The sequence below is a fragment of the Larkinella harenae genome (assembly GCF_054780515.1).
The window spans coordinates 2,423,679-2,481,349 of sequence record NZ_BAAGWE010000001.1; the positions used below are offsets into that span (position 1 = coordinate 2,423,679).

39 protein-coding genes (2 of these 39 cut by a window edge) are annotated in these 57,671 nt (G+C 51.7%); 16 read left to right on the plus strand and 23 right to left on the minus strand.

The window, feature by feature from the left end; genetic code table 11:
* A protein-coding gene (locus ACYVH9_RS09970; protein WP_460636163.1) for a PA0069 family radical SAM protein crosses the window boundary here: on the plus strand, window positions 1-571 show its 3' portion. The gene continues 497 nt to the left of window position 1, outside the view; 571 of the gene's 1,068 nt are visible here — the last part of the coding sequence; its start codon lies off the left edge, out of view; it ends in the stop codon at window positions 569-571.
* Window positions 572-680: 109 nt separating this feature from the next.
* Window positions 681-1,544, plus strand: coding sequence for an alpha/beta fold hydrolase (locus tag ACYVH9_RS09975; protein WP_460636164.1), 864 nt, complete (start codon window positions 681-683; stop codon window positions 1,542-1,544).
* Window positions 1,545-1,649: 105 nt separating this feature from the next.
* On the opposite strand, the gene ACYVH9_RS09980 is transcribed toward ACYVH9_RS09975, so the two are convergent.
* Window positions 1,650-2,990, minus strand: a complete 1,341-nt coding sequence (locus ACYVH9_RS09980) for a sigma-54-dependent transcriptional regulator (protein WP_460636165.1) — start codon at window positions 2,988-2,990, stop codon at window positions 1,650-1,652.
* A gap of 32 nt (window positions 2,991-3,022) precedes the next feature.
* Window positions 3,023-3,895, minus strand: coding sequence for a helix-turn-helix domain-containing protein (locus tag ACYVH9_RS09985; RefSeq protein WP_460636166.1), 873 nt, complete (start codon window positions 3,893-3,895; stop codon window positions 3,023-3,025).
* A 293-nt stretch (window positions 3,896-4,188) separates the two neighbouring features.
* Here ACYVH9_RS09985 and ACYVH9_RS09990 point away from each other — a divergent pair, with 293 nt between their 5' ends.
* A complete protein-coding gene (locus ACYVH9_RS09990) occupies window positions 4,189-5,307 on the plus strand; it encodes a Gfo/Idh/MocA family protein (protein WP_460636167.1) in 1,119 nt (372 codons plus the stop codon).
* A gap of 73 nt (window positions 5,308-5,380) precedes the next feature.
* Complete coding sequence (locus ACYVH9_RS09995; RefSeq protein WP_460636168.1) at window positions 5,381-9,175, plus strand: PVC-type heme-binding CxxCH protein; 3,795 nt, start codon at window positions 5,381-5,383, stop codon at window positions 9,173-9,175.
* Window positions 9,176-9,250: 75 nt separating this feature from the next.
* Here ACYVH9_RS09995 and ACYVH9_RS10000 read toward each other — a convergent pair whose 3' ends face one another.
* The 4 genes from ACYVH9_RS10000 to ACYVH9_RS10015 form a co-directional block, all read right to left on the minus strand.
* Window positions 9,251-10,543 carry a sensor histidine kinase gene (locus tag ACYVH9_RS10000; protein WP_460636169.1) on the minus strand — a complete coding sequence of 431 codons (1,293 nt, stop codon included), beginning with the start codon at window positions 10,541-10,543 and terminating at the stop codon, window positions 9,251-9,253.
* Between the two features lie 426 nt (window positions 10,544-10,969).
* Window positions 10,970-11,413, minus strand: a complete 444-nt coding sequence (locus ACYVH9_RS10005) for a hypothetical protein (protein ID WP_460636170.1) — start codon at window positions 11,411-11,413, stop codon at window positions 10,970-10,972.
* Window positions 11,414-11,486: 73 nt separating this feature from the next.
* A complete protein-coding gene (locus tag ACYVH9_RS10010; protein ID WP_460636171.1) occupies window positions 11,487-12,032 on the minus strand; it encodes an RNA methyltransferase in 546 nt (181 codons plus the stop codon).
* Between the two features lie 23 nt (window positions 12,033-12,055).
* A complete protein-coding gene (locus tag ACYVH9_RS10015; RefSeq protein ID WP_460636172.1) occupies window positions 12,056-13,090 on the minus strand; it encodes a hypothetical protein in 1,035 nt (344 codons plus the stop codon).
* A gap of 139 nt (window positions 13,091-13,229) precedes the next feature.
* On the opposite strand from ACYVH9_RS10015, the gene mutS reads away from it, so the two are divergent.
* The gene (gene mutS, locus ACYVH9_RS10020) at window positions 13,230-15,908 is read left to right on the plus strand and encodes a DNA mismatch repair protein MutS (protein ID WP_460636173.1); all 2,679 of its coding nucleotides are present in this window, start codon (window positions 13,230-13,232) and stop codon (window positions 15,906-15,908) included.
* A gap of 47 nt (window positions 15,909-15,955) precedes the next feature.
* Here mutS and ACYVH9_RS10025 read toward each other — a convergent pair whose 3' ends face one another.
* Window positions 15,956-17,080, minus strand: coding sequence for a hypothetical protein (locus ACYVH9_RS10025; RefSeq protein WP_460636174.1), 1,125 nt, complete (start codon window positions 17,078-17,080; stop codon window positions 15,956-15,958).
* Between the two features lie 200 nt (window positions 17,081-17,280).
* On the opposite strand from ACYVH9_RS10025, the gene ACYVH9_RS10030 reads away from it, so the two are divergent.
* Together ACYVH9_RS10030 and ACYVH9_RS10035 are read left to right on the plus strand one after the other, a co-directional pair.
* Complete coding sequence (locus ACYVH9_RS10030) at window positions 17,281-18,501, plus strand: MFS transporter (RefSeq protein WP_460636175.1); 1,221 nt, start codon at window positions 17,281-17,283, stop codon at window positions 18,499-18,501.
* Between the two features lie 300 nt (window positions 18,502-18,801).
* A complete protein-coding gene (locus ACYVH9_RS10035; RefSeq protein ID WP_460636176.1) occupies window positions 18,802-19,350 on the plus strand; it encodes a methyltransferase domain-containing protein in 549 nt (182 codons plus the stop codon).
* Between the two features lie 23 nt (window positions 19,351-19,373).
* On the opposite strand, the gene ACYVH9_RS10040 is transcribed toward ACYVH9_RS10035, so the two are convergent.
* From ACYVH9_RS10040 to ACYVH9_RS10050, 3 genes are all read right to left on the minus strand, one after another.
* Window positions 19,374-20,243 carry an AadS family aminoglycoside 6-adenylyltransferase gene (locus tag ACYVH9_RS10040; protein WP_460636177.1) on the minus strand — a complete coding sequence of 290 codons (870 nt, stop codon included), beginning with the start codon at window positions 20,241-20,243 and terminating at the stop codon, window positions 19,374-19,376.
* Between the two features lie 255 nt (window positions 20,244-20,498).
* Window positions 20,499-22,022: a malate:quinone oxidoreductase gene (locus tag ACYVH9_RS10045; protein ID WP_460636178.1), complete on the minus strand. Its 1,524-nt coding sequence runs from the start codon at window positions 22,020-22,022 to the stop codon at window positions 20,499-20,501.
* A gap of 135 nt (window positions 22,023-22,157) precedes the next feature.
* Window positions 22,158-23,861, minus strand: coding sequence for a DUF6909 family protein (locus ACYVH9_RS10050; protein WP_460636464.1), 1,704 nt, complete (start codon window positions 23,859-23,861; stop codon window positions 22,158-22,160).
* Between the two features lie 266 nt (window positions 23,862-24,127).
* On the opposite strand from ACYVH9_RS10050, the gene ACYVH9_RS10055 reads away from it, so the two are divergent.
* The 3 genes from ACYVH9_RS10055 (at window position 24,128) to ACYVH9_RS10065 (ending at window position 31,545) form a co-directional block, all read left to right on the plus strand.
* Window positions 24,128-26,164 carry a M3 family metallopeptidase gene (locus ACYVH9_RS10055; protein WP_460636465.1) on the plus strand — a complete coding sequence of 679 codons (2,037 nt, stop codon included), beginning with the start codon at window positions 24,128-24,130 and terminating at the stop codon, window positions 26,162-26,164.
* Between the two features lie 342 nt (window positions 26,165-26,506).
* On the plus strand, window positions 26,507-28,186 hold the full coding sequence (locus ACYVH9_RS10060) for a selenocysteine synthase (protein WP_460636179.1): 1,680 nt from the start codon (window positions 26,507-26,509) through the stop codon (window positions 28,184-28,186).
* A gap of 392 nt (window positions 28,187-28,578) precedes the next feature.
* Entirely contained in the window at window positions 28,579-31,545 is a 2,967-nt protein-coding gene (locus ACYVH9_RS10065; protein ID WP_460636180.1) for a glycosyltransferase family 117 protein, read from the plus strand.
* Window positions 31,546-31,757: 212 nt separating this feature from the next.
* Here ACYVH9_RS10065 and dnaJ read toward each other — a convergent pair whose 3' ends face one another.
* The gene (gene dnaJ / locus ACYVH9_RS10070; RefSeq protein ID WP_460636181.1) at window positions 31,758-32,897 is read right to left on the minus strand and encodes a molecular chaperone DnaJ; all 1,140 of its coding nucleotides are present in this window, start codon (window positions 32,895-32,897) and stop codon (window positions 31,758-31,760) included.
* Window positions 32,898-32,981: 84 nt separating this feature from the next.
* Window positions 32,982-33,575, minus strand: a complete 594-nt coding sequence (locus tag ACYVH9_RS10075; protein ID WP_460636182.1) for a nucleotide exchange factor GrpE — start codon at window positions 33,573-33,575, stop codon at window positions 32,982-32,984.
* A gap of 189 nt (window positions 33,576-33,764) precedes the next feature.
* Between ACYVH9_RS10075 and queG the strand changes: the two genes are divergently transcribed.
* Window positions 33,765-34,706 carry a tRNA epoxyqueuosine(34) reductase QueG gene (gene queG / locus ACYVH9_RS10080; RefSeq protein ID WP_460636183.1) on the plus strand — a complete coding sequence of 314 codons (942 nt, stop codon included), beginning with the start codon at window positions 33,765-33,767 and terminating at the stop codon, window positions 34,704-34,706.
* Window positions 34,707-34,718: 12 nt separating this feature from the next.
* On the opposite strand, the gene ACYVH9_RS10085 is transcribed toward queG, so the two are convergent.
* The 5 genes from ACYVH9_RS10085 to ACYVH9_RS10105 form a co-directional block, all read right to left on the minus strand.
* Window positions 34,719-37,061, minus strand: a complete 2,343-nt coding sequence (locus ACYVH9_RS10085) for a right-handed parallel beta-helix repeat-containing protein (RefSeq protein WP_460636184.1) — start codon at window positions 37,059-37,061, stop codon at window positions 34,719-34,721.
* Between the two features lie 76 nt (window positions 37,062-37,137).
* Complete coding sequence (locus ACYVH9_RS10090) at window positions 37,138-38,022, minus strand: sugar phosphate isomerase/epimerase family protein (protein WP_460636185.1); 885 nt, start codon at window positions 38,020-38,022, stop codon at window positions 37,138-37,140.
* Between the two features lie 79 nt (window positions 38,023-38,101).
* Window positions 38,102-38,878 (minus strand): SDR family NAD(P)-dependent oxidoreductase, encoded by a 777-nt coding sequence (locus tag ACYVH9_RS10095; protein ID WP_460636186.1) that lies wholly within the window; start codon window positions 38,876-38,878, stop codon window positions 38,102-38,104.
* Window positions 38,879-38,982: 104 nt separating this feature from the next.
* Window positions 38,983-40,008 (minus strand): zinc-binding dehydrogenase, encoded by a 1,026-nt coding sequence (locus tag ACYVH9_RS10100; protein WP_460636187.1) that lies wholly within the window; start codon window positions 40,006-40,008, stop codon window positions 38,983-38,985.
* A 63-nt stretch (window positions 40,009-40,071) separates the two neighbouring features.
* A complete protein-coding gene (locus ACYVH9_RS10105) occupies window positions 40,072-40,776 on the minus strand; it encodes an orotidine 5'-phosphate decarboxylase / HUMPS family protein (RefSeq protein ID WP_460636188.1) in 705 nt (234 codons plus the stop codon).
* Window positions 40,777-40,991: 215 nt separating this feature from the next.
* On the opposite strand from ACYVH9_RS10105, the gene ACYVH9_RS10110 reads away from it, so the two are divergent.
* On the plus strand, window positions 40,992-41,816 hold the full coding sequence (locus tag ACYVH9_RS10110) for an HpcH/HpaI aldolase family protein (RefSeq protein ID WP_460636189.1): 825 nt from the start codon (window positions 40,992-40,994) through the stop codon (window positions 41,814-41,816).
* A gap of 56 nt (window positions 41,817-41,872) precedes the next feature.
* Window positions 41,873-42,853, plus strand: a complete 981-nt coding sequence (locus ACYVH9_RS10115; RefSeq protein ID WP_460636190.1) for a Gfo/Idh/MocA family protein — start codon at window positions 41,873-41,875, stop codon at window positions 42,851-42,853.
* 70 nt (window positions 42,854-42,923) lie between these two features.
* On the opposite strand, the gene ACYVH9_RS10120 is transcribed toward ACYVH9_RS10115, so the two are convergent.
* From ACYVH9_RS10120 to ACYVH9_RS10145, 6 genes are all read right to left on the minus strand, one after another.
* Complete coding sequence (locus ACYVH9_RS10120) at window positions 42,924-44,363, minus strand: APC family permease (protein ID WP_460636191.1); 1,440 nt, start codon at window positions 44,361-44,363, stop codon at window positions 42,924-42,926.
* Window positions 44,364-44,489: 126 nt separating this feature from the next.
* Complete coding sequence (locus tag ACYVH9_RS10125; RefSeq protein WP_460636192.1) at window positions 44,490-46,049, minus strand: calcineurin-like phosphoesterase C-terminal domain-containing protein; 1,560 nt, start codon at window positions 46,047-46,049, stop codon at window positions 44,490-44,492.
* 40 nt (window positions 46,050-46,089) lie between these two features.
* Window positions 46,090-48,513, minus strand: a complete 2,424-nt coding sequence (locus tag ACYVH9_RS10130; RefSeq protein WP_460636193.1) for a hypothetical protein — start codon at window positions 48,511-48,513, stop codon at window positions 46,090-46,092.
* 70 nt (window positions 48,514-48,583) lie between these two features.
* Window positions 48,584-50,458, minus strand: coding sequence for a hypothetical protein (locus ACYVH9_RS10135; RefSeq protein ID WP_460636194.1), 1,875 nt, complete (start codon window positions 50,456-50,458; stop codon window positions 48,584-48,586).
* A 9-nt stretch (window positions 50,459-50,467) separates the two neighbouring features.
* Window positions 50,468-51,421, minus strand: a complete 954-nt coding sequence (locus ACYVH9_RS10140; protein ID WP_460636195.1) for a metallophosphoesterase family protein — start codon at window positions 51,419-51,421, stop codon at window positions 50,468-50,470.
* A 17-nt stretch (window positions 51,422-51,438) separates the two neighbouring features.
* Complete coding sequence (locus tag ACYVH9_RS10145) at window positions 51,439-52,566, minus strand: acyltransferase family protein (protein WP_460636196.1); 1,128 nt, start codon at window positions 52,564-52,566, stop codon at window positions 51,439-51,441.
* A 98-nt stretch (window positions 52,567-52,664) separates the two neighbouring features.
* On the opposite strand from ACYVH9_RS10145, the gene ACYVH9_RS10150 reads away from it, so the two are divergent.
* From ACYVH9_RS10150 to ACYVH9_RS10160, 3 genes are all read left to right on the plus strand, one after another.
* Window positions 52,665-55,244 carry a family 20 glycosylhydrolase gene (locus ACYVH9_RS10150; RefSeq protein ID WP_460636197.1) on the plus strand — a complete coding sequence of 860 codons (2,580 nt, stop codon included), beginning with the start codon at window positions 52,665-52,667 and terminating at the stop codon, window positions 55,242-55,244.
* A gap of 54 nt (window positions 55,245-55,298) precedes the next feature.
* Complete coding sequence (locus tag ACYVH9_RS10155; RefSeq protein WP_460636198.1) at window positions 55,299-56,549, plus strand: MFS transporter; 1,251 nt, start codon at window positions 55,299-55,301, stop codon at window positions 56,547-56,549.
* Window positions 56,550-56,645: 96 nt separating this feature from the next.
* Window positions 56,646-57,671, plus strand: the 5' portion of a protein-coding gene (locus ACYVH9_RS10160; protein WP_460636199.1) for a DNA-binding transcriptional regulator. The gene runs 138 nt beyond the window's last position; only the first 1,026 of its 1,164 coding nucleotides appear in the window; it begins with the start codon at window positions 56,646-56,648; the stop codon falls past the right edge of the window.

Below are 57,671 nucleotides of genomic sequence, written 5' to 3' on the forward strand. Positions count from 1 at the left end.
TGCACTCGTCCTGCGTGATAAGGATATCTTACAGCAACTGGCGGCCCAAAATTTGGTCATGGTTCTCATTACGATAACGTCGCTGGACGAAAATCTGCGGCAAGTCATGGAGCCGCGTACGGTGACGGCCCGGCGTCGGTTGCAGGTCATTCGCGAGTTGTCCGCAGCTGGTGTGCCAGTGGGCGTGATGACGGCCCCGATTATTCCTGGTCTGACGGATCAGGAAATTCCAAAACTGGTGGAAGCCGCAGCATTGCACGGAGCAGTTTGGGCTGGTTACACCATTGTGCGGTTGAATGGCGCTATTGGTCCGTTGTTTGAAGACTGGATTCGTAAAAATTACCCGGATCGGGCTGATAAAGTGCTGAATCAAATTCAGGATTGTCACGGCGGGCAACTGAGCGACTCCCGGTTCGGTACACGGATGTCGGGGGAAGGCAAATTGGCCGAACAAATCCGGCAGTTTCACCATCTGGCGGTTAAAAAATACATGCCTGACGGTCGGTTGCCCAAGCTGGATACCAGCCGTTTTTTGCGGAAACGCCAGCTGGGGCTTTTTGATTCTTTTTGAAACGGCGGCCACTGTCTCCAACGTTGGCGCTCTATTAAATTTTTCAGAAATTAAAACCGTTGATTGAAAGGAGCCGTTAGTATAAGACACCATTTTAATTAACAACGTTATGAGTTACATTCAAGCTGGGACTGCAGCCAATGGCGAACCAGTCAATCTGTTCTATCAGGATTGGGGAACGGGAAATCCCGTGGTATTGATTCATGGCTGGCCTTTGAGCCATGAAATGTGGGAGTATCAGATGACGGAGCTGCCCAAACATGGATTGCGTTGCATTGCCTATGATCGCCGGGGATTCGGTAAGTCGTCGAAACCCTGGGACGGATACGATTACGATACATTAGCTGAAGACCTGAAAGCCGTTCTGGACGAGCTGGATCTGAATAATGTTACCCTAGTTGGTTTCTCGATGGGTGGTGGTGAAGTCGTACGGTATTTGAGCCGATATGGATCAGACCGGGTGTCAAAAATCGTTTTGGTTGGCGCAGTGACCCCTTTTTTACTGAAAACCGATGACAATCCGGATGGGGTTGATCAGTCAGTCTTTGACGAGATGCTGGAGCAGATTCAGGCTGATCGCGCCGATTTTCTGGCAACGTTCGGTAAACAATTTTACGGGGTTAGTCTGCTAAGCCACCCGGTGAGCGATTCGCACCTGAAACGGGATCAAATGCTGGCGCTGCTGGGTTCACCCCAAGCAACGATTGAGTGCGCAAAAGCATTTTCCGGCACGGATTTCCGGGCTGATCTGACTGCCATTACGGTGCCAACCCTGATCATCCACGGTGATTCGGATCAGACGGTACCGTTTGAATCATCGGGTCAGAAAACGCACGCCCTGATTCCGCAGTCGCAATTGCTGGTATATGAAGGAGAGCCCCACGGTTTGTTTTTCACGCAGAAAGATCAACTGAACGACGACTTGCTGTCGTTCATCTCGTCGAACAGCCCCGTGACAGCAACGGCCTATTAATGATTAAGTGAAGAGTACGGAGTGAAGAGGTAAGAATTTGCTTTTCCGGATAATTGTATTCTGACGGGGCCGATTCTTCACGCTTCACTCTTATTTTTTTAACTTCTAGCTGATCTGGTATTCAGTGATTTTGCGGTACAAGGTCGTTAGGCCGATGTTGAGAAGCCGCGCGGCTTCGGTCTTGTTGCCACCGGTATGGTGAAGAACGTGCCGAATGTGGTTTTCTTCAATTTGAGCCAGATCGTATACCGGACCATTCGAATTCGTCCGATCAGCGTACAACAGGTCGTAGGGAAGCAGGTTTGGCGTCAATTCCGGACCGTCGGTCAGGATTACGGCCCGCTCAATGACGTTTTTCAATTCCCGAATATTACCCTTCCAGTGATGTTGGCGAAGGTGTTGCGCAAATTCCGGGCTGATTTTCAAATCCCGTTTCCCGATCTTCAAGGCGCTTTGGTGGGTAAATTGCTCCGCCAGGGCTAAGATATCATCCCGCCGGTCTCGAAGTGCGGGCAAATCAATACGAAAAACCGAAAGCCGGTAGTATAAATCCAGGCGAAAATGACCGGCAGTAGCTTCCTGCTCCAGATCGCGGTTGGTGGCGGCCACAACGCGTACATCCACTTTGGTGGGTTTGGTATCGCCGACGCGCAGAAATTCCTGGGTTTCGAGCACGCGCAGGAGCTTAGCTTGCAGATCGAGTGCCATTTCGCCAATTTCATCCAGAAAAATCGTGCCTTTGTGGGCTTCTTCAAACAAGCCTTTTTTGTCTCGAGCGGCTCCCGTAAAGGCCCCCGCCCGGTGGCCGAACAGCTCGCTTTCCAGAATTTCCTTGCCCAAAGCACTGCAATTGATGGCAACGAAAGAGGCTGCGTGTCGGGCACTGGCCTGGTGAATAGCCTGGGCAAATACTTCTTTTCCCGTACCGGTTTCGCCGGTTAATAGCACCGTAGTGTCGGTAGTGGCTACTTTTTTCGCTAAATCAACGGCCTGTTTAATCGCTTTTGATGGGCCGATAATGTTCTCAAAACCGTAACGCTGGCTGACTTTTCGCTCCAGCTGCCGAATACGAAACTGGAGTTGAGCTTTATCGATGGCCCGGCTGACGAGCGGGATAATGCGGTCGTTGTCATCGCCCTTGGTAATGTAATCGAACGCACCGTTTTTGATGGCCGTTACGCCATCGGCGATGGTACCAAAAGCCGTCAGAACAATGATCTCAGTTGCCGGATAAAGTTGTTTAATCTGAGTAGAGAGCTCAATGCCGTTTTTGTCGGGCAACTTCACGTCGCTGATCACCAGATGAACCTCATCGTTTTCCAGCACCCGAAGGCCGTTGCGGGCGTTGTTGGCTTCGAGAACCCGGTACCCTTCAAGGCTGAGAAGACGGGCTAACAATTGACGAAGGCGGTCTTCGTCGTCGATGATCAGGATGGAGCCTTGCATGAACGCAAAGATAGCAAAACCCGGGGGATGCCTTATACGGCCCGGACGTTTCGCACGTATTCGGACGGAGTTTGTCCGGTAATACCTTTAAACTGCCGGTTGAAATTGGAAAGTGTTCGGTAACCGCTCTCGTAGCTTACCTGCGTCACACTTAATTTGCCTTCCATCAGCAACTTACAGGAGTGGCCTATGCGGATTTCCGAGACAAACTCCGAAAACGTTTTATTGGCCCGCGTCTTGAAATACCGGCAAAACGCTGGGGGTGTCATTCCCGCCAGGTCGGCAACGGTCTCCAGGCTGATGTCGTCGTGGAAATGCCCGAGTACATAATCGTGCACCTGTTGCATCCGGTCAGTTTCCGATGGCTTGACGGTGTTGGTATACCCTAAACTGGTGATAAATTGGTGGTCAGTAGCGTGTGAAAGGTCGTTGAGCAATTGCAAAAAAGTCAGGACCCGGCTGAAATTGACGGGGTGAGACGACAGGTCACGCAGCACTTGCCGGGCCATGCTGCGGGTGGGGCCGCTCCATTCCAGACCCCGCCGGGCGTGTTGAAGCAATTGCTGAATGAGTTTCATTTCCGGCTTATCAAAGAAGTGATCGCCCAGAAAATCCTCCGAAAAATACACGACAATACCCCGCGTGATCAGGTTGGAATTACGCTGAAAAAATGGCTGGTCACTGCGCCAGAGGTGGGGAAGGTTTGGGCCTAAAAAAACCAGATCCCCCTCTGTGAACGGTTTGATGGAGTCGCCGATAAAACGGGTGCCCGTTCCTTCTTCGACCAGAAATAATTGGTAATGCGGATGAAAATGCCAGTTTGGATCAAAGTGCGCTTCAACAAGCTCTTTAACAATAAACGAAGAAGCGACAGGCTCGAGGTCTTTTCGCAAAGCGTTCCGCATGATATTGCTTTCTTTTGCTGTTTTTTACAAATTTATCAAACTTTTTTGGTTAAAATACAATCGGTATTTGACAAGAAAAGCCGAGACGTATCGGCAATTGTTCGTTACATTTGTGGTAATTGTTTGAGAATAAATAGGAATAAGCCGTAGTTGCTTCGTTGTCTGAACGCTTTTTTCTCTCAAACCAGGTAGTTTCTATTCGTTCAACTCTGACTGTAGGCCGATCCTATATCGGCTACCGGGCAGTTCTAAATCCAAAATGAAAGACGAATGACACGATTCGTCCAAGAGGTATGAAAATCAATATTGCCATCGTCGGACTGGGCTTCGGAGCCGAGTTTATCCCCATCTACCAGCGCCATCCGCATACGAATATGTATGCCATTTGCCAGCGCAACCCCGAAAAACTTAATGAAATTGGTGACGCCTTTGGAATTGAGAAACGGTACAGCAATTATGACGAATTGCTCGAAGATCCGTCTATTGATGCGGTGCACATCAATTCGCCCATCCACAACCACGCCGAACAGTCGTTGAAAGCTCTGCGGGCGGGGAAACACGTTGCCTGTACGGTTCCTATGGCTACTTCGATTGAAGAATGCCTGGAAATTGTCAAAGCCTGCAAGGAAACGGGTAAGAAATACATGATGATGGAAACGGTGGTGTACAGCCGGGAGTTTCTGTTTGTCAAGGAATTGTATGAGAAAGGAGAGCTGGGTAAGATTCAGTTTCTGAAGGCCAGCCACCAGCAGGATATGGACGGATGGCCCGGCTACTGGCCCGGTTTGCCGCCCATGCACTACGCAACGCACTGCGTTGGGCCGGTAGCGGGCCTGTTGAAGCTCGATGCCGAATACGTGTCCTGTTTTGGTTCGGGTACCATCCGGGAAGAGCTGATTGCGCATTACAACTCTCCGTTTGCTATCGAGTCGGCGCACATTAAATTCAAGGACAGCGATTTGTCGGCCTACGTATACCGTTCTTTGTTCGATACGGCCCGGCAGTATCGGGAAAGTTTTGAGGTGTACGGTTCCCAGAAATCATTTGAGTGGCCACTCATCGAAGGGGAAGATCCGGTAATTCACACGGCCAAAAAGCCTGAACACGAGATTCCGGAGCGGGTGAAAGTGCCGGATTATGCACATTATTTACCCGTTGAAATTCAGCAATTTACTACGCAGGGAGTTTACGACTTGGCCGAAAATACCCACCTGTCGTTTACGCAGGGCAGTGGCCACGGGGGCTCACACCCGCACATGGTGCACGAGTTTGTGTCGGCTATCGTGGAAGATCGCGATCCGTTTCCTAATGCCGTGCAGTCGGCCAACTGGACGAGTGTTGGGATTCTGGCGCATGAGTCGGCAATGGAAGGCGGGAAGCTGAAAAACCTGCCCGATTACGGAGCAATATAATCCTGAAAAGTGCCGGATCGATGCCATCGTTAGCCGGTACTTTTCCAATACCATTCCTTCAAAACCAACCAATATGAAAAACAAAAACCTATTCCTGATGCTGGGTTTACTGGTTTTGTTGACCGACTGTGCTCGTCGGCAACCGGCCAGCAGCCCGCGTGACATGGGGGGGAGGCCCGGTATATCGGCGGCCAGTGACAACAAGCCGCGCCGGACAGAAATTCTATTTTTGGGCGATAATGGACACCATCGCCCGGCAGAACGTGTGCCGGAAATTATGGCTGCGCTGGGCGATAAAGGCATCAACTTTACATATACCGACCGGCTGGAAGATATCAATGCTGAAAACTTGGCTAAATACGACGGTTTACTGATTTATGCCAACTGGGACAGCATTCCGAAACCGCAGGAGCAAGCGTTGCTCGACTTTGTGGCTGGCGGCAAAGGGTTGATCCCGGTTCACTGTGCTTCGTACTGCTTCCGCAACTCGCCGGAATACGTCAAAATGGTGGGCGGACAGTTCTGGCGCCACCGGATGGATACCATTCAGACATTGACGGTGCAGCCCGGCCACCCGGCTATCATGGGCTTAAAACCGTTCAAAGCCTACGACGAAACGTACATACACAGCCAGTTACAGCCCGACAACAACGTGCTGGCGGTGCGGGAAATTAAAGCTGACCAGGTCAGCGACATGGCCGCGGCCAACCGGCCCGATCAGAAAACCGAACCGTATACCTGGACCCGTAACTACGGCAAAGGCCGTGTTTTTTACACAGCTTACGGCCACGATCAACGCACCTGGACGGTACAGGGTTTTCAGGATTTGCTGGAAAAGGGCATTCTGTGGGCCGTGGGCGACCGCGTGAAAAAACTGCACGATGATCTAAAACCGCAGGCATTCCAGTACGTGGAGGCCAATTTGCCGAACTACGAAAAGCGTTCGGGGCCGCAAATGCGTCAGCTACCGCTCTCGCCCGAAGAGTCGATGAAACACATTCAGGTGCCGGTAGATTTTACACTTGAGCAGTTTGCCCACGAACCAGACGTAATGCACCCCATTGCAATGGCCTGGGATGAACGCGGGCGGCTTTTCGTGTTGATTACCAAAGACTACCCCAATGAGCGCAAAGACACCGGTGGTACCGATTATATCTTGATTTGTGAAGACACCAATAATGACGGGAAGGCGGATAAGTTTACCAAATTCGCCGAAGGATTAAGTATCCCAACGGGTCTGACATTTTACAACGGGGGCGTCATCGTGTCGCAGGCTCCGCACATGCTCTTTCTGAAAGACACCAACGGCGACGACAAGGCGGATGAGAAAAAAATCCTGTTTACGGGCTTCGGTACGTTCGATACCCACGCTGGACCATCCAACCTCCACGTTGGTTTCGATAACTGGATCTGGGGAAGTGTTGGCTATTCCGGATTTAACGGTAAAGTGGGTGGAGATAGCCTGAAATTTGGACAGGGCTTTTTCCGGTTTAAACCCGACGGTTCGAAGCTGGAATTTGTAACCGGCACCTCCAATAACACCTGGGGGTTTGCCTTCAACGAAACCGGCGATGTATTCGGCTCTACGGCCAACAACGCGCACGGTTGGTATCAGGCCATTCCAAACCGTTATTTCCCGGGTGGGATGGGGAGCGGTAGCCGCAGCACCGATACGCACAAAGACATGAAACCGATCACGGAAAAAGTTCGGCAGGTTGATGTGTTCGGGGGATTTACAGCGGCTGCCGGACACAACTTTTACACCGCCCGCGCCTTCCCGAAAGCTTACTGGAATAAAGTAGCGTTTGTCTCGGAACCAACCGGCCATATTGTTCACCAGAACATCATGGTAAAAAACGGTACCGACTTTGAAGATACGGAAGGATTGGGTTTCAATTTGCTGGCCGGGGCCGATGAGTGGGTTGCCCCGGTTTTTGCTGAGGTCGGTCCTGATGGTGCAGTCTGGGTAGTTGATTGGTACAGCTTCATCATTCAACACAATCCGACGCCAAAAGGAGCAAAAAATGGCCTGGGGAATGCGTATGAAACGGATTTGCGGGATTACACGCACGGTCGGATTTACCGCGTTGCTTACAAGAAAGCTCCGTCGTATAAACCGTTGTCGCTGAGCAAAGATCGTCCGCAGGAATTGGTAGCCGCATTGAAAAATAATAATATGTTCTGGCGGCAAACGGCCCAGCGCCTGCTGGTGGAGCGGGCCCAGAAAGACGTGGTTCCTCAATTGCTGGAATTGGTTAAGGATCAGTCGTTGGATGAAATTGGTATTAATCCGGCGGCCATCCACGCCTTGTGGACGTTGCACGGTTTAGGGGCGTTGGACGGTTCTGATGCGAACGTTTTGCAGGGGGCCACGGCTGCTCTGAAACACGCGTGTGCTGGCGTGCGTAAAACGGCCGTTCAGGTGCTGCCCCGGAACGATGCTTCGGTCAATTCATTATTACAGGCCAATGTGTTGAACGATACCGAACCGCTGGTTGTGCTGAATACCTTGCTTGCTCTCTCGGAAATGCCGCTGAGTACAGCCGCCGAGACCGCTATTCTGACTCGTTTGAATAACGCCAAAGAAGTAAATGATCGCTGGTTACCCGACGCGTTTGCCTGTGCGTTGACGAGCCACGACGGCAAACTGATGCAGTCTTTTTTGAAACAAATGGTGCAAAACAGCAAGACGGCCGTAAAGCCGCAGGAGTCGATGAGCGGCCATCACAACCATGCGGGCATGGCGGCTCAAACCACCACTCCATCAAGCACACCGTCGTCGGACGACAAACCCGACCTAGTTATAACCCGGGTTCGTACCGAACCCGTTTCACCGTTTGTTCGCGAATCAGCCCGGATTTTTGTGGAAGTCACCAACAAAGGTGGAGTGGCCATTCCGGAAGGAACGCCGATTCCGCTGCACATTCGGATTGAAGGCCAGGGCCGGAAAATGGAATACGTCAGCCAGAAGCATACCGCCGGTCTTAAACCCGGCGAAACCGTCACCATTCAGGAAGGAAACAACGGTCCCTGGAACACGGCTTTTAGTGTATCCTTTGAAAAAGCTGGTGACTACGCCGTGGTGGCAACGGTTGATGGAAACAACGTATTACCGGAAGGAAACGAGCGCAATAACGTATTTACGCACAAACTGACGTATCGCCCACCGCAGAATATGAACGCTTTTGTGCTGGAGCGTACCATTCGGAATTATACGGTGGCGGCTCCGACCGATTCGGTAATCGCGCTGCTTCGCCTTGCTCAACAACTTGACCCCACCGGCAGTGCCGCCGTTGTCAAGGGAATTTCGGAAGGCTGGGCCCCGCGCCGGAAAGCGACGCTCAAAGAATCCGATAAAGCGTTGGTTGCGAGTTTGGTCAATACCGTTCCTTCGGAAAGCCGGGAGCGTCTGGGGCGTGTTTTGCAGGCCTGGGGTGTAGCTGCGGAGGAAGCGGTTGATCCCAACACCGAGATCGTTCGCATCAAACCCATCAAGGAAGCACTGCAATTCGACAAAAAAGAGTTTTCGGTAACGGCGGGCAAACCGGTTGAAATCATATTCGAGAACATCGATGCCATGCAACACAACATTGTGGTTGGCAAACCGAAGTCGCTGGAGGTAATTGGGGCAGCTGCGGATAAGATGATTACGGCTAAAGACGGAGCCGAAAAGAACTACGTTCCCACGATTCCGCAGGTAGTGGCAGCCTCGCCCCTGGTGAATCCCGATCAGACATACCGTCTCAAGTTTACGGCTCCCTCTCAACCGGGCGATTACCCCTTCGTTTGTACATTCCCGGGGCACTGGCGGATTATGAACGGAATTATGCGGGTAAAAGCAGCTACGGTGGAGAAAACGGCCAAATAAACCGCAGTCTGACCGAAAAAAAGAATGGAGTAAGGGCAACCCTTACTCCATTCTTTTTTTGTAGCTCATCGCTTTTTATAGCTCATTGCTCTTGACAGAAGCCCGGCTGTTGCGAATGGATTGAACGGTGGGTTGCGGAATCCGGATGCAGAATGAGCTGCCATGACCTGGTGCGCTGGTGAGGCTTAGTTTCCAGCGGTGCGCTTTCACGATCTTCTGAACATAGCTCAAGCCTAGGCCAAAACCTTTGACACTGTGGTTGCAGGAACCCGGAGCGCGGTAATAGGCATTGAATATATGCGGTTGATGCTCGGGGGCGATGCCAATGCCGTTGTCCTGCACCATGATAATGAACAGTCCGTTTTCGTTCCGGGTGATCAGGCGGATGAACGGGTCTTTGGGCGTATATTTCACCGCGTTGTCAACCAGATTGGCCAGCAGGTTGGTGAGGTGCATACGGTCGGCCTGGATAACGGGATAATGTGCTTCCAGTTCCAGGTGCAGGTAATCACCGTGGCGTTCCGCGAGGTGGTACAGCAGCTCGTGCATGTCGATGGGTACCGGGTGTAGTTTGAAAATGCCTTTGTTATCGGCACGGGCTACCGTCAGGACGGTTTCAACCTGTTGCTGTAACCGCAATGTTTCTTCCTGCACCATCCGAACATATTTAAGCATTCGCTCGGGTTGCTCCATGATTTTGGGCGAAGACAGGACATCCGCGGCTATTTTGATGGACGTAATCGGAGTCTGTAATTCGTGGGTCATGTTGTTGATAAATTCCCGCTGATCTTCCGTCTGGCTTTTTTGCGTTAGCATCCGGTAAAAGAGATACAGGAAAAAAGACACAATAGCCAGCACAATCAGGGACGCCAGAATCCAGTTGTCCAATTGCTGAGTCAGGTATTGAACCTGATTGGGAAAGCGGACCACAAAATAATAGGGTGACGAAACAGATGGGAGGGTTGTGTGCGAAGGTGAAAGCACTTCCTCCGAGTGATTGGATGAGTTGGCGTAAATAATCTGGCCGACGCGGTCATCGTAAATGCCGTACTCAAAATCCGTCAGAATCTGGTGAATTTCCAGTTCGGCACTCAGGTAAAAATCCAGTTTTCGAGAGTCGATTGGGGCATTTAAGTTTACTAGAAAATAAGCTGGTGCCAACGTAACCACCTGAACATTAACGGGGGCGTTTGTTGCGGGTTTGGCAACGCGCCGGGCCACTTCGCCCAGGGCTTTGGTGGCAGTTTGCAGAAATTGCCGTTCGCGCAATTCGTAGGCTTTTCTAATCCAGTATACCTGCGTGGAGACGATGCCAACGATGGAGAGGATAGAAAGTACGATTAAAAGTCGGGTAGTTGTTCGCGACATAGGCAATCAATTTTGAGGAACGTAAAACTCCTACTCGTTAAGACGATAGAGTTTTTGATTGGTCAACAAATCGAATGTTTTTTTAGAATTGTATTAGGAATTGCTGCCTTAGCATTCCTATTTATAGTCTTTTTGAAACGAAGGTTGAAGGAGAGCGAATTGATTTTCCAATTCGTTTTTATCAGACGTTATTGTGAATTGGTATGAGCTGCTAATTAATTGAATAGTAAGTAATAATCCAACGATGTAACCATAAATGATACTAATTAAGCGTTTCTATTTTAGTGCTCAAAGATACAGGGTGAAGCACTATTCTTCTTAAGCGTCAGAGTAGAAGGGGGTTAACGGTTTTATTCAGGGAAATAAAAAAGCGCAGAGCATTTGCCCTACGCAGAAATAATTTATCACACTGGGAAAATCTGATCTTCAGGATTCAGACGTTGACGATTCCGGCGCTGGTTTGGGAACTGAGGCTTTCCGTGTTGCTGAGGTAGCACGGGGCGTAGCCGGTTTGGCTGCTGTCGTTGCTTTAGGTTTGGCCGGAGCCTTCGGTTGAACAGCGGGTGAGGCTACGGTAATTTCGGGGGTAGTTACTGCGGCCTGCCCGTTTTGATTCGCTTTAACGGTTGCTTTCTTGGGCTTCTTAGCGTCTTTTTTGCCTTTTTCGTCTGCTTTTTTCTTAGCTTTTACCGCTTTCTTCTTCTTTTTCTCTTCTTCTTTTTTGAAGAGCTTGGCGATACGGTCGGCTAATTTGGTAGCCGATTTCGTGATGGCTTTTTTTACTTTTTTCGACTGTTCGCCAACCTCTGCTAATTTGGTTTCAATGGAACTAGCAATGTCAGTCGCCAGTGCTTTTTTTTTGGTCTTCATACAGGAGTACTGTTAAATGATGTTTCGTAAAAAAAATCTACAAACAACTACGAAAGAATCTGGAAAAACAAAATCACTGTGTTAAGTTTTTGTTAAGCTTTGTTACAAAATCCCAGCAGACAATACCGGCGCTGACGGCAATATTGAGAGAATGTTTGGTACCATATTGAGGAATTTCGAGAACTAGATCAGCGCGCTCAATCAGGCCATTGGAGACCCCGGCAACCTCATTACCAAACACAAATGCCAGTTTTTTGTTAGAAAACGGCTGAAAATCCTGTAAACTGACACTCCCTTCGGCCTGTTCGATTGCGGCAATAAGCCAGCCTTCCTGCCGCAATCGATCAGCAAGCTCAACAACATCGGCGGCATATTCCCAATCAACGGACTCGGTAGCGCCCAGCGCGGTTTTGGTAATGTCGCGGTGGGGCGGAGTGCCGGTGATGCCGCAGAGATAAATTTTCTCCGCTCGAAAAGCGTCAGCTGTCCGGAAAACCGAACCAACGTTGTTGAGGCTCCGGACACTATCCAGAATGAGGCAGTACGGGTTTTTCTTCGCTTGTTTGAAATCTTCTACGGATAGACGATGCAGTTCGTCCAGACTGATTTTTCGGGGCATGGCAATAAAGTTGAGGCCAACAATTAGGGCCGCATGGAAAAGAGTTTTGGGTAACTGGCGACGATCAGATTTCCCTTTGAATCGGTAAAAACGGAACTGCCGTGTGGAGTGTTTTTAAGCAAATCAAATTCTGGAAGCAACCATTTTCCTTCTTTCGTATATACATAGTTTACTCTGTCAACGGACATCCAGAGATTTCCGTGTTTGTCGAAAATACAGTGAGAAACTCCGCGTCCGGAATCATGCTGTCCGACGGGGATCGTCGTCAATTTGGTGAGATTCTGACCATCGTACCGAAACAGAATACCGTCCCAGTTGGCGTCTTTCACTACCAACCACAAGCCACCGTTTGGATCCTCAAAGGCATTCCAGATCGCATTGGAAATGCCCGCCCGAACGGTGAGCAGACTGGCCAGGGAGAACCGGGCAATGGCGGTCGTCAGCGTCTGATTCCGGTAGATGCGCAACTCCCCCTTGACGATTTCGAGGGAGAAATTGTCGGTGAATCTCCGCGAAGGATCGAGGTCAAGTTGCTGACTTACTTTCTTTTGCTTTATATCCCAAATCAGGAGGCTTTTGGACGTCATCAGCCAGATTTGCTGATCGGTGACCCTGACGGTTTGGTAGAGATTTCCTTTTAGGAGGCCTTCTTCAATCCAGCGTCCGTTGTTTAGTTGGTGGAGGCTGAATGCGTTAGTAAGGACTTTGGCTCCCCAGGTAATACCCGACGGGGTGGCAAACAAATGCGTGAAGGTATTTTTGGGCAGCTCGCGTATACCGGCGGGGTTCAGTACGGCCAGTCGGCCCGCGTCGTCGTTATAACCCTGGAGCAACAACTGCTGGTTGAACTGAACAGAACCGCCGTAAAAAGGGTAAGCGAGGAGTTCGGTTAACTGAACGGTTTTTCGTTCCAGCGTTTGAGCATCGGGGCCTTTCAGTTGGCTGCGATCAGAAGGGGGGGAGTCGGAGACGCCAATTTCGGAAAGCCGGCACGACTGTATCTGAAAAGTAGCCACTAGCAGCAGGACAAACGGCAAACGCTGGAAAGGTGTAGGCATGATTAGGTGGATTTGGCTCCAAGTTTATATACTTTTTAGGAAAGCACAAACAAAAGCGCATTTCTCACGACTACCCGACGAAAAGACCATCCTCTGCCTAAAATTTCGTATTTTTGTTTGAAATAACCCTACGGAATTTGTGAAAAATACCAACTTGAACAAAGCACCCAAAAAGACGACTGAGACACCACTTAACCGGCAATACAACCAAATTAAAGCCAAATATCCCGGCGCAATTCTGCTTTTTCGCGTTGGCGATTTCTACGAAACTTTCGGCGAAGATGCCGTGAAAGCCAGCCGGATTCTGGGCATAACGCTAACGAAACGGAACAACGGCGGAGCCAATGAAGATCTGGCCGGTTTTCCCCACCACTCGCTGGATACGTACCTGCCCAAACTGGTGCGGGCGGGCGAGCGAGTGGCCATCTGTGACCAGCTCGAAGACCCGGCAATGGCCAAAGGAATTGTGAAACGGGGGGTGACGGAACTGGTCACACCGGGTGTGTCCTTCAATGATAACGTGCTGGATACTCGGCGTAATAATTACCTGGCGGCTGTTCATTTTGCAAAAGGAGTGGGGCCCGATGCCCAGTTTGGGATTGCGTTTCTGGACATTTCAACCGGGGAGTTTCTGACGGCGCAGGGCAATGCGGCTTATGCCGATAAACTCCTGCAAAGTTTCAATCCGTCGGAGGTGCTGTTTTGTAAAAAACACCGGAAAGATTTCGTCGAACTCTTCGGTGATAAATTTAATACCTATACGCTGGAAGACTGGGCGTTTACCTACGACTTTTCGTATCCCCTGCTGACCCAGCATTTTCAGACTTCGTCGCTGAAAGGATTTGGCGTTGAAGGGCTGACTGACGGAATTATTGCCGCCGGGGTTGTGCTACATTACCTGCACGAAACCGAGCACAAAGAAGTAGGGCATATCGTTCGGCTCACCCGGCTGGAAGAAGACAAATACGTCTGGCTCGACCGGTTCACCATCCGGAATCTGGAGCTGGCGGCCCCGCAGCAGGACGGCGGTATTCCGCTGATTCAGGTGTTAGATCAAACCGTTACGCCAATGGGCGCCCGGCTGCTACGGAAATGGTTGCTGTTGCCGCTGAAAGACAAAACCTTGATTGAAGAACGGCTCAATACCGTTGAGTTGCTTAAAGATGGTCAATCCGAGGATGGCCAGCTCAGTTTGCGCGAAACGCTGGGGCAGCACCTCAAGCAGATTGGCGATCTGGAACGCCTGATCTCTAAGGTGGCGGTTCGGCGGATTTCGCCCCGGGAGATGGTGCAGCTAAAACGTTCGCTGGCCCACATTCAGCCCATTAAAGAATTGCTGATCAACGCCCTGGCGCAACAACCCCTCACTTCTTCGATCAAAAAATACGCCGATCAGCTCAATACCTGTACGTTTCTGGTGGATCGGATTGAAAACGAGTTGCGCGATGAAGCGCCGGTAGTGAGTAACCAGGGAGGCATGATCAAAAGCGGGGTGAATGCCGATCTGGATGCCCTGCACGCCATTGCGTTTTCGGGAAAAGATTTTCTGGTTCAATTGCAGAACCGAGAGGTGCAGCGTACGGGCATTTCCTCGCTCAAAGTAGCTTACAACAAGGTATTTGGCTATTACCTGGAAGTGTCGAACGCCCACAAATCGCGCGTACCGGAAGAATGGATTCGGAAGCAGACGCTGGTGAATGCCGAGCGGTATATTACACCCGAGCTGAAAGAATACGAAGACAAGATTCTGAATGCGGAAGATCAGATTTTTATGATCGAGCAGCGGATGTTCAACGATCTGGTGCTGGCGGCTGGCGAATACGTCAACCACATTCAGCAGAATGCCCGGGTCATTTCGGTGCTCGACGTGCTGGCGTCGTTCGCCCGCGTGGCCGAGAAAAACCGTTACGTCAAACCGACCATCACCAATGCGAACGTGTTGCAGATTAAAGATGGACGGCATCCGGTTATTGAGCAGCAACTGCCTCCCGGAGAACCGTACGTGCCGAACGATTTGTACCTCGATGATGAAACGCAGCAGATCATCATCATTACAGGGCCCAACATGGCCGGAAAATCCGCCTTGCTGCGCCAGACGGCCCTGATCGTACTGATGGCACAGACGGGTTGTTTCGTGCCGGCATCGGAAGCCGAAATCGGGATTATCGACAAGATTTTCACGCGCGTTGGGGCATCCGACAATTTGTCGCGGGGCGAGTCGACGTTTATGGTGGAAATGACCGAAACCGCCAGCATTCTGAACAACCTCAGCGAACGGAGTCTGGTCATCATGGATGAAATCGGGCGGGGAACCAGCACCTACGACGGGGTCTCCATTGCCTGGTCAATTGCCGAATACCTGCACAATCACCCGCAATACCGCGCCAAAACCCTGTTTGCAACCCACTACCACGAACTGAACGAGTTGGCCACGGATTTGCCGCGCATCAAGAACTTCAACGTGGCCGTCAAGGAGATGGGCAATAAAGTGCTTTTTCTGCGCAAACTGAAAGAAGGGGGCAGTGAGCACAGCTTCGGGATTCACGTGGCCCAGATGGCGGGCATGCCAACAAAAATTGTCAGCCGGGCGGGCGACATTCTGAAAGAGCTCGAAAGCCAACGCGAGGGCGCCGGTGATACCCGACGCGAAACGCTGCGGGAAATGCCCAAAGCCAACGACATTACGCTTAAAATTTTCGAAGCCGGCGATCCAAAAGCCGAAGCCATCAAGGAGAAGCTCCGCAAAATGGACATTAACACGCTTACGCCGATTGAAGCCCTGTTGAAGCTCAATGAATTGCTAAAAATGATTGAATAAATGGTTGGCTCCCCGTAAAGAGTAAAAGCTTTGCGGGGAGCCAACCATTACTGGACGTGCCGCGACGCCATCTGGTGTTTGGCGAGCATCTTCTTCAACTCTTCCGACCAACCCGCGTATTTTTCACCGTCTTTGGTGTCGTAACCGTTCTTGATCAGTCCGTCAGCTTCTTCAATGGCCTGATCGGGCCGGTCAAGCAAATAATTCAATACCATCAGGTTGTAGTAAGCCGAATACCGCATTTTCTGGTTGCGTTTGTCGCTGCCGGGGTATTTGTTTTTAAGCTCCTGGAAATAATCCATTACTGGCTGAAGATCACTGGCCAGTTGATCGATGGGTTGGGTGGCTACCATCCGTTTCGACAACTCCTTGACGGCTTTAATCGCGTCCTGCTGAATCGGGTATTCGGGGTGACTTTTGGAGTCCAGAATCCACAAAAACTCCCGCGTCTGGGTGGGAACGTAGCCATACCAGCGGTTGGCATCTTCATTGACCCGAATCAAAGCGTCGTTGACGTATTTGGTAATCAGGTCCGTCCGGATGGTCTGCTGGTTTTGCTCGATATAACGCCGGGCATCGGCCAGGTTTTTGTATTCAATGGTCGTATACGATAATTCGTACGGGAAATACCCGCTGGTTGTCACGCTCTTCTCCGGATCGGCCTGCGATGCATTCTGCAAAAACCGGTTGTTCTGAAGGTCCTGCGCTTTCGCTTTTTCTTTTTTACTCAGCGATTTCTCGTCGGTTCGGGTGCCGAGGATTTTGTAATTTCCGCTAAAGCTGTAGCGGACTACCATGGAATAATAATCGGTTTTGCTGGTTACTTTGCCGTCTTTGTCTTTTTTCTCGTCGGTTCGGACTTTGGTTTCGCTTTTCTCAAAACGGACGTTGCCGAACTCAATCTGAATGCCAACGGCCGGCTTGTTTTCAACCCGCTGAAAGCCTGACAGACTGATTTTTTCGTAAATCGACGCTTCCGGATACGCTGACGAAATTGAAGGGGAACAACTAACCCGGACACCGAAGGTACGGTTATCGGCCGGGGTAAACTCTCGGGGGAGAATCAGGTAACCGGCATCGAAGTAAAAGCGGTCAAGATCGACTTTCTGGGCTTGCACGGCAGAGAAAACCGTGGTCAGAACCAACGTGAAAAGGGAGTAGAGATGTTTCATGATTCAAAGTTACGCGAAGGGAAAAAAGAAAGAAACGAACTATTTATCAAACGTAAAAGAATTGGATTGAACTGGGAAAAACCGATTGCTGATTGAAACAATACGGAGAGGAGATTGGACACTTACCACATTTCGTTTAACTTCAAAGCCGCGATTGGATGCCGCACGTAATTGATCTACTTTAACCATAATCTAACCCAATGAGCTTAAAAACCCGCATTCAGCTTTCCATGATGATGTTTCTCCTCTATGCCGTGTGGGGAGCCTGGTATGGACAGATGAGTAAGTATCTTTTTACCCAATTAAATGCAACTGGTGATCAGGTTGGGAATGCCTATACGGCTTTTTCGCTGGCCATGCTGGTCGCGCCGTTTTTCGTTGGTCTGATTGCCGACCGGTATTTTGCCGCTCAGAAAGTATTGGGCGTATTGAACCTGGCCGGGGCCGCCATTCTGTTTTTTCTGCTTCAGGAAAATAACCCGGATCAGTTTTTCTGGCTGATTTTGGCCTACTGTCTGACGTTTGCGCCTTCGATGTCGCTGACAACGTCCATTGCCATGCAGCACATGAGCAATCCGGAGAAGGAGTTTCCGGGCATTCGGGTGCTGGGAACCGTAGCCTGGATTGTCATTACCAACATTGTCGGTTTTCTGAATATCGGCGGTGAATCAACCATTTTTCAGATTGCGATGTACATCGCCCTGTTTTTTGGGCTTTTTGCCTTTACGCTGCCCGACACGCCCCCCAAACCATCGGCCAACGCAACGGTGGGGCAGATTCTGGGGGTCGATGCGTTCAAGCTCCTGAAAGACCGCTCATTTGCAATCTTCTTCGTGTCGTCGGTGCTCATCTGCATTCCGCTGTCCTTTTATTACGCCATGGCCAACCCGTCGCTGACGGATTCGGGCATGACCAATGTGGAGAATAAAATGTCATTGGGACAGGCTTCTGAATTTTTCTTTATGCTCATGATTCCGCTGGCCTTCAGGCAGTTGGGTGTGAAATACATGCTGGTGGTTGGGCTAGTGGCCTGGATCATCCGTTTCGTGATGTTTGGCTATGGCGACGGCGGTTCCGGCGAATGGATGCTGTATATTGCCATTGTGTTGCACGGGGTTTGTTACGATTTCTTCTTTGTAACGGGCCAGATTTATACTGACAACAAAGCCGGTGACCGCATTAAATCCTCGGCACAGGGCCTGATTACGCTGGCGACGTACGGTATCGGGATGGGCATTGGGTCTAAACTGTCCGGCATTGTAAGGGATATTTATACCGTGAATGGCCAGGTAGATTGGACTTCCTTCTGGCTAGTTCCGGCGGGGATTGCTGCGGTGGTTCTGGTGCTTTTCCTGCTTATGTTCAATGAACAGAAAAAAAATGTACCGGCGAAGGATGAACTGGTCACCGGGCCACTATAAATCCTTGTAAGTCAAAAAAGAAAAAGGACGCTCGGATTGGCGTCCTTTTTTGTATTTTATGGGAAAAAACCGTTGCTTAAGGTATAGACAAAAAAAGGATTATGGTATATCAGAACTTAAGTGAATCCTATGAAAAGCTTCTGGTTATCAAAAAGCAAACCTGGTAAAATTGAAATTTATTACATGCAGAACTTCTTTACGGTTATTCTTCTACTTTGGTCAAGCACAGCAACGCTAGCTCAATTTGATAATGAAAATTGTTTTGACAAGCATATTCTTGACGTCCGTAACATAAAATGGATGGTAAAGCGGTACCGGGAAATATATGACTTTCGTGCCAATGAAAACATCGCTAGTGTAGGAGCCGGAAGTGGTGTTCGGGAGGTGATTTATTCCCTGATGACAGACAGCCTGACCCTGTATTTGCAGGATCTGAACCCGGTTTGTTTGCAGCCAGAAACACTCTCACAGACCATCCGGCAAGTCTATGAAACCGTCGGCCAAGTCAGTACGGCCCGGTTTATTCCCATTCGGGGGAAGGAAAAGGAAACGCGCTTGCCAGAACAGTTTTTCGACAAGATTATTGTGGAAAATAGCCTCCACGAATTTGATCATCCCAATGAAATGCTGGCCAGCATTCGGAAAAATTTGAAGCCCAACGGCCAGTTGTTCATTTGGGAAAATATAAGCAGAAAGCCCGGCCGTAAGCATCAGGGATGCCGAAAACTGCTCTTTACCGACGAAAGTCTGACTCATTTGCTGAACACAAACGGGTTTCATTTCGTCGCTAAGACCATTGTCGATCCGGAATTTCGTAATGTAATTATGTATCAGTTTACGCCTGAGTAAGCCACGATTGATCCAGCAAGTGATTAAGGCTGGTTGTTCCTCACAAAACGCAAATAGTCCCGAATGTCATTTTCCAATTTAACAGGATACGAATAGCTCAACTTCAGGGCCAGTTCAGTTCCCAATTCGTGGCCGAGATCGGCGTAGGCCAGCAAGGCCCGCCAGTTATCATCCCGATCGCTGCCCGAAAACGTTGCTTCGACTTTGTGCCACATCGCCGGCGACAAAAACCGTTTAAAGAGCCTGCCGTGCTTGTTGGTTGTGATACCCCACTGGTGTTCAATGCCGATAGACCATTCAAGTATCGGGACCAGATACTGGGTGCGCATCATGTTTTCCAGCATGAACTTCGCATAGAAAAGGTCGTCGCGTGCCAGGCATTTTGCTACATACGTCATGTCCCACCAGAAATCGTTGAAAACGTGGGCAAATTCGGCTTCCGACGGTTTTTTAATCAAAACCGATTGGTAGGTTGGCGGTTTCAGATTTTTAGTGAGCCCGTCTTTATCGACCAATACCTTGTACCCGATATCCCAGTCTTCCGGTAGTTCAGGACTGTCTATCTCGCGCAGAAACTCTGAGATGGCATACAGTTTAAAATCAACCTTGGTATAGTCTTCATACAAAACCATTCGCATGGCGTGTTTGTACGCGAAGACTTCTTCGTCTTCAATCACTTGGGCAATGACAGTTCCAAACGTGGAAAGCCAGGCATGGTCAGACAAAAAATGGGGTAAATCAGCAACCACCAGCTCAATATCCAGGTCGCTGAACTGGTCAACGGGGGCGTTGGGGCTCACCAGCGAACTGGTTAGTAAAACTACCCGAACCAAGTCTTGGCTGGTGGCCCATTCTACGATTTGTTGTAATTTTTCGTCTCGCTTATCGTTCACAGGGGAGGTTACTTTGGCTCCAGCAAAAATAAAGAAAGTTGCCGGTCGGAGCGGGCCATCGGTAAATTCGTCTTGCGGAAATTGCCGTCCGTTCGGGCGGAAAACGTGGTTTTGATCTGTAGTTAGCCCGGATTTCTATGTGGTAAAACCGATTGTTAAGTGATTGATGCGCTGAATAACAAAGAATAAGCCTGCAAGGTCTTTGAGACCTTGCAGGCTTTAGGTTGGTTAAGTAACCAGCAGGTATTTGATGAGTTAGTCGGTTGTGTAAACCGCGACATCCAGCCCCAGGATTTCGCTGGTACTCCGGCGGATGTCGTCGGTCAGGGCCGAGTCTTTCGCAAGGGATTTACCGTACGACGGAATCATTTGCTTCAGTTTATTTTGCCATTCGTCGGAAGCCATTTCCTTTTTGAAGCAGCGGCCCAGCAGATCGAGCATGATGGAAACGGCCGTAGATGCACCCGGAGACGCACCCAGCAGGGCCGCAATACTGCCATCGGCAGCACTTACTACTTCGGTACCAAACTCGAGTACACCCCCTTCTTCTTCGTCTTTCTTAATCACCTGCACGCGCTGGCCCGCCATTTCCAGGTCCCAATCTTCCATTTTCGCGTTCGGAAAATATTCGCGCAGCGCGGCCATCCGATCTTCCGGCGATTGCATCACCTGCTCAATCAGGTACCGGGTCAGCGGAATATTGTGCAGACCCGCCATCAGCATAGGTGCCAGGTTGGTCATCTGAATCGACTTGGGCAAATCCATGTACGAGCCGTGTTTCAGAAACTTGGTCGAGAAACCGGCGTAAGGCCCAAACAGCAGCTCTTTCTGGTCGCCGATCATGCGCGTATCGAGGTGCGGCACCGACATCGGGGGCGCACCCACCGAAGCTTTACCGTATACTTTGGCTGCGTGCCGTTCCACCACTTCGCGGTTTGTGCATTTCAGCCATTGACCGCTTACCGGAAAACCGCCGTACCCCCGACTTTCGGGAATGTCCGATTTTTCGAGCAGCCGCAGGGAACCACCACCGGCCCCGATAAAGACAAACTTCGCCTGTACATCGCGAACCTTGCCGGTTGTTACGTTCTCCACCCGAACTTTCCAGCCGCCCATGCTTTTCGAGCGCCACAGATCGCGGACATCGTGGGCAAAGTGGATTTTAACGCCCTTCATATCGTAAAGCCGGTAGAACATGGCCCGGGTCAAGGCGCCAAAGTTTACATCGGTACCAATATCCATGCGGGTTGCGGCCACTTTTTCGTCTGGTTTCCGGCCTTCCATCACCAGCGGAATCCATTTTTCCAGCTGGGCTGGATCTTCGGAATACTGCATGCCGTGGAAGAGGTGACTTTTCTGAAGGGCATCGTAACGCTTCCGGAGGTATTCTACGTTTTTTTCACCCCAGACAAAGCTCATGTGTGGAATGGCCCGAATGAAATCCGGGGCATCGTGCAGAAAGTTCTCTTTGATCAGGTGCGCCCAGAATTGCTTCGACACTTCAAATGATTCCGCAATTTTGATGGCTTTTTTGGTATCAATCGTTCCGTCAGATAGTTCGGGGGTATAATTCAGTTCGCAGAAAGCCGCGTGCCCCGTTCCGGCGTTGTTCCAGGCGTCGGAGCTTTCAGCGGCAGCACCATCGAGCCGTTCGAAGATTTCGATGGTCAGATCGGGTTGCAGTTCTTTCAACAGAACGCCGAGTGTGGCGCTCATGATACCAGCTCCAATCAGAACAACGTCGGGAGTACTGGATACGACTTTATTGCGCGTAGGCATGGGAAGACATTAGCAATGGTTGAGTTCTTGGAAAAATTACAAAATCCACCGCAAAGATGTTCCAAAAAGTTAGTATAGTGCACAAAGTCTTTGATTAATCAAACTTGTTCGCCGATTTGTGAACAAACCGCTGAGTTAATGGTTTTTAAAAATTTTTTCCAAGCATTTCAGCGTAATCAGGTACGTTGGTTTGACTCCCAGGGTACCCAGGCTGCCTGAGGCCAACGTTGCACCGGTGAGCAGCGGGTTGTCAGATGCGTAGTACGCGTAACGGATTTTGACGTCGGGCCGGATGCTATTCCGAATTTTGGCGTGCGACTGAATGGCTTTCTGGTAGTGTGCTCCTTCCATTTCCAGTCCTACGGCTTTCCAGGATGAATTCTTGAAATACGACAGAATATCTTTGTTCTGAAGCGAGGTTCCCAGAACCGTAATCATCGCCCCCTCGTATACGTCGATGCCAAAGCCTTCAAAATCGGCTTTTGAAAAATCGTTCTCCAGCGGATAGTTGTCGGCTGTGCCTTCAAAAATGTGGGCGGTCGGAATCATCAGGTCACCTTTGTCGCCGGTTAAAATACCGGCTTTGCCCATGATGGAGATGGAAGCCACGTTCAACGTATACGGCATATCGCCATCAAACGGTTTTAGCAATTCGTCCATCGTCTCAAATGCCTGTTCACCAAAGGCGTAATCCATCACCAGCAGGAGCGGTTTTTCCGTTTCGGCCAATCCCGAATTGTAGGGTAGTTCGGGCGCTAACCGGCTGGTGTCGATCTGGGCCGTATCAATCAGCTGAACCAGCAGATTGGTGCCGCCAGGGTCTTCCAGTTCATGCAGGCCGTGCACCTGGGCGTAGCTGTCGACCTGATGACGGAGCTCCTGCTGGTTGGGCTGGCTGAGTTTGTAAGCCAGATCGAATAAATTGTCCCAGGAAGTCGCTTCGGCCAGGGCCGCCGATGCATACAGGCAGTTAACAACACTGTGCGGATTGGCGCTAATGACGTGAATGGGGCGTTGCTGCCAGCTGTTTTCCCGAATAACCTGCTTGATCCGGCTGGCCCAGCGTTCGCCGTACAGGTGTTGCCCAACGCGTTCGCGGAGCATGGGCGTGAAGTTGATCTCGCGGTCGACGTTCTGCTCCTGGACTTCCCGGACCGACGTTCGGCCCAGTCCGTACACGATCTGAAACAAACCGCTGTTGGTGCCCGCCGTGGCTTCAAAACGGTAGTAAGCCTGCTGGGTTTCTTCGAAGGTTCGGCCCAGAATCGAGCTCAGGTACATCAGCGCCAGTTCGCGTTCCTCTTCCTGAACCGTGCCGCCCGACTGAATGATCGCTTCCAGTTTTTCCCACTCCCGAAGCTTGTTGCCGCGTTCCAGGAAGACGTTCTGCCGAATTTTGTCGGCTTCCATGAACATGAACGTCAGGTGGGTAAGGATGTCGTAAATTTCAGAACGGCCATTCGTAACTTCAATAACCATCTGCTCCTTATCGACCCGGTAGCAATTCCGACGGCGTTTGGCCGGAACCAGTACCGGAAACCGTGAATGTTCGAAGCCTTCGCGTGACACCAGCGTGATAACCCGGCAGGCTTCAATGCCTTTGGGCAGGCGGTCCATGACGTAGACCAGCCCGTCCAGTTCCACCCGCTGTGGATCATTCACCGATCCGTAAATTTCGGGGCGAAGGGTCAGTAGCGCCTGCCGAATTTCTTCGCCGGATACCCCGGAGGGTTTGTAAAAGCCCCGGTTGAACAAGTGACGCATGGTAATATACAGCCGCTCGATGGCCAGACGGGATTCCTGAGCGCGGGTGAGTGGTGGCGAAAAATCGGTGTGCATCGAATTCGTAGTCATGATTCGCAAGATACACCTTTCCAACTCAGCTACGCAACGAACTTATTTTCGGCCCCCGCCGGTATTGGTTGTGCGCCTGATATTCCTCTGGGTTCGAACGGTTTTCGTTTTTTTACCGTAATTTTGTAAACTGTAGGAAACCCTATGAGCAAACTAAAATGTTTACACTTCGAAAAATGACCAACATGGCCGTGCTGCTGGCGACGCTAAGTCCGGCACTACTGGCACAGCCCTCTCCCGAAAAAGCAAAAATGAGTACCAATCCATTGTTGCAACCGTTCAAGACACCGCACGAGACGGTGCCTTTCAACCTGATTAAAAATGAGGATTACCTGCCGGCGCTGAAAGAAGCCATGACGATGGGGCGGAAAGAAATTGATGCCATTGTCAAAAATCCGGCGAAACCGACGTTCGAAAACACCGTTGTTGCGCTCGAACGCGCGGGCCAGATGGTCAGCCGGGTGTCGTCGGTGATGTTCAACCTCAATAGTGCCGAAACCAGCCCGGAATTGCAGAAAATCGTACGGGAAGCCTCGCCACTGCTGACAGAATACGGCAACGATATTACCTTGAACGAGCAACTATTCAAACGTATCAAAACCGTTTACGATCAGCGGGATCAACTGAAGCTGGACGGCGAAGACCGAATGCTGCTGGAAAAGTCCTACAAAAGCTTTGCCCGCAACGGTGCCAATCTAAAAGCAGCCGACAAGGATAAATTTCGTACAATCAATAAGGAAATGTCGCAGACTTCGTTGCAGTTTGGCGAAAACGTGCTGAACGAAACGAACGAATACGTGATGGAAATTACGGACGAAAAAGACCTGGCGGGTTTGCCGGAGTTTGCCCGGGAAGCCGCCAAGGCCACGGCCAAACAAAAAGGTAAAACAGGCTGGGTGTTTACCCTCCAGGCACCGAGTTATCAGCCATTTTTGATGTATGCCGACAACCGGGAGTTACGGAAAAAGCTCTTCATGGCGTATAACTCACGCGGTTTCCACGGCGATAAAAACGATAACCAGCAGCTGATTGGCAAAATGGTGCAGTTGCGTTATGACCGCGCTAAGTTACTGGGTTACCAGACACACGCTGATTTCATTCTGGAAGAAAGCATGGCTGGTTCGCCGGAAAAAGTAAAGCAGTTTCTGAGCGAATTGGCGGGCTATGCCAAACCCGTTGCCGAAAAACAACTGGCCGAACTAACGCGTTACGCCAAGGAGCACGGTTTTGCCGACGAGCGGCTGGAACGCTGGGATTTTAGCTATTATTCCGAAAAACTGAAAAAGGAAAAATATGCGCTGGACGATGAAATTCTGAAGCCGTACTTCAAGCTGGAAAATGTCATCGAAGGCGTATTCACGATTGCCAACAAACTTTACGGGTTGACGTTCAAGGAGCGGAAAGACATTCCGCTGTACAACCCGGAAGTGAAAACATACGATGTTTTTGACAAGGACGGGAAGTTCCTGTCGGTTTTTTACGGTGATTATTTCCCGCGTGAAGGCAAGCGTAGTGGTGCCTGGATGAACGATATTCAGGGGCAGAAGATTGAGAATGGCGTAAACGTTCGTCCGCACATTGTCAACGTTTGTAATTTCACGCGTCCTACCGAAACGAAACCGTCGTTACTGAGTTTCAACGAAGTAACCACGCTTTTCCACGAATTCGGGCACGGTTTGCACGGTATGCTGGCCAACGGAAAATACGAAAGCCTGTCGGGCACGAGCGTTTACCGCGATTTCGTTGAATTGCCGTCGCAGGTTATGGAAAACTGGTGCTACGATCCGGAAGCGCTGAAACTGTTTGCCAAACATTACCAAACGGGCGAAGTGATTCCGAACGACCTGATTGAGAAAATTCGTGCCAGCCAGAATTTTATGGCGGGGATGGCCAATCTGACGCAGCTGCGGTACGGTCTGGTCGATATGTACTGGCACGGCAACGCCCCGAAAGGTGAAACCGTTGAGCAGGTAGAATCACACGTTGATTCGCTGGTGAATTTGTTTCCGAAAGTACCCGGAACGGCCTTTAGTCCGGCTTTCTCGCACATCTTCGCGGGCGGTTATTCGGCGGGGTACTACAGCTACAAATGGTCGGAAGTTCTGGATGCTGACGCGTTCGAATTTTTCAAGGAAAAAGGCTTATCCAACCGCGAGGCCGCTGATAAATTCCGCAAAAACGTATTGGAAAAAGGAGGAACGGAAAAACCGATGGAGCTTTACAAGAAGTTCCGGGGCCGCGAACCGTCTCCGCAGGCCATGCTCCGCCGGAGCGGCTTAACGCTGTAAAATAGATTGATTGAAAGTGGCCAGAAAGTCGCGTCGTAGGCAATCGTTACGACGTGACTTTTTGCGTTTTTACGGGATTGTTGCTCCTGACAGGTGACTTTGAGAAGACGGTTGAGAATTTCTGATCTAATCGATTTTTTGTTAGAATAAACTGCCTGCGCAATGGGATGCGAAATTTTATTTCGATAAAGTCCGGTGTGATTAGTATACTTGTTCTCTAAAAATATTTTCGGACGTACAAGATTATTTTAAGCCATTCCGCGCATCTTCCGTAAGAAACCAGCTAAGCCTAACATAGGCGGCTACATCATCTGTACGGAATCTGAAACCGATTACTACTTTATGAAACGGAGAGAAATACTGAAAGAATTAAGTTTGTTGCCGCTGGCAGGGAGTCTGGTGGGGAGCATGGAAGCCCTGGCGGAAAGTGCGCCGTCTAACCGGCTTCAACAGGCCGCAGCGCAGGTGGCCGCAGCAACGGGACCACTCAAGGCCGGTCCGCAGATTTACCAGTCCATCGGGGTAGAGCCGATCATCAACTGCCGGGGGACCTTTACCATCATTGGAGCTTCGATGGAGTTGCCGGAGGTGGTGAAAGCCATGGAATTTGCCACGCAATACAATGTTCAGATCGACGAGTTGGCTTTCGGAATCGGAAAACGGTTGGCCGAAATCACCGGAGCGGAATGGGGTATGGTTTCGTCGGGCTGCGCTGCGGGTTTGAATGAAGTGACAGCGGGCATTCTAGCCGGAGGAAATCCCGAAAAACTGATCCGTATTCCGAACCTGGAAGGATTCGAAAAAACGGAGGTAATCATTCCGCGTTCGTCGCGGAACGTCTATGACCACGCCATTCGGAATTGTGGGGTAACGGTTATTACGGTAAACACGCTGGAGGAGCTGGAAAAGGCCATTACGCCCCGCACGGCCATGATTTACATGATGCCGGGCCGGGAACCGTGGACGGTGGCCAACGTCGCTAAAGTAGCCAAGCCCCAAAATGTTCCTATCCTGGTTGATGCAGCCGCCGAGAGATTGACCATTCCGAACATTCACCTTCAGGCGGGAGCATCGGTGGTGGGCTACAGCGGTGGCAAAGTAATTCGGGGCCCGCAAAGTGCCGGATTGTTGCTGGGCAACAAAGATATTCTGATGTCGGCCTGGCAGGCCAGCGCTCCGCACCACGGCCCGTGCCGCAACAACAAGATTGGGCGCGAAGAACAGATCGGAATGTTGGCGGCCGTTGAAGCCTGGGCAGTTCGGGATCACAAAGCCGAGATGGATACCTGGGTGTCGTGGCTGGAAACCATTTCCAAGAAACTGTCTGGCATCAATAGTGTGCAGCTGAACCTGCGCCGACCGGAAGAAGGGGCGCTGGACAACGCGACGCCCATGCTAACCGTGAGCTGGGACCCGACCAAGCTTAACATCACCGGGCAGGAAGTGGCCGATGAACTGGCAACCACCAAGCCCCGGGTGGCCGTGGGTACCGGTTTCCGGCGTGGGCAGGCGGCTTCGGCTTCCACCACCCCAACCACCTCAATCACTATTGCTGCGTACATGATGGGAGCGGGCAATGAAGTGATCGTGGCCAAACGCATCCACGAAATTCTGACCCGCAAACGTAGCGCACCCGCAGTTACGGCGGAAATGAAAGCACCGGGCGCTGATCTGAGCGGGCGTTGGGAGGTAAGTATCGATTTTTACACCAGCAAAAGCCAGCACACATTCACGATTGAAAAGCAGGATGGCAACTGGCTGATGGGAACCCACAAAGGTGATTTTGCCACCCGCGAACTGATTGGCTCCATCGAGGGCGATGACGTGCGGTTTCAGAGCCGCTATAGCGTACCAGGCGATAATCTGGTGATGACGTTTTACGGAAAACTGACCGGTGATACCATCACGGGCGAGATTGACATGGTCGAATACATCAATGCAAAATTCACTGCCAAGCGATCGTCCATAGCGGCCAACCGCCAACGCATTCAGATTCCGGCTGGTCGGCCGTTTTCTACCTAGAATGGTTTATTAGTCTTGGACGGTACACGAAAACAGCTCAGGCAGTGCCTGAGCTGTTTTCGTTGGAAAAGGGATTTGTCTGGCATGACTGATCGGAGCCACGAGATCCCAGGCCCGAAAAACCGCCCGGGTCCGGAAGCTATTTAAGCGAGCAATAGATGGTTTTCGGGGCGTTATCCGTGTTGTGTTGGGGCCTTGTGACCGAAAATGCCATACGAGAAAGAATCGAATATCAATACGTCTTTAACAAACTTTAACGCGCTGAAGGGCGTCAAGCGGGGTTATTTTGTTAATTTTGAAAAAATATACTTCGGCTAAAGGCTGTTACCCCAATGCAAACCATCAAAGGAACAGAATCTAAAGTTAGTGCTGACACACCAACGTCATCCTTTTTGTATAAACGCTTAAACAACCTGGTAGGGTGGACGCTTTTTGCGGTGGCCCTGTTTACCTATACGGCTACCGTGGAGCGGACGGCCAGTTTTTGGGATTGTGGTGAATTTATTGCCTGTGCGTATAAACTTCAGGTGCCACACCCGCCGGGTGCGCCGTTTTTTCTGCTGATCGGGCGGCTTTTCTCGCTGTTGGCCCTGGGTGATGTTACGCAGGTAGCTTATTGGGTGAATATGATGTCGGTACTGGCCAGTGCTTTTACCATTCTGTTTCTGTTCTGGACCATCACGATGCTGGCCCGTAAACTGATCAACAAGCAATTTGGCGAATTGACACAGACCGAAACCTGGCTGGTCATTGGCTCCGGCGCAGTGGGCGCATTGGTGTATACGTTTTCGGATACCTTCTGGTTCTCAGCCGTTGAAGCTGAAGTATACGGGATGTCGTCGTTTTTTACGGCTATTGTTGTCTGGGCGGCTTTCCGCTGGGAACTGATTGAGGATGAGGCTGCGGCCAATCGCTGGCTGATATTTATTGCTTACCTGACCGGTTTATCCATCGGTGTTCACTTGCTGAACCTGGTGACGTTGCCCGCGATGGCGCTGATCTACTATTTCAAGAAAAACCAGAAAGTAACGCTTCGGGGCGGTTTTATCGCGTTCTGCGTTGGGATGGTCATTTTGGGTATCATCAATGCCGGAATTATTCCGGGGCTGCCCACGGCGGCTTTTGCGGTTGAACGGTTTTTTGTAAACACATTCGGATTGCCTTATACCACCGGTATTTATGTTTTTGCGGCCATTTTCATCGGGGTTCTGATTTACGGAATTATCTGGTCGGCGCGCCAAAACCGTCCGGTGCTGAATACGGCGCTGCTGGGGCTGGCTTTTGTGTTGATTGGTTATGCTTCGTACATCCAGGTGCTGATTCGGTCGGATTTCAATACGCCGATTAATGAAAACAACCCCAGCGACGTCGTTAATTTCGTGTCCTATCTGAAGCGCGAACAATACGGTAGCCGGTCCCTTTCCTACGGTCCGCTGTTTTTCTCCCGGCCGGTCGATCAGAAGAAAGGAGCGCCCATGTACGAAAAGCGGGATGGTAAATACGTGGTGTTTGACCACATGCCGGAATACGTCTACGATAGTGACAAGAAAATGCTGTTTCCCCGGATTTACAGCAATCAGCCGGGCCACGCGCAATTGTATTCCAACATGCTGAATATTCCACTTGATCAGCAGGGACAGCCTACGCGGAAGGTAACGATGGGGGATAACCTGCAATTTTTCTTCCAATATCAGCTGGGCCATATGTACTGGCGGTACCTGATGTGGAATTTCTCCGGGCGCGCGGGCGATCAGGAAGGATCGGGTTACTTGTTGCCCTGGACGAGCGATGATGGCGTGCCGGATCTGATCAAAAACAACAAGGCCCGCGATAATTTCTACATGTTGCCGTTCCTGCTGGGCTTGTTCGGGCTCGTGATTCAGTATTTCCGGCGGCCTAAGGACCTGCTGATTGTGGGAATGCTGTTTTTCTTTACCGGTATTGCCCTCCAGATCTTCCTGAACTCACCACCCTCCGAACCGCGCGAACGCGACTATATCTACGTGGGCTCGTTCTATTTCTTCGCCATCTGGGTCGGCCTTGGCGTGGTGGCACTGATCGATGGACTGGCGGGGTATCTGAAAAACGAGAAAGTACGGGTGGGGCTGGTCAGCGGCTTGTGCCTGCTGGTACCCGTTATGATGGGGGCTAAAAGCTGGGATAATCACGATCGCTCCAACCGCTATCATTCCGTTGATTTTGCCAAGAACCTATTGAATTCCTGCGCGCCGAATGCTATTCTGTTTGTGGGGGGCGATAACGACACCTTCCCGTTGTGGTATGCCCAGGAAGTAGAAGGGTTTCGTACCGACGTCCGGGTCTGTAACCTGAGCTTGTTGGGAACCGAATGGTACATCCAGCAAATGAAGCGCAAAACGTATCAATCAGAAGCCCTGCCGATTTCGCTGGAGTTTCCCCAGTTCAACAAGGGTAAAAACGATGTTATTCCGTTCTATGAAGTTCCGGCGGTGAAGAACGGTATCAACCTGAAAGAATATATTGGTTTGGTGAAGCAGAACAACCAGGCGATTCAGGTTCCGCTCACCACGGGTGAAATGACGAATATTCTGCCGTCGCAAACGTTTTTCCTGCCCATCAACAAAACTGAAGTGGAGAAGCTGGGTTTTGTAGCGGATAAGCTAAAACCGTTGATGAAGGATACGCTGGTCTGGAATTACGGAAAGCAGGATATCTACAAGCCAGACCTGATTATCCTGGATATCATCGCGAACAATAACTGGCAGCGGCCCATTTATTTTTCTACCACGTTGGGGCAGTCGAGTTACCTGAATCTGAAAGATCACATGCAATTGGAGGGCTATGCTTATCGGTTGTTGCCCGTTCAGGTGCCAACCGCGTCCGACGGTTTTGTCAACAGCGAGGTGATGTACAACGTCATGATGAAAAAGACGTTCTGGCGGGAAATGAATAACCCGAACTCTTACTACGACGATACGTACCGGGGGTCTCCGGTGATCTCGGCCCGGATTGCCTTCCTGCGACTGGCCGACCAACTGATGCGCGAAGGCAAAAATGCCCAGGCGAAGGAGGTTTTGCTGCGATCCCTGCAGGTTATTCCTGACAAGGCCATTCCGTACGACCAGATTTCGACAAATTACATTCGGGTGTTGCTGGAAACGGGTGATCTGAAAACCGCTCAGGAAATCGCCGACGTCATTGCGAACCGGGCCGACCAGAGCCTGACGTACATCAAGCAGGAAGGGCGGGGCAGTGGAGATGCCAACTTTGATCTGTATAACCTTCAGACGATCGTGAACGCCTTCCGCGAAACCAAGCAGGAAGCGCTGGCGAAGAAATACGACGCCATCTTCCAGAAGCATTTGAATGCATTGGGATGATGGAATAAACAGGTTATTTACAACCTGCGTTAAAGCAAAAAACCTGCTGTGTAGCAGGTTTTTTGCTTTACGGGTTTATACTGATCAGAATCCGATCTTCTACTGATCAGAATCCGATCTTCAAAGCGTCGTATTTAAACGCACCTTTTGTAGTTTACGGATTGTGTCCACTGATAAAAAGAAAACCGGCCAGCTGGCCGGTTTTCTTTTTATCAGTGGAAGAAGTCTTTCATTTTATCGAAAAACCCTTTTTCGTTTTTCCCCGGTTTCGGCTGGAAATTCGGTGAGTTTCGCAACTTTTCCAGAATACTGCGCTCTTCGGAGTTTAAATTTTTAGGTGTCCAGATGTTGATATGGATCAACTGGTCGCCCCGGCCATAACCGTTCAACTCCTTGATACCTTTGCCTTTTAACCGCAGGATTTTGCCGCCCTGGGTACCTGGCTCAAGGGTGATACGCGCCCGGCCGTCAATGGTTGGTACTTCAACGGAAGTGCCCAGCGTAGCATCGACAAAGTTGACGTGCAGATCGAACACCACGTTGTTGCCGTCGCGTTTGAGGTTGTCGTCTTCTTCTTCCTCGATCACGATCAGTAAATCACCGGCAACGCCCCCGCGCGGAGGAACGTTTCCTTTCCCGGTCACTGATAGCTGGATGCCTTCCGCGACCCCCGCCGGAATTTTGATTGGAATGACGTCTTCCTGCAAGACCCGACCCTCTCCGAAGCAGGCGTCGCAACGTTCGGTAACCATTTTTCCTTCGCCGTTACAAGTGGGGCAGGTGCTGGTAGAAACCATCTGGCCCAGCATGGTGTTCACCACTTTCCGAACCTGGCCAGAACCGTTACAGGTGTTACACGTAGTTACGGCAGTGCCATTTTTGGAGCCGTTGCCGCCACAGGTCGTACAGGCAACGTGCCGTTTGACCTTGATCTTTTTCTCGACGCCGTTGGCAATTTCCTGCAGGTTCAGCTTTAGCTTAATACGGAGGTCAGAGCCGCGCCGGACGCGTCGTCCCTGCTGCTGACCACCCCGGCCAAAAAAGCTGCCAAAAGGGCTGTCATCGCCGAAAATATCCCCGAATTGCGAGAAGATATCATCCATCGACTGCCCACCACCGCCACCGCCCATACCGGCGTGACCGAACTGGTCATAGCGGGCTTTTTTCTGCGGGTCACTCAGTACGTCGTAGGCTTCGGCCGCTTCTTTAAACTTGTCTTCGGCGGTGGGGTCGTCCGGGTTTTTATCGGGGTGGTACTTAATCGCCATCTTTCGATAGGCTTTCTTAACGTCTTCCGGCGAAGCGTTTTTATCGACCCCTAATATTTCGTAGTAATCTCGTTTCGTAGCCATGTATAAGTTGGTTGAAAAAACGATTAGACCGAACGGAATGCAGCGAAGGCACGTCGTTCAGTCTAATCGTCAGTATCGCATCGTTCAGGATCCCAGAATCACTTTGGCAAACCGGATCACCTTATCATTCAGGAAATAGCCTTTTTCCGTTTCGTCGATCACCTTTCCTTTCAGGTCGTCGCTCGGTGCGGGAAACTGGGTAATGGCTTCGTGCAGATCCGGGTTGAAAACCTGACCAACCGACTCCATGGATTTGACTCCTTTGACTTCCAGAACTTTATAGAATTTGTTGAAAATCAATTTGACACCTTCTTTCAAGGCTTCCACATCCGATGTGGTTTCGGCCGATTTCAGCGCCCGCTCAAAATCATCCAGCACCGGAAGCAGTGCCTGCAGCAGCCCTTCGTTGGCGTTTGAAATCAGGTCTACTTTTTCCTTGGCCGTCCGACGGCGGAAGTTTTCAAAATCGGCGTATAAACGCAGGTACTTATCCTTTAAATCCGTTAATTCACCGCTTACTTTGTCAAATTCAGACAATACACCCGGTTCGTCCTTGACCGTCTCATCCGTCGAATTGTCAGTTTCAGGATCGACAACCGTAACGGGTTCGTTGGCAGAATTGTCAGGTTGCTGTTTTGTTTCCTGACCCTCGGTGTTCAAGTTCTCTTTATTTTCCATACGCTTGGTTGTATTTCGTCGCCACCACATAGTGCCTTAAAAGTTGCAAATTAGTTGCCAATTTTCAGAATACTGACAAGATGACATTTTTATTCATAAAATCGGACGGTTAATTTTGAGTGTAAACGCTGAACGGGGCTGATTGCATCGGCGTTATGAAAGAGAAATGGGTATTGCTGACGGTGTAGTATGCTTGAAATAATTCAAAAACGTACCCAACTGATCAAGGCCAAGGCGTCCGAACTCGGTTTCGATTTCTGCGGAGTTTCCAGGGCGGAGTTTCTGGAAGAGGAAGCGCCCCGGCTGGAAACCTGGTTGCGGCAAAACCAGCACGGCCAGATGGGATACATGGCCAATCATTTTGATAAGCGGCTCGACCCCAGGTTGTTGGTCGATGGCGCGAAGTCTGTGGTAACGGTTTTGCTGAATTATTTTCCGAACAAAACCGTCGTGCAGCAGGAAGATGGCTATAAGATTTCCAAATACGCTTACGGCACTGATTATCACTTTGTGATCAAAGACAAGCTGAAAGACTTGCTAACGTTCGTTCACGAGGAAATCGGAGCGGTAAACGGGCGGGTTTTTGTCGATTCCGCCCCGGTGATGGACAAAGCCTGGGCCAAACGCAGCGGGCTAGGCTGGATGGGTAAGCATACCAACCTGATTACCCGTGAGATGGGCAGTTTTGTCTTTATCGGCGAAATGATTCTGGACCTTGATCTGGAAGCCGACGGCCCAATGGCTGATTACTGCGGAACCTGTACCCGGTGCGTCGATGCCTGCCCGACTGATGCCATTACGCAGCCGTATGGGGTTGATGGCAGTAAATGCATCTCCTACTATACGATTGAACTGAAAGAAGCCATTCCCGACGAGGTGAAGGGAAAGTTTGAAAACTGGATTTTTGGTTGTGATATCTGCCAGGATGTGTGCCCGTGGAACCGCTTTGCTCGCCCACACCGAACGCCCGCCTTTGACCCCAACCCCGCGCTAACCGAGTTTAGTAAAAGTGACTGGGAAGACATCACGCAGGACGTTTTCAGCGAGATTTTCCGCCGATCAGCCGTAAAACGAACGAAGCTGGAAGGCTTGAGACGGAACATCACATTCGTGAAAACAAGCAAGGAATAGGATTGGAATGACCTACTTCAACGGTAAAATCAACCGAATCGTTTGCTGATTTCGGATCACAGTTACGTCTAAACGTCCGGTCCAGTTGATCTGTTGCTGAATGGCAATCAGCCGCCCAATAGTAGGAACTTCCTCTTCATTGGCCACACGGATAACATCGCCGTTTTGTAGGCCCGCTGTTTCGAGCGGATTACCTTTAGGAATGTCAACTACCACAATGCCTTTTTCGTCGGGTAACCCGAATGCCGATCGGTCGCCCAGACCACGGACGTTTCGGAGGGATGCGCCCAGCCAGGTGGTTTCCTGCACCGATTCTTCAAACTGTCGGTTGAGCAAGGTGGGTATTTGGGGCGAACGCGCCCGTCGGCGCAACGCAGTCTTCTGAACCCCGAACTGATCCATCGGGAAGTTTTGAAAGCCGATGGCCAGGGCCGGGCTGGTGGCGCTGACCTGATAATTTCCCTGTTTAGGGTGTACAAAGTCTGGATCGCCAAACGCGCTGTGGGTGTCTGTACCATTTTTTTGAGCCGCCTGAAGGGCCGCTTCATTCAAAAAAAGGTTTGAGTCAATAGCTGGCCCCCAATCGTTGATTCGTATGGGGGCATAAGGCCGCATGACAATATTTTTCCGGAAAGCATCCCCACTGCTGATAAACCAGACGTGTGGATGAAACGAGTTGTTGATGAGGATGTTGTTCTCAGCGATGCGGTAAAAACCTTCCCGGAATTTAAGCCCTCCATTCAACAAAACATTGTTGTAAATGTGGTAATTGCTGCTGCCATCATCTAAGTCAATGTCCCAGCCGTGGTCGCAGCGAAACCGGTTGTTCCGAATGATGGTAGTTTTTTGCGCGTCCAGCCGAATCAGTTCAGGATGGGCGGCCACCAGGCTATCCATCGTCGAACGGTTGGGGTGCCAGAAGCGATCGCGGCCCCAGGAATTAAAAGCGCCGTGATCACCGGTCTCCAGCACCGTATCAAACACGTCATTGAACTCCAGTACATGTCCGCCCCAGGTGCCATCGCCAATGTTGATGCCGGCCCGGGGGACTTCGTAAATGGTATTATGACGAACCACAAGGTCAGAGGACATGGCAATTTCGACGCCTGCCGACTGCTTTTCCACTTGTCCGATGGTATGGATGAGGTTGTTGGCCGCTGTGCATTCGGATGGATACTGGTTGGTTCGGGAACCAGGCTGGCGATCCATTTGCGGGTAAGGCACAAACTGTTCGTAGCGAAAAGCGGGGGAGCGAACGGCGGACGAGTCACCCACGAAACAAATGGCGCTTGCTCCAATGTCGTGAAAATGGCAGCCCTCTACGCCCGATTTTCGGTTGTAGCGGCTCATCATTACGGCATTTCCGCCCAGATCGGCAAATTCACAGTCCTCGATTCGGCAGTTTTCCGTATTTTCCAGATAGACTGCGGCTCCCCGGTACACCATCCAGTCGCTACGCAGCAGCGGCTCGTACGGTTCCATAAACGTTCGTTCGGCCTGAACGAACCGGATGCCGCGTACCGTGACGCGCTGCAAAGGTCTTTCCGGCAGACCGGTTAATTCCAGGATTGATTTGAGGTGTGAAACTTCGACAATAGCGGTAGCCAGATTGACACCCTTCGGTGGGATGACGTGTAGTTGCTGCGTTTTAGGATCATAGAACCATTCGCCTGGTGCGTCCAGTTCTTCCCGAATATTTTCGACAAACCGTTCGCTTTTGTGCAGTGGAGCGGTACGGTTATTCTGCCAGCCCCCTTTCAGTTGAAGTTGACCACCCAATTTGCCCGTAATCTGGTAATGAAAATCGCCCCATTCACTTTCGTGCAGTGCGTGAATGAAACCGCCCGCGGGTGCTTTCCAGCGACTGATGCGTTCTTCACTCAGGGCATCGGCAGCGGTTCCGTTGAATACACGAGCGTGCGGATCAAAATTCGGATAACGAGCCATAACCTGCTTTTTGCCGTTCAGGAAAAGCTGTTCAAAACCCTTCCCCGAAACGGATGCGGTCCAGCTGCCATTTTCTCCTTTCGACCAGCGGAGTTTTAACTTTCGTCCTCCGCTAAGCTGAACGGTTTCATCGGGATAAGCCTGAATGGTTACCGTTTTGTTATGAACCGTCTCCGGGTCAATCCGCACGGTTTCGGTCAAATAATAGGTGCCCTTCCGCAGGAAAATCTGAACGGTTGAATGGGGAGACGTTTTTACTTTTTCCAGGGCTTTCCGGAGCGTTGCCAATGGTTGCGTCAGCGTACCGGGCTGGGTATCCCGGCCGTCTGGAGCAACATATAACCGGGTTTGTGCCTGAACCGACAGCACCTGAATGAAAAGCAGTAACCACCACCCGTTTCGTTTCATGAGCCTGGGAAAAAAAATAGGGTAGAGCCAATGACTCTACCCCGGAAAGATACTAAAACTGACGGGTCAAACCGCATCAAGGCCAATACTGGGCCATTTTCCGGCGGAGAAACGCCACGCTTCGTTCCAGTTGGTCCATGCCGTCAACACCATCTTCGATGCTAATCCAGCTGTCGAAACCAACGCCTTTCAGGATGGTGAAAATGGCGTCGTAGTCATTCAGGCCTTTGCCAATTTCACCGTGGCTAAGCCGTTTGGCGTACCCAACCGCACCGCCTTCTTCCTTGCGTAAGTCCTCAATGGTTCCCGATAGCAGGTAGCGATCGCTGGCGTGCATGGTTACTACGCGGTTGGCCACCCGCTTCAGCAGATCCAGCGGTTCTTCACCCGCCAGAAACGTGTTGCTGGGATCGTAATTGACACCAAAGTTGGGGTCGTGAATCTGGTCAACCAGCTGGCAGAAGACATCCATTTTCTGCGCAAACTCGGGATATTCCCAGAAGTCGTCTTTGTAGTGGTTCTCGATGATCAGCGTAATGCCGTGTTCACGGGCGTACGGCAAGCAGGCTTCAATCGAATCGGCGGCCAGTTTGACACCTTCGTCGATGCTCAGTTCGGGCCGACGCTGGCCCGACAGGACGCGGCAGTAAGAGCCTCCCAGCGCGTAGGTCATGTCAATCCAGCGTTTCTGTTTAGCAATCTCATTGGCCCGAAAGGCCGGGTCCGGGTGGGTGAAGTCCGGTGAACAGCACATCATCGGTATTACTTTGCCGTGGCTCTCTACCTGCTGGCGAAACCGGGCCCAGTTGGACTCGTCGGCCATTTCGAGGAAACCGGCGTACCATTCCAGCCCGTCGATATCGAGCTTCACGGCCAGTTCAATCCATTCAGAAACCGTCATGGTGCCGTCTTTGCAGAGGGCCTGCATGAACGCTTTGGGAAAAGCAGCTAATTTGGGCATTCGTTGTTTTTTCAGTTTGGGGTTTACAGTTTACGGTTTTCGGTGCGTCATCCCCGGCGGGGAGCCTCCCTGAAAGCCGTCAATTTTTGGGTGGGTTCCGACCAATCAGCGGGTATTGTTCCAGATCGACAATCTGCCCACTCACCGGCCCGCTTTCGTCGGCGAGCCAGTAAATAGCCGCGGCCGCAATTTCTGCGGGCCACAAAATCCGGCCTGCCGGTGCAAAAACGGGTGATACATCCTTATACCAATCGGCCGGCAAGCCCTGCTCGTGTTTGCGCCGGGCTTCGTTTTCGGTAATCACCCAGCCTGGATTGATCTGGTTGACTCGGACTCCGTTTTCCCGGTGTAAGGTGTCGCCAAGGTTACGGGTTAGCGTCATCAAAGCGCCTTTCGAAACGCTGTAAGCCATCAAATCCGGTTCGCCACTCCAGCCGTTCACCGACCCGATATTCAGAACACTGCCCCGGTTTTGGGTCAGGTGTGGCAGGGCGGCTTTGATGAGGGCGAAAGGAGCGAGGGTATTCACTTCGAGCATCCGTCGAAAAAAGGACAGATCCGTTGTTTGCAGGTTGGACGAAATGACCAGGGCCGCGTTATTCACCACGGCGTCCAGCCGCCCGAAAGCTTGCAGCGCCCGATCGACCAACCGCTCGGCGACACCTTCGGTGGCTAGGTCCTCAATATGCAGTACGGCCTGGGAGTCGCCCAGTTCCTGCACCACTTCCTCGCCCAGTTCGGGTTCCAGGCCGTGAATAACCACCCGGGCACCCTCCGCCACACAGCGCTTGGCAATGGCTTTACCGATACCCGTGCAGCTCCCGGTAACAATAATAACTTTCTGGTCTAGACGCATAATTGAAAAAGACACGGGCGAAAAGACACGAGAATAAGACGGCAGATAAAACATTTAAAACACCATCTTTGCGCTCGTGTCTCTTCGCTATCCTTTCGAAAAAACTATACCGGTTTCAAGACACTTTTGATGACCTCGCCGTGGTGCATTTTCTCGAAGGCTTCGTGCCATTCGGTTACGGGCCAAACCCCCCCAATGATGGGTTTGACGTCGAGCTGACCGCTGGCCAGCAACGCCAGAACGCGCTCCCAGATCGGCCAGTTGTGACTGAAGCTTCCCTGCAGCGTTACGTTTTTCTGCACCAGTGCATCGAGCGAAAAGCCCAGCGGTTGTGGTCCCCAGCCTACTTTGGTAATTCGGCCGTTGGGGCGTACCAGCTGGAGAGCAATTTTAAGGGTAATGCTGGCTCCGGCGGCATCGATAATGCAATCGGCACCCAAACCGTCGCGCTTTTTAGCCCACTCCGTTGCGTCGCCGATGATGGCCTCACAACCGTATTGCTGGGCAATGGCCAGCCGATGACGGTCGGCTTCCAGACCAACGACGGCGACTTCGGCTCCGCAGAGCCGGGCCACGGCTGCGCACAGAATACCGATGGTGCCCGGACCAAGGACAATCACGCGGTCGCCGGGTTTGATCCGGCTGTTTTCAACCACGGAATTATACGCCACACAGCAGGGTTCGGTCAGGCAGGCCTGCTCAAACGCCAGATCGCCCGGAACCTGGTGCAGGCACCGCGCCGGAACGCTCACAAACCGGGTCATTGCGCCATTGACACCGTAGCCAAACCCTTTGCGGTTCGGGTCGAGGTTATACAATCCCTGGCGCGTCATGGGGCTATTGGGGTCGATCACAGCCGCGGTTTCGCTCACGACGCGGTCGCCTTCCTTCCAGCCTTTGACCCGGCTGCCCAGTTCAACAATATGGCCACCAAACTCATGACCGAGCACGACGGGGTAATTAACGGGCCAGCTATGATCGGCGGTCCATTGGTGGAGGTCACTGCCACAAACACCAACGTTGGCAACTTCCAGCAAAACATCGTCCTCGCCGATGGACGGTTTTGGAATTTCACGAATTTCAACCGAGCCCTTTTCGGGGGCAAAGTTGACAACAGCAGCAGACTTCATTGCGTACGTTTATGGTATAAAAGGCCAGGGCCGTTCAGAGTCCCTGGTGCAGGTTGTTCAGGCTTAGTTTCCAACGGCTACATCACCGTAGGCGTGAATTTTTTCGCAAATCATGCGTAAAGACGTTTCCAGGTTGCCATCGGCGGTTTTGAAGGCATCAGCGTCGATGGTCAGCGGAGCGCCGAGCACCACCAGCGGAGCACCAAATTCCGGGCAGCGAATGGCCTGCTCCAGCGTAAGGCCCCCAACGGCCTGCACCGGGACCTTCACGGCCTGTACCACTTCCCGGAGCTGATCCAGCGGGCTGGGCATCCGGTGGCCCTGGGCGGCAATGCCCCGGCGTTCGTCGTAACCAATGTGGTGAATCACAAAGTCGCACCCCAGGTCTTCGAGCCATTTCGCCCCCTCGACCATATCCGGGCACCCCAGGTTGTCGCCCATAACCTGAGCGCCAAAATCCCGCCCGGCTTTTACGACGCATTTGATGGTTTCGGCATGAGCCCGGGCCATCACAACAACGTGGGTGGCACCCGCCTTCGCCATCATTTCGGCTTCGAGATAACCGCCATCCATCGTTTTCAGGTCAGCAACAATGGGAATGTTGGGAAATGCCTCGCGTAATTTTCGGACGCCGTGTAAACCTTCGGCCAGAATCAGGGGAGTGCCGGCTTCCAGCCAGTCTACACCAGCCCGCAGGGCCATGGCAGCCGTTTCGAGGGCTTCATCTATGTTCGTCAGATCAAGGGAAATTTGGACAATCGGTTTCATTAATGACGGGGATAATTGATTAATGGGACGTTTGGTTGTGGTTGAGTGTTGAAAACTTGAGCGTCTTTTTCTCGTATGGTTTACTGTTTTTTTTGAAAACAGGCCATCATTTCTATAAATAATTCCTTCTAAAATAGTCGGAATTAGAGGAATCGTAGTATGATGAGAATGAGCGGTGAAACCGGTAGGCGAACTCGCGTTAACTTCTGAAAAAAATGGCAACTGCATCGAATTCAACGTTACTCCAGAAACTGAGGGAGGGACAAAATGTGTATGGGACCTGCATTACGTCGACCGCGCCTATGTGGCCGGTGACCTTGCAGCGTGCCGGTCTGGATTTCGTTTTTTTAGACACGGAACACATTCCGCTGGATCGTGCTGAACTGGCCCGTTTGTGTCAGATTTTCCGGGCGTACCAGATCACGCCGATTGTGCGCATTCCGAAGCCCGACCCGTTTCTGGCCTGTCAGGTAATCGATGGTGGGGCCGTAGGCGTCATTGCACCGTACCTTGAGTCGACCGACGAGGTGCTCGGCCTGGTTGGAGCTACCAAATACCGTCCGCTGAAAGGCGAGCGTCTGAACCAGTACTTAAGCGGGAAAGTACCCATGCCCGACGATCTGCGGCAGTACCTCGAAACCCACAATGCCGGTAACATCTGCATTGCTAACATCGAAAGTGTTCCGGCGCTGGAACGCCTGGACGACCTGCTTTCGGTACCCGGGCTGGATGCGGTATTCATCGGTCCCCACGATTTGTCGGTTAGCCTGGGGGTGCCTGAGCAATACGATCATCCGGAATTCAAAGCGGCTGTTCGGAAAATTATTCACACTACCCGCGCCAAGGGGCTTTCGGTGGGAATCCACTTTTCGCTGTCGCCTGAGCGGCAGATTGAGTGGGTGAAAGAGGGCGTAAATATCATTGTTCACAGCTTTGATCTGGCCCTGTTTGGCCAGCGACTACGATCCGACATTAGTACCATCAAAGCCGCCGTTGGCGACCAATCGGCAGCAGATGATGCGTCGTCGCCAGTAGTTTAGAAAGAGTTAACGACCCGGTTGATCAAAGGGTAACATTCTTCTGCTAACTTGCACGTATGGATCAAATCAGATGGGGAATTATTGGTTGCGGAAATGTAACCGAAGTCAAAAGCGGCCCGGCTTTTAATAAAGTGCCCAATTCAACGTTGGTAGCGGTTATGCGCCGGGATGGCGAACTGGCGGCTGATTACGCCCTGCGCCACGGTGTTCCGAAATGGTACGACGATGCCGAAGCGTTGCTTCAGGACCCGGACGTCAACGCCATTTACGTGGCTACTCCGCCGGATTCGCACGCCGATTACGCCATTCGGGCCATGCGCCTGGGCAAACCGGTCTATGTTGAAAAACCGATGGCCCGGAATGCCGCCGAGTGCGAAGCGATGAATCAGGTTAGCCGCGAAACCGGTGTGCCTCTGTTTGTGGCGTATTACCGGCGTTCGCTGGATTATTTTCTGAAAGTGAAGGAGCTGATTGACCAGCGTGTTATTGGCGATATCCGGTTTGTGGATATTCATCTGTACTATCAGCCGTACGTTGAAGAGGTTGGTGAGCAGGCCAAACCACGCTGGCGGGTGTTTCCGGACATTTCGGGCGGAGGGCATTTCCACGATCTGGCTTCTCATCAATTCGATTTTCTGGAATATGCGTTGGGGCCCATCAAAACCGCCAGCGGGATAGCTCGCAACCAGGCCGGTTTGTACCAGGCCGACGATATGGTGGTTGCCAACTTTGAGTTTGAGTCCGGCGTTCTGGGATTGGGGAGCTGGTGTTATACCGTCAACAAGGAGCAGCGTATCGACGAAGCTTATCTGGTTGGTTCACTGGGTAAAATCACCTTTTCGTTCTTCGAGAAATTCGACATTAAAGTGGAAACCGCAAGCGGCACAGAAAGCTACCACATTCCGTATCCGCAACACGTACAGCAGCCCATCATTGAGGAAATTGTGAAGGCGTTGCGGGGCGAAGGCTCATCTCCAAGTACTGGCGAAACCGGTGCCCGATCGAATTTGATTCTGGACTGGATAACGGGGCGGTGAGTTTTAAAGAAGCTGTTTCGCGGAGATGAGCAGCTGTTCCGTGTGCCTCCGCGAAACAGCTTCTAAAGCGTTATTCTACTTCCGCCTTTCGACCTTTCGACAAATAGTAAAGCGGTAAGCCGATCAACACAATGATCAGGCCCGGCCAGGTAAAATTAGGCTTGTAAACGATCAGTAGGCCGCAGAAACTCAGCCCCATCAGGATGTACAAGGCGGGCAGAAACGGATAACCGAACGCTTTGTAAGGACGTTCCAGATTCGGACGTTTGGCGCGAAGGACGAAAATTCCGGCGATGGTCAGCACATAAAAGAGCACCACAACGAACGAAATCATATCAAGCAAATCACCGTAACGACCGCTCAGGCAGAGAATTGAAGCCATGATGCATTGGATCCAGAGGGCAAATTCGGGCACAGCGTGTCGGTTTAGCTGGGCGGTGCGTTTAAAGAATAAACCGTCTTTGGCCATCGTATAATAAACCCGGGCACCCGCCAGAATCAAGCCGTTATTGCAGCCGAAGGTTGATACCATGATCATAAAGGCAATGAGTCCCGTACCAATTTGGCCGAAAATGGTCTGGGCAGCAACCACGGCAACCCGGTCCTTCTCGGCGGTGGCAATTTCGGTCAACGGTAGTATGGAAACATACATCACATTGGCCATCACGTAAATAACCGTGACAATGACGGTGCCCAGAAACAGGCTTAAACCAATGTTGCGTTTCGGATTGACAATTTCGCCGGCGATAAACGTAACACTGTTCCAGGCATCGCTGCTAAAAATGGAACCAACCATTGCTGCGGCAATAGCGCCCATCGCTGCGGCCATCGAGTAGGACTCAAACGAACCGTCGGGCAGTAGTTTTTGCAGGCTCCAGGCATTGGTCCAGTTCGCTTCCCAAACGTCTGGTTTCGCCATCACCAGTCCCAAAACCACCAGGCCAAACAGGCTCAGAAGTTTAGCGGTTGTGATAACGGTCTGGAGCACTTTTCCACCCTTGACGCCCTTGGTGTTGATATACGTCAGGAAAATAATCAGCCCGATGGACAGCAGCTGGGCGGGGGAGAGTTTGAAAGAACCGATGCTGAACAAGACCAGGTCTTCGCTGACCTGCGGAATGAAATACGCCGTAAACTTGGCAAAAGCAACGCCCACGGCGGCAATTGTACCGGTTTGAATGACCGCAAACAGACTCCAGCCATACAGAAACGCAACGAGGGAGTTGTAGGCTTCTTTCAGGTAAACATACTGCCCACCTGCTTTCGGATACATCCCGCTGAGCTCGCCGTAGCTGAGGGCCGCCGTCAGGGTCATGACGCCGGTAATGAGCCAGACCAGCAGAAGCCAGCCCGTTGAGCCGACGTTGCGGATGATGTCGGCGCTGACAATGAAAATGCCGGAACCAATCATGCTGCCCACCACGAGCAGGGTTGCATCCACCAAGTTAACCTCCCGTTTCATACTGGCCGATTCAGCCATTTCACCTTGATTGGTTGTGGACTCAGCCATGCTTTTGCTCATTGTCGGTACAGGTTTCGGATGGGAGAAGATGGATAAACGGTGAACGTTACCGTTGGTGTCTTGCAAAGCTCCGAAAATACGCAAAAAAGTCAGCATTCAAACAGGTGATCCCATTCATCGCACCCGGAAAATCCGGCTGGCTGCGTAGACCTGCCCAAATTGATCGGTGGTACGGATGGTGATTCGGTGGGTTCCCGGGGGGAGGTTTTTTGGCATGACGCCCCGCCAGATGTGGCGAGAAACTTCGGGCTCGTCCATTTTCCAGCCGAATACAGTTTCGAGTTTCGTGCCGCCGACCGTGGCGTCGAGGTACGTTCCCAACTGATGCATAGCCGCAACGGCGGGGTCGCCCGACGGTTTGAGGGTCAGTGGGAGCCAGCCAGTTTGTCCCGGAATCTGCATCTCCACCGTTGAGCGGGCCGAACCTGCAAAAACATTGACGCTCACCTGCGTGGTGTCCCAGGCGGCCCGGGGCTGTTCGTCCGGGAGGTAAATATTCATTTGATAGTCAGCGGGTCGGCGGGCAGCCTTGAACCGGATCTTGTAGTGATTTCCGTTGAAGGTCAGCACGGAATACCCGTTGGGAGCGCCGTCGTTCATGGTAGCGTGCGGAATGCCCAGTTCGTCTTTCAAGCCCACCCACCAACTGCCACAAACCGTCGCATTAATGAAATGGTGATGCGGTCTGGCCCCGTTCCAGCCCCAGCTCTCATCCGCAAAAACGTGCGCCATCGTGTGCGTATGGCCCGAAACCGAGAATGTATGAGGACGTTCTTTAAGGAGCTGAAACAGTGCCTTGCGGTTGTCGCAGATGACCAGCGGAGCGTGCATGACGAGCACCACCAATTTGTGTTCGGGTACGTGTGTCAGGTAGTTACGGACAAACTCCAACTGGGAATCGACAAAGTGGGCCTTGTACTTGCCGTCGGGGGTAAAGTAGATGTTTTTCAGGACAATAAAAGCAACCTGGCCATACTCGAATGCGTAAGAACTCGGTCCGTAAAATCGTTCGAAGGTTTCATCACTGAACCGGTCATCGGTGGCACCCCGGTTAAAATCGTGGTTGCCGAACGTATTGTACCACGGAATGCCGATCTGCGCCACCCCGGCGTTGACTTCCGCAAACAGATTGGGATCGTCGGCCACAATATCCCCGAGCGTGATTCCGAAGCGGGCCGAGGTGCCGATGCACTCTTCCACGACATCGTGCATGACGTAATTGACCTCCGTAAGTCCCCGGGCCTGTGGGTCGCCGAACAGCAGAACCGAGAACTCTTTCGCTTCAGTTTGGGCATGAAGCGGAAAGTCGATGGAACGGGGCAGCGGCCCGGTGGGCGCAACGCCCTCCGTTCGAGTCGTGGGCGATCCCGTGGGTTTGTGCAGGTAGTAATGGTGCGGAAGCTGATCGGCATTGACCGGCACTTGGTAGCCTGCGGGTTTGATGACAAAGAATCCGGTATCGTCGTTGACCGGTAGTGTCCATCTTCCTGCTCTATCCGTAACCGTGACGTCGCGTCCGTTCGACACGCAGATGCTCGCCAGACCCGGTTCGTTTTTATCCCGGATACGGTTATGGTTCAGGTCATTGAAAACCGTGCCCGAAGCCGTGCTCTGGGCGTAGGAGAACGGGGTAGTGCTAAACGACAGCAGGAGCAGCAGAACAAGCTTCAGCATACCAAATCTGTAAGCCGGAAAATACCGACGGGTTAGAAATTTATTTTCGAATCAGCCAGATTTCGGTTACCTGTGAGCCGCGTTCCCCTTCTCCGCAGGTCCAGATGAAGGTGATTTTGCCATCGGCGGATGCGGCCCGGGGAACGTCAAATTCGTAGATGGGTTGCTCACCGGTTTTAATAAAATCGTGAACCACGGAACCATCATCGGTTGTGAGTTTCATGCGGGAACGAAACCGACCGGTATACGCGATCCGCATCCGGTAGGAAGCCGTCGGGTCCAGCTCGTTGTAGGCGATTTTGAGCGGCTGGTCGTACAGGGTTTTGGCCTGTTTCATCCAGACCCGCGGGGTGATCTGTCCTTTAAAACCCGTGGCTTTGATCTCATCCACCCATTCAACACCGACCAGCCCGACGCCAAAACCGATTCGTGGAGAGCGTAGGCTACCGGGGTCTTTTTCCCAACTTTCGCCCGGAACCACGCGGTACCAGCTTTCGGGGGCGCCTAAATGGTCGTAAAAACCGCCGGGGCCGGGATTGGTACGGTTGAGCAGCTCCTTAATTTTGGCAGACCGTTCTTTTTCGTCCGTCAGCTTCTCAATTTTGGCGAGCTGGTCCATCAGCCAGGGCGAATCGTTGAGTGGAATGTCGATGTTGTCGATGAAATTTCCCCGGCCCGGCATGGCACCGTGTTTTTCCATCGTCAACTGCGCACCGATGCTTTTAAACAGGGAATCGGCCAGCGCAAAACACCTGGCGCGGTATTCGGGCCAGATTGGTGTTTTCCAGGCTTTTTCCAGCAGTTCATTCGTCTGCCGAATGGCTACCAGCGAGCCTTTCTGTTGGTATTGAGCCAGTGCGTCGCGGGCCTGTTGCTCGAGTTCGCTTTCGTACAACAAGCGACGCTGGATGTAGGCATCGTAATAGGCACGAATCAGGCCCATCTGAAAACGGGGATTTTGCAAAACCGGCAGAGACGCCTGTTTCTCCATCGCCTGCCACTGCATCAGTGACTGCGAAATTGCCTGATTGGTCAGCAGGCTGCCGCGCCAGTTCTGTTCCAGCGAAATAAGCCCCTGAGCAACAGATTCGGTGTGGTCCGGCCCAATGAACAGCCGGGCGTAATCCCGCAGCGTTTCAATCACCGGTTTTTCGGGATTCCAGTCCTGATCGCTCCAGACGAACTTATTCACGTCGTCGTTGGTACCTTCCGAGTAGCTGATGCTACCGATCCCGAATTCGTCGAGGGCATTGTGAATGGCTTTTTCGTCGTGCGGGCGCGGGTTGATGCTTTCCCGTCCGGAGGTCATCGACCAGGCCAGATCCCAGTGCGGAACCGGGTACTGAGAGCTGTAGTTGTGCGTGATGTCGGGGTAATGCCGGATGGGAATTGACGGTTTGATGATCTTACGAATTTCCTGAACGGGCATCTTTACCCACGGCCCGAAAACCACCCCCCCAAACCACGGATACTCCTTGTTGACGTGTTTGTAAAAAGCGTCGAACCACGCCTGGGTAGGGCGGAAAACCTGCGGAGAAACCCAGATTTTGGCTTTGGGGTGGTATTTCTGCAGCACCTGAGCTTCCTTTTCGAGCCACGCAAATAGCACATCGGGTTCGAGGTCGCCAGGGTCGCCACCCGGTACAAACACCGCATCCAGCTTCGGAACGGTGGCAAACACCTCATGCCGTTCTTTCAACTCCCGTTGGATGGAGTCAGGATGCGAGTAATCCTTCCCTAAGTTTGGATACCACATCCAGACGTCTAAACCGTATTCCTGGCAGATGCGCGACTGTTCACCGATCATCTTGATGGCGGGCAGTTTCATGTGTCGGCTGGTGAAATCGTCGTCCGTGCGCGGAGGCAGGATTTCAATGCTATTGGCTCCAAACAACGCCAGGTCCCGAATATACTGATCGAATTGCGCGACCGTGAACGCATCGTAGGCGTTGGTTTTCGGACGGTAGCCCAGTTGGTGGCCACGAACCGGGTACCGTGGACTCGACGCAACGGAAATCGGTGACGGCAGTGTAACAGAACCGGGTCGCATTTCGGTTTTTCGTAGCAATTGTCCAACACCGTATAACAGACCACGAGCATCCTTTCCGACAATAAAAACCGTTTTGTCGTTTTCCTGCACCAGTAGTTTGAATCCTTCGTTTCGAATCGTTGGTAACGCATTCAACGCGGTTCGGGATTTCTCGGAAAGGGAAGAGAGGTCATTTTCCAGCAAAACCGCAATAACGGGTTGGCCAGCAGCCGGAAGTTTCTTCGCGCGTGGCAGCCGAATCTGGCTGCGTTTTTCAACTTCCTGCTGTAGAATGTCGAGACTACGGCGTATCACGCCCTTGTCTTTTATCGGACAAAAAATCTGAGCTTTGGATAAGTCAATCGGATCGGCGTGGAGCTGTTGGGAAGTGGTTCCCAGACAAACCGACAGTACAATGAGAAAGATGAAACGCATAATTTTCAGAAGGGTTAGGAAATGTAATCAAGGTTGATGCGGACCACCGATAGCTCGACAGCCGCATCCGTTAGCGAATCGGGTTGATGCGCACATCATCCACGTAAAATACGGCATTCGGCACGGGCTCATCGGCGCCCGGCAGGGGAGGGCCGGGTTCTTCATTGGGTGTTTTTCGGTTGGGTAAATCCCGGTATGGCCCCGTCCGGATCGACAACCGTTCGATGGATTTCACCGCTTCGGCCAGGGCTGCTTTTTCTAGCACGGATTTTCCGTCGATGCTTAAATCGTAGCTGCCGTTCAGGCTGGCATTGACGCGAAAGCCCAGCTCGTACCATTGCCCGGAACGGAAGGGTTGAATCACTTTCTCCTGATTGCCATTCACGATAACAATGTTGCCTTTTTCGTCAAACCGCAATCGAACCGGGCGGTTGCCGTACCGATCCGTCAGGTCAATTTCCAGTGTACCCGTATTGTTCTGAGCGGCCCGTATTTTTAGCTTTGCTTCGATGCGGCTGCCTTCTTCGAATACCCGAATAGCGCGGGCGTAGTCGTACGGGTCTCTGTCGGATAATTCGAGGCATTTTCCGGTTCCGGCGGGTGCGTTGACCAGGGTGATCGGTGCCCACTTGGGGGCGTAAATATTCCAGTCAGTAACGCCACCGTTCAGTGGCAACGCATCAAAATTATCGGTCACCGCCCCTTTGACCGTATACCGAATCGGCGTCGGAATCCGGCTAATCCAGATGTCTTCTTTGTTCATGCTGTAGGTGAGCCATAGGTCATTGCCGGGCGGGTTGCCATTGCCTTCTTCGATGCCCCGCACGTAACACGGCCCAAAGTCTTTCCAGCGACCGAAAAACCGTCGGGGTGGTACTTCACCCTGAACAATCAGCATGTTATCGTATAGAATACCGTCGTCGCCGGTAACCACAACCAGCGGAAAACGGTGTTCGTCCATCTCAATCGGATTATAGCTGATGGCATACCGGCCATCGTCCGTTCGTTGCCCCCACTGCTTGCCACCGGCCATGACAAAGGTCGGAACTTTGGTGGGTTTGGAGAATGTCAACCCGTTGTCGGAAGACAGCGCACTGTGCGAACGTTTCCACAGCGCCACCACTTTTCCGTCTTTGCGGTGGTAGTAGGAAAGAGCTTCCCGGGCTTCTTTATGGTTATAAAAACCGTCTAGACCCCGGTCTTCGTCCCACCACTGAAACGTCATTAGTTTGTCGGATAATAGGGACTTGCAGGCTTCGATAAACCCGGCATCCGGCGATTTCGTATAAAAAGGGTAACTCGTGTTGGTTTCGTTCCAGCGAACACCGTTAATGGTGGCATGGCTGGTATAACGAATGAAGTAAATCGGGCCGTAAGAACCGTCTTTGTAAGCCTCCCGCACCACGCGCCCGATGCCGCCCTCCTTGAACGGATCTTCCGCATGGCCGTAAAACGCCAGCACGAGCAGCCGTCCGTTCGGGGCCACGTAGAACCCCATGCGCTGGTGCATCATATAACCGTTGGAACTGTCCGGAATCTGGACGCCCGCGGGCGGCACGTAGGGCGGGAAAACAACCGCCGGTTTGGACCATTGCCGCCCGTCCTTCGAGGTAGTAATCAGGGTTTGTCCCGGTGCAATGTGCTCGTCGATGGGGTTGCTGAGGTATTGCTGGTAAAAGGTATTGTTCCAGTGACAAAGGTTGGAGGCATGGTTGTAAGTCCAGCCGTGGTCGTCGGCCAGTTCTGGATGCGTACGGTTTACCCGGACGGTTTGTCGGCTTTCAACGCCTACCGCGTAGCGGAGCCGACCCTCGTGCACATTCGGATCAACGGTTTCACCTCCTACATACCGGATTGGCTCGGTTGGGCTACCGGTTTGGGCAAAAGCGGTGGGGGCGGTTAGGGCAATGAGCAGGCTACAGAAAGCAGAATTCGGAAATTTCATAGTGGGGTGTTAAGGTACAGGCAAAAACCGCAAGGCACGTTCCCGGATTTCGGGCCGGTCAAATTCCTTGTTTTTCGTTGGGTAACCGATCTCCCAGGGAGAAGGGCCAACCCATTCTGATTTCTTACCGGCTATTTTGATCAGGCCATCCGTCGAAATTTCGACGACGGTATACAAGGGGGCTTTATACGGAGCGGTGTACTTGATCCACTTATAGTTCCGGTCAATTTCCGCACTGTAACGGACGCGGCCATATTCTTCACCCAGCCATTTGTAAGACATGGAATTGATGCAGATGTACCAGATGCCGTTGACCTGCTCGGCCCGGTCGTAGTGGATGTGGCCGTAGAAATTGGCAATGATTTTCGCCTTTTTCGTTTGGGCGTTGTGCGCTTCCAGCAGGGCCCGGATTTCGGCGGAATTGTCAACACCGTCGGGGCCTAGCCCCTGGTGCGAGAAGATTATGATCGGTGTAGTCGCTTTGTTTAGTTCAGCCTTCAGCCAGGCGATTTGTTGTTGGCCAATATGTTCCTGATAGCCTTTCAGCTCCGGTGATTTTTTGTCGTTGCCATCCAGCACAATGAACCGAAAACCGTTTCGATCGAATGTATAATAGGAAGAAGCCATGTTGCGGTAGGCCAGCGCCTGCTGAAGAGACGTGCCTCCGTCCATTTCGTGGTTGCCAATGACGTGGTATTTCGGACCGGTATGGGCTTTCCAGATTGCAAAAGCCGGTGCGTATTTTTCGGCCGGAGTTAGAAAATCACCCAGCTCGATGATGAAGTCGGGTCGGGCCGTTTTCATGCTGTCCATAAAGGCCGTTAAGCGGGCTTCTCCATCGTGCATGGTTGGGATGTGCGCATCCGTAAATACACCGAATTTTACCCGTTGAACGGATTTTTTTTGGGCGATCGAAAAGCTCGTTACCAGACAAGTTATGGTGAGTAAAAAGAGGTGTTTCATAAGGCCGAAAAGAGGGATCAGAGCTTGATGAAAATCTTTTTTCGGTAGAGTATATACGCCGGAATGAAATTGACGGCTACAAAAAGCAAGGCATAAAGCATGCTGCCGAAGCGGGGGTCAAACCCCAGGTTGGTAAGGGCCGAAACGCCGTGCTCGTTCAGGGTTCTTGCGCCAAATTTCAGGTAGTAGAAAAGAATCGAAAGCAAATCGCCCATGACGTATACCGCAATGGCGTTGGCCCCGAAAATAAGGCCCATTTTAGTGCCATTGGTGCGACCCAGGATATCGACCAGAAAATAAACTGCTCCCAACAACAGGGCCGCAAAACCGGAGGTAATCAGTACAAAAGAACTTGTCCAGAGGTTCTCATTGCAAGGAAAAATCAGGTTCCACCAGTAACCGGCTATGGCCGTAAACAACCCAATGGTCATCAGGTACGCCACATTTTCCAGCCGCGACAGATCGCTGATCAACAGCCGACCGGCCAATAAGCCGGTTATTCCGGAAACGGCCGATGGAAAGGTGCTGAGAATACTTTCGGGGTCCCAGGTGCCCTGCCACATGCGTCCTGGCAGGTACTGGTTGTCAAACCAGGCCACCAGGTTAGCTCCCGGCTCCAGCATGACTTTGCCGTAGCCCGGCGTCGGAATCTGCGTCAGCGCGAGCCAGTAAGCAACGAGCGTCAGCATGCCTATCCAGGCTTGTTGTTTCCAGTTGGTATTCAGGTAGATGAAGGAGCAGATCAGGAAGACGAAGGCAATGCGGTGCAGGGTGCCGGTCCAGCGAACGTTGGCAAAATCAAAGGTGGGCAGCAAATTAAGAAACATGCCTACGGCAAAGATTTTGACCGACCGAACGATGATCTTTTGGTACAGATCGCCCTTGGGCGCTCCGCTGGCCAGCCGCTTCGAATAAGCGAATACGATGGAAATGCCGATGATGAACAGAAAGAGCGGAGCAATCAGATCGGTAAAAGACAAACCGTTCCAACGGGTGTGTTGCAAGGGAGGGTAGACATGGTCGCCATCGCCCGGAAAGTTGACCAGCAACATGGCGGCAATGGTAAAGCCGCGTAGCGCATCGAGTGAAATCAACCGGTTCGGCGCCGGTTTTAACTCATCGGCGCGCGCTGTTGCTTTGTTCATCGGTGAAAACATCGAAGCGGAGTTGAAAAAGTCTTTTAATCCAGTAGTATTTTTACTACTCAATTCTGTATTATTAAGGCTACTTAACAGACCCCTTCATGCGTAACTTTTTTTGTCTCACGGCTTTACTTGCTGTTGTATTTTTTTTAAATGGATGTAAATCATCCAAAGACGAAGCCAAAGAAATCGCCGTAACCTGGGAATTGGTAAGCAATTTTACCGATGTTGAAAACGGTTTCGAAGCCCGCTTTAATTTGGTCAATAACAGCGACATAGCGCTCAATGATAAAAACTGGGCTCTATTCTTCAGCATGTCCCCCCGGCCTATTTTGGCCAACAAAACCCCGCAACCGGCCACGGTACAGCACATAAACGGCGACTGGTATAAAATGACCCCCAATCCGGGGTTTGCGCTGGCAAGTGGCGGGTCAGCGGAGGTCCGGTATTCGGGCACCGAAGCGGTGATCAAACTGACGGATGCACCGATGGGGCTTTATTTTGTTTTTTACGACAAAGATGGGAAGGAGGAAAACATTGTTCAGGTTGCTAATTACCAGGCACTCCCGTTTGCCAGAAAAGAGCAGCAATTGCGCGGGAAAGCAGATTTGTTACCGCTGCATACGGCGGCCAAACGGTACCAGGATAACCTGGCGATGAATTTGCTGGCGGCTGATCAGTTGCAGAAAATTGTGCCGTCGCCCGTTAAAATGACTGCCGGAGCAGGGACGTTGAATCTTGATAAAAACGTTACGATTTATTGCGGAAAAGGCCTGGAAAACGAAGCCAAATTGCTGAGCCAGAAGCTGAAAACCGTAACCGGCGTGGAGTTTTCGTTGAAAGACTCGGCCCCGACTGGCAAGGCTATTTCGTTGCAGACCGGAGCGATTTCGGTGAACGGTATTGCGAAAGAAGCGTACAAGCTGGGCATTGACGGCAACGGCGTGGTGATCACCGGCAGTGATGCCGCTGGGGTTTTTTACGGCATTCAGAGCTTGCTGGCGCTGGTACCCACCGAAAGCTATTTGAAACCATCGGCCAGCGTTGCTCTTGGTTTTGTGCAAATTGAAGACGCTCCGCGTTTTCAATTTCGGAGCATGCACCTGGATGTGAGCCGGAATTTTCAGACCAAAGAAACCGTGCTGCGGTGGCTGGATTTGCTGGCGTTTTACAAGATTAACCACTTCCTGTTTTACACGACCGAAGACGAAGGCTGGCGGCTCGAAATTGACGGATTGCCGGAGCTGACTCAGGTGGGCGCGCAGCGCGAGCACGCACCGGGCGGAATGGCTGATCCCGTTTTGCACCCCTCTTACGGTTCCGGGCCGAAAGCGTACGAGGAGGGCAAATACGGCAGCGGTTTTTACACCAAAGCTGATTTTATCGAAATTCTGAAATACGCCAACGAGCGCCATATCAAGGTGATTCCGGAGCTGAATTTTCCCGGCCACGCCCGGGCGGCCATCAAATCGATGGAAGCGCGGTACAATCGGCTCATGAAAGAAGGCAAGGAAAAAGAAGCGAACGAATACCGGTTGATCGACCCCGACGACAAATCGGTTTACCTGTCGGCGCAGGGCTACAAGGACAACGTGGTCAGTGTGGCCCGCGAATCGACCTACCATTTTTACGAAAAAGTGGTCGACGAAATCACCAAAATGTACGCCGAAGCCGGGCTAAAACTGGATACGTTCCACGCGGGTGGGGATGAAGTGGCCGAAGGGGCCTGGACAAAATCGCCCCAGGCGGCTCAACTGCTGAAGGAGAATCCATCGGTGAAAGATCCCAAGAACTTGCAATCGTACTTTTTCGGCAGGCTGCTGAAGCGGCTTGAAAAACGAAATCTGACGATCCACGGCTGGGAGGAAGTAGCATTGATCAAATCGCCGGAGGGCAAATACCTGCCGAATCCGGAGTTTGTGGGCAAGAAAGTGGTGCCGTACATCTGGAATAACATCTACGATCTCGATCTGGGTAATCGCCTGGCCAACGCGGGGTATCCGGTGGTGCTGTGTAACGTCACCAACTTCTATTTTGACCTGGCTTACAACAACGATCCGCAGGAGCCGGGGCTGTATTGGGGAGGCTTTGTCGATACCAAAGCAAACTGGACCTTTGCGCCGTTCGATATGTTCAAAACCACCTACCGGACTTCGATGGGCCAACCGCTGAATTTTGCCGGTCGGGAAAAAATGAAACCGGAAGCGCGTAAGAACGTCATCGGACTGGAGTCGCAACTCTGGTGCGAAACCGTCAAAGGACGGGAAATGATGGAATATTATTCGCTGCCCAAACTGCTCGGATTTGCCGAAAGTGCCTGGGCTGCCGAGCGTTCCTGGGAAACTGTTGAAAACCAGGGGGCGCGCGAAAAAGCTATTCAGACAGGCTGGAACCGCTTTGCCAATTCGCTGGCCCAACGGGAGTTGCCACGTCTGGCCGTGCTCAATGGCGGGTATAATTACCGCCTGCCGCTGCCGGGTGTGATTCTCGAAAACGGGCAGTTGAAAGCCAACATCGAATATCCTGGCCTGAGCATTCGCTACACCACCGACGGTTCGGAGCCAACGGCCCAATCAACCCTGTACACCACGCCGGTGAATGTTTCGGGCAAGGTGAAATTGAAAAGTTTCGATGCCGCCGGACGGTCCAGTCGAACGGCGACGCCAGATGATGTAAAATAAGGTAGCTGAGGCCGGGAAACCGGCCTCACTTTGTTAGAAACAAAACGATTTACAATGAAGTCGAATCCCCTGATTGTCATTCTGATTTTCCTTATTTTTTTTGTTATCTCCTTCTTAACCAACATTCTGGGGCCCATCATTCCGGATATTATCACCAGCTTTAATCTAAGCATTGGACTGGCGGGTTTTCTGCCGTTTGCGTTTTTTGTTGCGTACGGGGTCATGTCGATTCCGTCAGGAATTCTGGTGGAGAAATACCGCGAAAAACCGGTGTTGCTGAGTGCGTTTTTTCTGGCCTTTTCCGGCGCTTTGCTGTTTGCCCTGATTCCCAGCTTTTCGATTGCCCTGTTTTCTCTGTTCCTGATTGGATTGGGTATGGCCATGCTCCAGGTGGTGATCAATCCGCTGCTGCGCGTGGCCGGGGGCGAAGCGCAGTTTGCCTTCAACTCCGTGATGGCTCAGCTATTTTTCGGCGCGGCTTCGTTTCTGAGTCCGTTGTTGTACAGTTACTTAGTGAGCAATGTTCACGCGGGTCGTTCGTCGGGACTGGTTGCGGTTTTTGATCAACTGGTGCCCGAAAACCTGAAGTGGGTGTCGTTGTACTGGGTGTTTGCAGTAACGGCCTTGCTGATGGTGGTGGTTATTTACTTTGTACGCTTTCCGAAAGTTGAATTGAAGGAAGACGAACGGATTGATACTGGAAAAGCCTTTAAAGATTTGCTGGGGAACAAAACCGTCTGGCTGTTTTTTGCCGGTATTTTCTCCTACGTCGGAACGGAGCAGGGCATAGCCAACTGGACCTCGCAGTTCCTGCAAACCTACCACGGCGTCGATCCGGCCACGACGGGTGCGTCTGTTATTGCCTATTTCTGGGGCTTGCTGACCATCGGTTGTCTGCTGGGTTTGCTGTTGTTAAAAATCTTTGACAGCCGCCGGGTGCTGATGCTGTTTGCCGCCGGGGCCATTGTCTCGCTGCTGTCCGGCCTGTTTGGGCCGGTGGACATGGCGATCTACGCCTTTCCGATGACCGGTTTTTTTGCTTCCGTCATGTGGTCGATTGTGGTTTCCCTGGCGCTCAACTCGGTGCCGCACCACCACGGAACGTTCTCCGGGATTCTCTGTACCGGCATTGCGGGCGGGGCCGTGGTGCCGCTCATTGTGGGTGGCCTGGCCGAATTGCTCGGTTTACGGTTGGCCATGTTGTTCCTGCTGCTTACCTTGGGGTATATTTTCAGCATCGGAATCTGGGCGCGGCCACTGGTGAACAACGCCACCGTGAAGAGCTGGAAAGAGCTTTTTGCGTAAATTCACATTGTTTCGCGGAAATTATGAACGTGGAGCCAAGTTCTGCTTGACTCAAAAAGAACTCGGTCAAACGCTGCGAAACACCCATTACAGGTTATGTATAAAATCATCCTTTTGATCGACTTTGCCGAAGATTACAGCAAAAGCCTGTTGAAAGGGGTGACCACGTATTCCCGCGAGCATGGGCCCTGGGTGTTTTGCCGAATGCCCCTTTTTTACCGCGAAACCATTGGTATCAAAGGCATTTTGCAATGGGCGAAGGAATGGGAAGCCGACGGAATTATCGGGCAGTTTTACAACGACAACGAAGTCTCCGAGTTTATTCAGGCTGGAATAGCGGTGATTGCGCAGGATTTCAAAGAGCGATTCGATGAGATTCCGAACATCACCGGAGCTTACCGCGAAGCCGGGGCGATGGCCGCCGATTATTACCTGAAAAAAGGGTTTACTCAGTTTGCATTTTACGGGTTCAAAGACATCGTCTGGTCGCGGGAGCGGGCCGAGGGTTTTGAAACGCACATCAAAAAGGCGGGCTATGCGGTGCATACCTTTGAGCATACTAAGGCACAATCCAGCGAATTATGGTATTATAAGCCCAGCGCACTGAGCCAATGGCTGCAATCCCTGCCAAAACCGATTGCCATTTTGGCGTGCGACGACCGCCAGGGACAGCACATTACGGAAGCCTGCCGCCAAACCGGAATTCGGATTCCGGAGGAAGTAGCTGTGCTGGGCGTCGATAACGACGAAACCATTTGCGAGTTATCGGATCCACCGCTGTCGAGCATTGCGCTGGATGCGGAAAAAGGGGGGTACGATTCGGCAAAGCTGCTTGATCAGATGATCCGAACCGGGGTAGCGGGTTTTTACGACATCGTGGTTAAACCCATGCAAATCGTGACGCGTCATTCCACCGATATTTATGCCACCAACGACCACTACATTGCGTCCTCGCTGAAGTACATTCATCAGAATATTGATAAAAACCTGCAAGTAGAGGAGGTGGTCAGGCAAGTGCCTTTGTCGCGACGGGCGCTGGAAAAACGGTTTTTGACCATTACAGGTTACCCCATTTACAAATACATCTTTAACCTGCGCATCGAGAAATTTACCCAGAAATTG

What these genes read in the sequence shown, in the direction of transcription:
- ACYVH9_RS09975 (WP_460636164.1), top strand. Translation starts at nt 681, where the DNA reads ATGAGTTACATTCAAGCTGGGACTGCAGCCAATGGCGAACCAGTCAAT.
- ACYVH9_RS09980 (WP_460636165.1), bottom strand. Translation starts at nt 2,990, where the DNA reads ATGCAAGGCTCCATCCTGATCATCGACGACGAAGACCGCCTTCGTCAA.
- ACYVH9_RS09985 (WP_460636166.1), bottom strand. Translation starts at nt 3,895, where the DNA reads ATGCGGAACGCTTTGCGAAAAGACCTCGAGCCTGTCGCTTCTTCGTTT.
- ACYVH9_RS09990 (WP_460636167.1), top strand. Translation starts at nt 4,189, where the DNA reads ATGAAAATCAATATTGCCATCGTCGGACTGGGCTTCGGAGCCGAGTTT.
- ACYVH9_RS09995 (WP_460636168.1), top strand. Translation starts at nt 5,381, where the DNA reads ATGAAAAACAAAAACCTATTCCTGATGCTGGGTTTACTGGTTTTGTTG.
- ACYVH9_RS10000 (WP_460636169.1), bottom strand. Translation starts at nt 10,543, where the DNA reads ATGTCGCGAACAACTACCCGACTTTTAATCGTACTTTCTATCCTCTCC.
- ACYVH9_RS10005 (WP_460636170.1), bottom strand. Translation starts at nt 11,413, where the DNA reads ATGAAGACCAAAAAAAAAGCACTGGCGACTGACATTGCTAGTTCCATT.
- ACYVH9_RS10010 (WP_460636171.1), bottom strand. Translation starts at nt 12,032, where the DNA reads ATGCCCCGAAAAATCAGTCTGGACGAACTGCATCGTCTATCCGTAGAA.
- ACYVH9_RS10015 (WP_460636172.1), bottom strand. Translation starts at nt 13,090, where the DNA reads ATGCCTACACCTTTCCAGCGTTTGCCGTTTGTCCTGCTGCTAGTGGCT.
- ACYVH9_RS10025 (WP_460636174.1), bottom strand. Translation starts at nt 17,080, where the DNA reads ATGAAACATCTCTACTCCCTTTTCACGTTGGTTCTGACCACGGTTTTC.
- ACYVH9_RS10030 (WP_460636175.1), top strand. Translation starts at nt 17,281, where the DNA reads ATGAGCTTAAAAACCCGCATTCAGCTTTCCATGATGATGTTTCTCCTC.
- ACYVH9_RS10035 (WP_460636176.1), top strand. Translation starts at nt 18,802, where the DNA reads ATGGTAAAGCGGTACCGGGAAATATATGACTTTCGTGCCAATGAAAAC.
- ACYVH9_RS10045 (WP_460636178.1), bottom strand. Translation starts at nt 22,022, where the DNA reads ATGCCTACGCGCAATAAAGTCGTATCCAGTACTCCCGACGTTGTTCTG.
- ACYVH9_RS10050 (WP_460636464.1), bottom strand. Translation starts at nt 23,861, where the DNA reads ATGCACACCGATTTTTCGCCACCACTCACCCGCGCTCAGGAATCCCGT.
- ACYVH9_RS10055 (WP_460636465.1), top strand. Translation starts at nt 24,128, where the DNA reads ATGAGTACCAATCCATTGTTGCAACCGTTCAAGACACCGCACGAGACG.
- ACYVH9_RS10060 (WP_460636179.1), top strand. Translation starts at nt 26,507, where the DNA reads ATGAAACGGAGAGAAATACTGAAAGAATTAAGTTTGTTGCCGCTGGCA.
- dnaJ (WP_460636181.1), bottom strand. Translation starts at nt 32,897, where the DNA reads ATGGCTACGAAACGAGATTACTACGAAATATTAGGGGTCGATAAAAAC.
- ACYVH9_RS10075 (WP_460636182.1), bottom strand. Translation starts at nt 33,575, where the DNA reads ATGGAAAATAAAGAGAACTTGAACACCGAGGGTCAGGAAACAAAACAG.
- queG (WP_460636183.1), top strand. Translation starts at nt 33,765, where the DNA reads ATGCTTGAAATAATTCAAAAACGTACCCAACTGATCAAGGCCAAGGCG.
- ACYVH9_RS10085 (WP_460636184.1), bottom strand. Translation starts at nt 37,061, where the DNA reads ATGAAACGAAACGGGTGGTGGTTACTGCTTTTCATTCAGGTGCTGTCG.
- ACYVH9_RS10090 (WP_460636185.1), bottom strand. Translation starts at nt 38,022, where the DNA reads ATGCCCAAATTAGCTGCTTTTCCCAAAGCGTTCATGCAGGCCCTCTGC.
- ACYVH9_RS10095 (WP_460636186.1), bottom strand. Translation starts at nt 38,878, where the DNA reads ATGCGTCTAGACCAGAAAGTTATTATTGTTACCGGGAGCTGCACGGGT.
- ACYVH9_RS10100 (WP_460636187.1), bottom strand. Translation starts at nt 40,008, where the DNA reads ATGAAGTCTGCTGCTGTTGTCAACTTTGCCCCCGAAAAGGGCTCGGTT.
- ACYVH9_RS10105 (WP_460636188.1), bottom strand. Translation starts at nt 40,776, where the DNA reads ATGAAACCGATTGTCCAAATTTCCCTTGATCTGACGAACATAGATGAA.
- ACYVH9_RS10110 (WP_460636189.1), top strand. Translation starts at nt 40,992, where the DNA reads ATGGCAACTGCATCGAATTCAACGTTACTCCAGAAACTGAGGGAGGGA.
- ACYVH9_RS10115 (WP_460636190.1), top strand. Translation starts at nt 41,873, where the DNA reads ATGGATCAAATCAGATGGGGAATTATTGGTTGCGGAAATGTAACCGAA.
- ACYVH9_RS10120 (WP_460636191.1), bottom strand. Translation starts at nt 44,363, where the DNA reads ATGGCTGAGTCCACAACCAATCAAGGTGAAATGGCTGAATCGGCCAGT.
- ACYVH9_RS10125 (WP_460636192.1), bottom strand. Translation starts at nt 46,049, where the DNA reads ATGCTGAAGCTTGTTCTGCTGCTCCTGCTGTCGTTTAGCACTACCCCG.
- ACYVH9_RS10130 (WP_460636193.1), bottom strand. Translation starts at nt 48,513, where the DNA reads ATGCGTTTCATCTTTCTCATTGTACTGTCGGTTTGTCTGGGAACCACT.
- ACYVH9_RS10135 (WP_460636194.1), bottom strand. Translation starts at nt 50,458, where the DNA reads ATGAAATTTCCGAATTCTGCTTTCTGTAGCCTGCTCATTGCCCTAACC.
- ACYVH9_RS10140 (WP_460636195.1), bottom strand. Translation starts at nt 51,421, where the DNA reads ATGAAACACCTCTTTTTACTCACCATAACTTGTCTGGTAACGAGCTTT.
- ACYVH9_RS10145 (WP_460636196.1), bottom strand. Translation starts at nt 52,566, where the DNA reads ATGAACAAAGCAACAGCGCGCGCCGATGAGTTAAAACCGGCGCCGAAC.
- ACYVH9_RS10150 (WP_460636197.1), top strand. Translation starts at nt 52,665, where the DNA reads ATGCGTAACTTTTTTTGTCTCACGGCTTTACTTGCTGTTGTATTTTTT.
- ACYVH9_RS10155 (WP_460636198.1), top strand. Translation starts at nt 55,299, where the DNA reads ATGAAGTCGAATCCCCTGATTGTCATTCTGATTTTCCTTATTTTTTTT.